The 56,428-nt window shown below is 65.7% G+C and carries 51 protein-coding genes (1 of these 51 only partly in view); 40 read left to right on the top strand and 11 right to left on the bottom strand.

What is annotated here, in order from left to right:
• From ccmE to BLP96_RS04965, 10 genes are all read left to right on the top strand, one after another.
• Positions 1–113, top strand: partial view of a cytochrome c maturation protein CcmE gene (gene ccmE / locus BLP96_RS05015; RefSeq protein WP_089683758.1) — the final stretch only. The gene continues 376 nt to the left of window position 1, outside the view; 113 of the gene's 489 nt are visible here — the last part of the coding sequence; its start codon lies off the left edge, out of view; its stop codon occupies positions 111–113.
• 15 nt (positions 114–128) lie between these two features.
• Complete coding sequence (locus BLP96_RS05010; RefSeq protein ID WP_089683756.1) at positions 129–2,135, top strand: heme lyase CcmF/NrfE family subunit; 2,007 nt, start codon at positions 129–131, stop codon at positions 2,133–2,135.
• Entirely contained in the window at positions 2,132–2,665 is a 534-nt protein-coding gene (locus BLP96_RS05005; RefSeq protein WP_089683754.1) for a DsbE family thiol:disulfide interchange protein, read from the top strand. Before BLP96_RS05010 ends, BLP96_RS05005 begins: the two co-directional genes overlap by 4 nt.
• On the top strand, positions 2,656–3,129 hold the full coding sequence (locus tag BLP96_RS05000; RefSeq protein WP_089683752.1) for a cytochrome c-type biogenesis protein: 474 nt from the start codon (positions 2,656–2,658) through the stop codon (positions 3,127–3,129). The genes BLP96_RS05005 and BLP96_RS05000 overlap by 10 nt, the downstream gene beginning before the upstream one ends.
• Positions 3,126–4,352, top strand: coding sequence for a c-type cytochrome biogenesis protein CcmI (ccmI, locus tag BLP96_RS04995; protein WP_089683751.1), 1,227 nt, complete (start codon positions 3,126–3,128; stop codon positions 4,350–4,352). The genes BLP96_RS05000 and ccmI overlap by 4 nt, the downstream gene beginning before the upstream one ends.
• A 4-nt stretch (positions 4,353–4,356) precedes the next feature.
• Positions 4,357–7,851, top strand: coding sequence for a chromosome segregation protein SMC (gene smc / locus BLP96_RS04990; protein WP_089683749.1), 3,495 nt, complete (start codon positions 4,357–4,359; stop codon positions 7,849–7,851).
• A 227-nt stretch (positions 7,852–8,078) separates the two neighbouring features.
• On the top strand, positions 8,079–9,749 hold the full coding sequence (zipA, locus tag BLP96_RS04985) for a cell division protein ZipA (RefSeq protein WP_089683747.1): 1,671 nt from the start codon (positions 8,079–8,081) through the stop codon (positions 9,747–9,749).
• A gap of 214 nt (positions 9,750–9,963) precedes the next feature.
• Positions 9,964–12,033 carry an NAD-dependent DNA ligase LigA gene (ligA, locus tag BLP96_RS04975; protein ID WP_089683744.1) on the top strand — a complete coding sequence of 690 codons (2,070 nt, stop codon included), beginning with the start codon at positions 9,964–9,966 and terminating at the stop codon, positions 12,031–12,033.
• Positions 12,030–12,296: a YheU family protein gene (locus BLP96_RS04970; RefSeq protein ID WP_089683742.1), complete on the top strand. Its 267-nt coding sequence runs from the start codon at positions 12,030–12,032 to the stop codon at positions 12,294–12,296. Before ligA ends, BLP96_RS04970 begins: the two co-directional genes overlap by 4 nt.
• A 154-nt stretch (positions 12,297–12,450) precedes the next feature.
• Entirely contained in the window at positions 12,451–15,075 is a 2,625-nt protein-coding gene (locus tag BLP96_RS04965; RefSeq protein ID WP_089683740.1) for a putative bifunctional diguanylate cyclase/phosphodiesterase, read from the top strand.
• Between the two features lie 27 nt (positions 15,076–15,102).
• On the opposite strand, the gene mnmC is transcribed toward BLP96_RS04965, so the two are convergent.
• Both mnmC and BLP96_RS04955 read right to left on the bottom strand, forming a co-directional pair.
• Positions 15,103–17,130, bottom strand: coding sequence for a bifunctional tRNA (5-methylaminomethyl-2-thiouridine)(34)-methyltransferase MnmC2/FAD-dependent 5-carboxymethylaminomethyl-2-thiouridine(34) oxidoreductase MnmC1 (mnmC, locus tag BLP96_RS04960; RefSeq protein ID WP_245682166.1), 2,028 nt, complete (start codon positions 17,128–17,130; stop codon positions 15,103–15,105).
• A gap of 184 nt (positions 17,131–17,314) precedes the next feature.
• Positions 17,315–17,614 carry a YciI family protein gene (locus BLP96_RS04955; RefSeq protein ID WP_089683738.1) on the bottom strand — a complete coding sequence of 100 codons (300 nt, stop codon included), beginning with the start codon at positions 17,612–17,614 and terminating at the stop codon, positions 17,315–17,317.
• A gap of 120 nt (positions 17,615–17,734) precedes the next feature.
• Between BLP96_RS04955 and BLP96_RS04950 the strand changes: the two genes are divergently transcribed.
• Together BLP96_RS04950 and BLP96_RS04945 are read left to right on the top strand one after the other, a co-directional pair.
• Positions 17,735–18,658, top strand: a complete 924-nt coding sequence (locus tag BLP96_RS04950; RefSeq protein WP_089683736.1) for a PHP domain-containing protein — start codon at positions 17,735–17,737, stop codon at positions 18,656–18,658.
• A 49-nt stretch (positions 18,659–18,707) separates the two neighbouring features.
• On the top strand, positions 18,708–19,331 hold the full coding sequence (locus BLP96_RS04945) for an L-threonylcarbamoyladenylate synthase (protein WP_089683734.1): 624 nt from the start codon (positions 18,708–18,710) through the stop codon (positions 19,329–19,331).
• 14 nt (positions 19,332–19,345) lie between these two features.
• Here BLP96_RS04945 and BLP96_RS04940 read toward each other — a convergent pair whose 3' ends face one another.
• Both BLP96_RS04940 and BLP96_RS04935 read right to left on the bottom strand, forming a co-directional pair.
• On the bottom strand, positions 19,346–20,221 hold the full coding sequence (locus tag BLP96_RS04940; protein WP_089683732.1) for an ion transporter: 876 nt from the start codon (positions 20,219–20,221) through the stop codon (positions 19,346–19,348).
• Positions 20,218–21,081, bottom strand: a complete 864-nt coding sequence (locus BLP96_RS04935) for a CYTH domain-containing protein (protein ID WP_089683730.1) — start codon at positions 21,079–21,081, stop codon at positions 20,218–20,220. Before BLP96_RS04935 ends, BLP96_RS04940 begins: the two co-directional genes overlap by 4 nt.
• Before the next feature lie 139 nt (positions 21,082–21,220).
• Between BLP96_RS04935 and BLP96_RS04930 the strand changes: the two genes are divergently transcribed.
• The 6 genes from BLP96_RS04930 to glrR all read left to right on the top strand — a co-directional run bounded on the left by BLP96_RS04930 (position 21,221) and on the right by glrR (position 29,149).
• Positions 21,221–21,901 carry a TIGR00153 family protein gene (locus BLP96_RS04930; protein WP_089683727.1) on the top strand — a complete coding sequence of 227 codons (681 nt, stop codon included), beginning with the start codon at positions 21,221–21,223 and terminating at the stop codon, positions 21,899–21,901.
• A gap of 68 nt (positions 21,902–21,969) precedes the next feature.
• Positions 21,970–23,235, top strand: a complete 1,266-nt coding sequence (locus tag BLP96_RS04925) for an inorganic phosphate transporter (RefSeq protein ID WP_089683725.1) — start codon at positions 21,970–21,972, stop codon at positions 23,233–23,235.
• Positions 23,236–23,540: 305 nt separating this feature from the next.
• Entirely contained in the window at positions 23,541–24,854 is a 1,314-nt protein-coding gene (argA, locus tag BLP96_RS04920; protein ID WP_089683723.1) for an amino-acid N-acetyltransferase, read from the top strand.
• Positions 24,855–25,667: 813 nt separating this feature from the next.
• Complete coding sequence (locus tag BLP96_RS04915) at positions 25,668–27,164, top strand: sensor histidine kinase (protein WP_089683721.1); 1,497 nt, start codon at positions 25,668–25,670, stop codon at positions 27,162–27,164.
• Positions 27,161–27,703, top strand: coding sequence for a hypothetical protein (locus tag BLP96_RS04910; RefSeq protein WP_089683719.1), 543 nt, complete (start codon positions 27,161–27,163; stop codon positions 27,701–27,703). The genes BLP96_RS04915 and BLP96_RS04910 overlap by 4 nt, the downstream gene beginning before the upstream one ends.
• A 30-nt stretch (positions 27,704–27,733) precedes the next feature.
• Entirely contained in the window at positions 27,734–29,149 is a 1,416-nt protein-coding gene (glrR, locus tag BLP96_RS04905; RefSeq protein WP_281182548.1) for a two-component system response regulator GlrR, read from the top strand.
• Between the two features lie 66 nt (positions 29,150–29,215).
• Here the strand turns inward: glrR and BLP96_RS04900 are convergent, their stop codons facing one another.
• The 3 genes from BLP96_RS04900 to BLP96_RS04890 form a co-directional block, all read right to left on the bottom strand.
• Positions 29,216–29,869 (bottom strand): peroxiredoxin, encoded by a 654-nt coding sequence (locus BLP96_RS04900; RefSeq protein ID WP_089683718.1) that lies wholly within the window; start codon positions 29,867–29,869, stop codon positions 29,216–29,218.
• A gap of 126 nt (positions 29,870–29,995) precedes the next feature.
• Positions 29,996–31,336, bottom strand: a complete 1,341-nt coding sequence (gene xseA, locus BLP96_RS04895; protein WP_089683716.1) for an exodeoxyribonuclease VII large subunit — start codon at positions 31,334–31,336, stop codon at positions 29,996–29,998.
• 96 nt (positions 31,337–31,432) lie between these two features.
• On the bottom strand, positions 31,433–32,002 hold the full coding sequence (locus BLP96_RS04890) for a PRC-barrel domain-containing protein (protein ID WP_089683714.1): 570 nt from the start codon (positions 32,000–32,002) through the stop codon (positions 31,433–31,435).
• Between the two features lie 196 nt (positions 32,003–32,198).
• Between BLP96_RS04890 and guaB the strand changes: the two genes are divergently transcribed.
• The 9 genes from guaB to BLP96_RS04840 all read left to right on the top strand — a co-directional run bounded on the left by guaB (position 32,199) and on the right by BLP96_RS04840 (position 41,093).
• Positions 32,199–33,668 carry an IMP dehydrogenase gene (gene guaB / locus BLP96_RS04885; RefSeq protein WP_089683712.1) on the top strand — a complete coding sequence of 490 codons (1,470 nt, stop codon included), beginning with the start codon at positions 32,199–32,201 and terminating at the stop codon, positions 33,666–33,668.
• A gap of 242 nt (positions 33,669–33,910) precedes the next feature.
• Positions 33,911–35,488, top strand: a complete 1,578-nt coding sequence (gene guaA / locus BLP96_RS04880) for a glutamine-hydrolyzing GMP synthase (RefSeq protein ID WP_089683710.1) — start codon at positions 33,911–33,913, stop codon at positions 35,486–35,488.
• 305 nt (positions 35,489–35,793) lie between these two features.
• Positions 35,794–36,408: a LysE family translocator gene (locus BLP96_RS04875; RefSeq protein WP_089683708.1), complete on the top strand. Its 615-nt coding sequence runs from the start codon at positions 35,794–35,796 to the stop codon at positions 36,406–36,408.
• A gap of 170 nt (positions 36,409–36,578) precedes the next feature.
• Positions 36,579–37,334, top strand: a complete 756-nt coding sequence (locus BLP96_RS04870; RefSeq protein ID WP_089683706.1) for an alpha/beta hydrolase family protein — start codon at positions 36,579–36,581, stop codon at positions 37,332–37,334.
• Positions 37,335–37,412: 78 nt separating this feature from the next.
• Complete coding sequence (locus tag BLP96_RS04865; RefSeq protein WP_089683704.1) at positions 37,413–38,192, top strand: PhzF family phenazine biosynthesis protein; 780 nt, start codon at positions 37,413–37,415, stop codon at positions 38,190–38,192.
• A gap of 12 nt (positions 38,193–38,204) precedes the next feature.
• Positions 38,205–38,720, top strand: a complete 516-nt coding sequence (locus BLP96_RS04860) for a GNAT family N-acetyltransferase (RefSeq protein ID WP_089683702.1) — start codon at positions 38,205–38,207, stop codon at positions 38,718–38,720.
• Between the two features lie 382 nt (positions 38,721–39,102).
• A complete protein-coding gene (locus BLP96_RS04850) occupies positions 39,103–39,627 on the top strand; it encodes a helix-turn-helix transcriptional regulator (RefSeq protein WP_089683698.1) in 525 nt (174 codons plus the stop codon).
• Between the two features lie 117 nt (positions 39,628–39,744).
• On the top strand, positions 39,745–40,209 hold the full coding sequence (locus BLP96_RS04845; RefSeq protein WP_089683696.1) for a YchJ family protein: 465 nt from the start codon (positions 39,745–39,747) through the stop codon (positions 40,207–40,209).
• A gap of 50 nt (positions 40,210–40,259) precedes the next feature.
• Positions 40,260–41,093 (top strand): CPBP family intramembrane glutamic endopeptidase, encoded by an 834-nt coding sequence (locus BLP96_RS04840; protein ID WP_089683695.1) that lies wholly within the window; start codon positions 40,260–40,262, stop codon positions 41,091–41,093.
• A gap of 99 nt (positions 41,094–41,192) precedes the next feature.
• Here BLP96_RS04840 and BLP96_RS20090 read toward each other — a convergent pair whose 3' ends face one another.
• A complete protein-coding gene (locus BLP96_RS20090; RefSeq protein ID WP_176761463.1) occupies positions 41,193–41,357 on the bottom strand; it encodes a hypothetical protein in 165 nt (54 codons plus the stop codon).
• A gap of 348 nt (positions 41,358–41,705) precedes the next feature.
• Between BLP96_RS20090 and BLP96_RS04835 the strand changes: the two genes are divergently transcribed.
• From BLP96_RS04835 to BLP96_RS04815, 5 genes are all read left to right on the top strand, one after another.
• Entirely contained in the window at positions 41,706–42,530 is an 825-nt protein-coding gene (locus BLP96_RS04835; RefSeq protein WP_089683693.1) for a MipA/OmpV family protein, read from the top strand.
• A gap of 14 nt (positions 42,531–42,544) precedes the next feature.
• Positions 42,545–43,216, top strand: a complete 672-nt coding sequence (locus BLP96_RS04830) for a response regulator transcription factor (protein WP_245682165.1) — start codon at positions 42,545–42,547, stop codon at positions 43,214–43,216.
• Positions 43,217–43,271: 55 nt separating this feature from the next.
• Positions 43,272–44,426, top strand: coding sequence for an alpha/beta hydrolase (locus BLP96_RS04825; protein ID WP_089683689.1), 1,155 nt, complete (start codon positions 43,272–43,274; stop codon positions 44,424–44,426).
• A 164-nt stretch (positions 44,427–44,590) separates the two neighbouring features.
• Positions 44,591–46,000: a sensor histidine kinase gene (locus BLP96_RS04820; RefSeq protein ID WP_089683687.1), complete on the top strand. Its 1,410-nt coding sequence runs from the start codon at positions 44,591–44,593 to the stop codon at positions 45,998–46,000.
• The gene (locus BLP96_RS04815) at positions 45,988–46,395 is read left to right on the top strand and encodes a Rid family hydrolase (RefSeq protein ID WP_089683685.1); all 408 of its coding nucleotides are present in this window, start codon (positions 45,988–45,990) and stop codon (positions 46,393–46,395) included. The genes BLP96_RS04820 and BLP96_RS04815 overlap by 13 nt, the downstream gene beginning before the upstream one ends.
• Before the next feature lie 17 nt (positions 46,396–46,412).
• On the opposite strand, the gene ptsJ is transcribed toward BLP96_RS04815, so the two are convergent.
• Positions 46,413–47,717 carry a MocR-like B6 salvage transcription factor PtsJ gene (gene ptsJ, locus BLP96_RS04810; protein ID WP_089683684.1) on the bottom strand — a complete coding sequence of 435 codons (1,305 nt, stop codon included), beginning with the start codon at positions 47,715–47,717 and terminating at the stop codon, positions 46,413–46,415.
• Between the two features lie 98 nt (positions 47,718–47,815).
• On the opposite strand from ptsJ, the gene BLP96_RS04805 reads away from it, so the two are divergent.
• The 6 genes from BLP96_RS04805 to BLP96_RS04780 all read left to right on the top strand — a co-directional run bounded on the left by BLP96_RS04805 (position 47,816) and on the right by BLP96_RS04780 (position 52,486).
• Entirely contained in the window at positions 47,816–48,601 is a 786-nt protein-coding gene (locus BLP96_RS04805; RefSeq protein ID WP_089683681.1) for a YggS family pyridoxal phosphate-dependent enzyme, read from the top strand.
• Positions 48,602–48,637: 36 nt separating this feature from the next.
• Positions 48,638–49,393 (top strand): glutamine amidotransferase, encoded by a 756-nt coding sequence (locus BLP96_RS04800; protein WP_089683680.1) that lies wholly within the window; start codon positions 48,638–48,640, stop codon positions 49,391–49,393.
• Positions 49,394–49,411: 18 nt separating this feature from the next.
• Positions 49,412–49,642 (top strand): hypothetical protein, encoded by a 231-nt coding sequence (locus tag BLP96_RS04795; protein ID WP_089683678.1) that lies wholly within the window; start codon positions 49,412–49,414, stop codon positions 49,640–49,642.
• Entirely contained in the window at positions 49,639–50,883 is a 1,245-nt protein-coding gene (locus BLP96_RS04790; RefSeq protein ID WP_089683676.1) for an aspartate aminotransferase family protein, read from the top strand. The genes BLP96_RS04795 and BLP96_RS04790 overlap by 4 nt, the downstream gene beginning before the upstream one ends.
• Positions 50,884–51,000: 117 nt before the next feature.
• The gene (locus BLP96_RS04785; protein WP_143005072.1) at positions 51,001–51,618 is read left to right on the top strand and encodes a hypothetical protein; all 618 of its coding nucleotides are present in this window, start codon (positions 51,001–51,003) and stop codon (positions 51,616–51,618) included.
• 64 nt (positions 51,619–51,682) lie between these two features.
• Complete coding sequence (locus BLP96_RS04780) at positions 51,683–52,486, top strand: DUF4336 domain-containing protein (RefSeq protein WP_245682164.1); 804 nt, start codon at positions 51,683–51,685, stop codon at positions 52,484–52,486.
• A gap of 125 nt (positions 52,487–52,611) precedes the next feature.
• On the opposite strand, the gene BLP96_RS04775 is transcribed toward BLP96_RS04780, so the two are convergent.
• A complete protein-coding gene (locus BLP96_RS04775; protein ID WP_089683671.1) occupies positions 52,612–53,529 on the bottom strand; it encodes a LysR family transcriptional regulator in 918 nt (305 codons plus the stop codon).
• 144 nt (positions 53,530–53,673) lie between these two features.
• Here BLP96_RS04775 and BLP96_RS04770 point away from each other — a divergent pair, with 144 nt between their 5' ends.
• Positions 53,674–54,090: a RidA family protein gene (locus tag BLP96_RS04770; RefSeq protein ID WP_089683669.1), complete on the top strand. Its 417-nt coding sequence runs from the start codon at positions 53,674–53,676 to the stop codon at positions 54,088–54,090.
• A gap of 61 nt (positions 54,091–54,151) precedes the next feature.
• Here BLP96_RS04770 and BLP96_RS04765 read toward each other — a convergent pair whose 3' ends face one another.
• Entirely contained in the window at positions 54,152–55,594 is a 1,443-nt protein-coding gene (locus BLP96_RS04765) for an SLC13 family permease (RefSeq protein ID WP_089684070.1), read from the bottom strand.
• Positions 55,595–55,832: 238 nt separating this feature from the next.
• Here BLP96_RS04765 and BLP96_RS04760 point away from each other — a divergent pair, with 238 nt between their 5' ends.
• Entirely contained in the window at positions 55,833–56,318 is a 486-nt protein-coding gene (locus tag BLP96_RS04760) for a 2-thiouracil desulfurase family protein (RefSeq protein ID WP_089683667.1), read from the top strand.
• The last annotated feature ends 110 nt before the right edge of the window (positions 56,319–56,428 follow it).

Here is a 56,428-nt window from a genome sequence, read left to right as displayed (position 1 = left end):
AGAACTACATGCCCCCGGAAGTGGCCGAGGCGCTGGAGGATGCCGGATACTCGCCGGCCGACTTCAAGACCGAGGGTTCCGAGAGCGATTCCGCGAAGAGTGAAGACAGCTAACCCGCCGGAGCATCCATGCTGATCCAGATGATTCCCGAAATCGGCCACTTCGCCCTGGTCGTCGCCATGCTGATGGCGGCCGTGCAGGCGGTGATGCCGCTGGCCGGCGCCGCGCTGCGTCGGCCGCTGTGGATGGCCTTCGCCCGGCCCATGGCGGCGGGCCAGTTCCTGTTCGTGGTGATCGCCTACCTGTGTCTCACTGCCAGCTACCTGTTCGACGACTTCACCGTCGCCAACGTGGCCAACAATTCCAACTCCATGCTGCCCTGGTATTACAAGCTGAGTGCGGTGTGGGGCAATCATGAAGGCTCCGTGCTGCTGTGGAGCCTGATGTTGGCCGGCTGGAGCTACATGGCGGCACGCTTCTCCCGCGACCTGCCCCGCGACATGGTGGCACGCGTGCTCGGCGTGATGGGCCTGGTCGGCGTGGGCTTTCTGGCCTTCGTTCTGGTCACGTCCAACCCCTTCGATCGTCTGTTGCCCAATGCGCCGAGCGATGGGGCCGATCTCAATCCTCTGTTGCAGGACATCGGTCTGATCCTGCATCCGCCGATGCTCTACATGGGCTACGTGGGCTTCTCGGTGGTGTTCGCCTTCGCCATCGCCGCCCTGCTGGGCGGGCGGCTGGATGCGGCCTGGACCCGCTGGGCACGGCCCTGGACCAATCTCGCCTGGGCTTTCTTGACCGTGGGCATCGCGCTGGGCAGCTGGTGGGCCTACTACGAACTCGGCTGGGGAGGCTGGTGGTTCTGGGATCCGGTGGAGAACGCCTCGCTGCTGCCCTGGCTCACCGGTACGGCATTGATGCACTCCCTGGCGGTGACCGAAAAACGCGGCTCCTTCAAGAGCTGGACCGTGCTGTTGGCGATCTTCACCTTCTCGCTGTCGCTGCTGGGCACCTTCCTGGTGCGCTCCGGCGTGCTCACCTCGGTGCACGCCTTCGCCAACGATCCCTCGCGCGGCTTCTTCATCCTGGTGCTGCTGGGCATCACCGTGGGCCTGTCGCTGCTGATCTTCGCCCTGCGCGCGCCGCGCGTCAGCCACCAGGTCGGCTTCAACTGGCTGTCGCGAGATGCCCTGCTGCTGATCAACAACATCCTGCTGGTGATCATGACGGTCACCGTGCTGATGGGCACCGTCTACCCGCTGCTGCTCGACGCCCTCGATCTCGGCAAGATCAGCGTGGGTCCCCCCTACTTCAATGCCCTGTTCGTGCCGTTGACGGTGATCATGAGCATCTTCATGGGCCTCGGGCCGGTGTCGCGCTGGAAGCGCATGGACGGGCGCGAACTGGTCAAGCGGCTGTGGCTGTCCGGCGTTGCGGCGGTGGTCATCGCGGCCGTGATGCCCTTCATCATCGGCGGCGAGTGGAACCTCTGGGTGGCCTTGGGCCTGGTCACGGCGCTGTGGATCGTGCTGCCGCTGGTGCGCGACCTGTTCGACAAGACGCGCAATGCACCCACTCGGCTGGCCGGTCTCAAGAAGCTTTCGCTCGCCCACTGGGGCATGGTGCTGGGCCACCTGGGTCTGGCGGTGACCATCGTCGGCGTTGCCGTGGTGTCCAATTTCGCCATCGAACGCAACGTGCGCATGAGCCCCGGAGACAGCGTCTCGGTGGCGGGCTACACCTTCACCATGCGCGACCTCACCAGCCGGCGCGGTCCCAACTACATCGGCGAGGGCGCCGAGTTCGAGGTGCGTCGCGGCGACAGCCAGCGCAGCTTCTTCATGAATCCCGAAAAGCGCACCTACATCGCCCGCGGCATGCCGATGAGTCAGGTGGCGCTGCGTCCGGGGCTCTTCCGTGACCTCTACCTGGCCATGGGCGAAGACTTGGGCGACGGCAGCTGGGCCATGCGCGTGCAGTACAAGCCCTTCGTGCGCTGGCTGTGGCTGGGTGCCTTGCTGATGGCGGCCGGCGGCGCCTTGGCCGTGGCCGACCGCCGCTATCGCCGCTTGGCGACGGCGAAAGACCCGGAAAAGGCCGTCGAGGTTCGGACGGCAGGAGAAGCCCCAGCATGAAACGTCGTCTGCTGCTGATGCTGCCCCTGTTGGGCTTCCTGGTACTGATGCTGTTCCTGTACCTGGGGCTCGGGCTCAACCCGTTCCATCGCGAGTCGAAACTGGTTCAGGATGCCCGCGCCTTTCCCGCCTTCGAGCTGAGCACCCTCGAGGACCCCGAGCGTCGCGTGGACGAATCGCTGATCAAGGGCGAGGTGACATTGGTCAACGTGTGGGGCGAGTGGTGCCCCGAGTGCAAGCGCGAGATGCCGCAACTGCTCGACCTGGCCGAGCGTGGCATACGCCTGGTCGGCGTCAACTGGAAAGATACGCGAGAAAAGGGGCTGGGCTTTCTCGACGAGTTCGGCGATCCCTTCGTCGTCAATGTCTTCGACCCCGACGGCGAGCTGGCTTTCGAACTGGGAGTCTACGGGGCTCCGGAATCCTTCCTGGTCGATGCCGACGGAGTGATCCGCTATCACCATACGGGTTACATCTCGCCGAGCGATCTGCGTGACACCATCCTGCCGGAGGTGGAAAAATGGCAGTGATCCGTTTCATCACCCTGGTGTTTTGCCTCTCGTTCATCGCTGCCTCAGCGCAGGGCGCAGCCATCGAGGTGCGCGAGTTCGACGACCCGGTGAAAGAGGAGCGCTACAAGAGCCTGACCGCCTCGTTGCGCTGCCCGACTTGCCAGAACCAGGCCATCAACGATTCGGATGCGCCGGTGTCGGGCGACATGCGCGATCGCGTCTACGAGATGCTCCAGGACGGCCGCTCCGACATGGAGATCCGCAGTCACCTGGTCGAGCGTTTCGGTGACTACGTGCTCTACAACCCGCGCCTCGAAGGGCGTACCTATCTGCTGTGGGGCCTGCCCGCCGGACTGGTGGTGCTGGGCGGCGTGCTGGTCGCGCTGGTCGTGCGGGCACGGCGCAACGCCTCGGCGCGTGAGCTCAGCGACGAAGAGCGCGCCCGTCTCGATGCCCTGATCAATCGCGGGAGAAATTCATGACCCTGATGTGGCTCGCCTTTGCCATCCTGTTGTTGCCCGCCCTGTGGCTGCTGGTGTCGCCGTTGCGCCGTGCCCCTGTGCTGTACGCCGCACAGCGTGATTTCGAGGCCAGCGACCGCACCGCCGAGCAGAACGTGGCCATCTATCGGCGCCGCCTCGAATCGCTGGAGGCGGCGCTGGAGCGCGGCGAGATCGACACGGCGCGCTTCGAAGAAGACCGACTGGAACTGGAACGTAGCCTGCTGGAAGATACCGCCGACCTGAAGCGCCGGCCGTTGCAGGGGCCCCACGCCGGTCGCCTGGCCGTGCCGGTGGTCGCCCTGGCCCTGGTGGTCGGCAGCGTGGCTTGGTACTACCACAATGGGGCCGAGGGCGACCTGGCGCTGTATGCCGCCTACCAGGAGAGCGATTCCCTGCCGGCCCTGGTGGAGCGTCTCGAGGCGCAGGCCGAGCGTCAGCCCGACAACCCCAACGTCTGGTCCTCCCTGTTCCCCATCTACCGCGATGCCGGACAGGGCGAGGCGGCTCTCGAGGCCATCGACCAGCTGATCCGCCTCGAAGGTCGCCAGCCGTCCCTGCTGGCCCAGAAGGCCCAGCTCAAGTTCTTCATGGCCGACCGTACCCTGACCGACGAAGTGCAGGCACTGGTCGACGAGATTCTCGAGCGCGATTCCAGCGAGCCGACGACGCTGGGCATGCTCGGCGTCGTCGCCTTCGATCGGGGCAATTATGAAGAAGCCATCGACCAGTGGCGTCGCGCCATTGCCGGCATGAACGATCCCGACAGCGCCGATGCCCTGCGCGAAGGCATCCGGGCGGCCCAGCAGCGCCTGGGCGTGGCGTCCGAGGCGCGTGAGCCGGTGGCCGTCGGTCCGGGCGTGAATCTTCGCGTGACCCTGGCCGAGGAGCTGCAAGGCGAGCACGAAGACGATACTCAAGTCTTCGTCGTGGCGCGTGACATGGAAGGCGAGAAGCCGCCGCTGGCGGTGGCTCGGCTGACGCTGGGCGACCTGCCCACGGAGGTGGTGCTCGACGACAGCCGTGCCATGTCCGAGCAGGCCAGCATCTCCGAGGTCGACGAAGTGCGCATCGTGGTTCGCGTGACCACGACCGGGGATGCCAGCCCCGTACCGGGAGACCTGTTCGGTGGCCGCGACGGCGTTGCCGTCGGCGACACGGATGGCGAGCCGGTGGAGGTCGTGGTCGACCGCGTCGTCGAATAGCCCCATGCGCCTGACGTCGATTCGCCTGGTTGGCTTCAAGTCCTTCGTCGATCCCGTCACGGTGCCGTTCGACGGCAACATGACGGCGGTCGTGGGACCCAATGGTTGCGGCAAGTCGAACATCATCGACGCCGTGCGTTGGGTCATGGGCGAATCCTCGGCCAAGACCCTGCGCGGCGAGTCGATGAGCGACGTCATCTTCAACGGCTCCACCGCACGCAAGCCGGTGGGGCAGGCCGCCATCGAGCTGCGCTTCGACAACAGCGACGGCAGCATGGGGGGCGCCTACGCCCAGTACGCCGAAATCGCCGTCAAGCGTCAGGTCACCCGCGACGGCCAGTCCAGCTACTTCTTCAATGGCCAGAAGTGTCGGCGGCGCGACATCGCCGACCTCTTCCTGGGGACCGGTCTCGGCCCCCGCTCCTACTCGATCATCGGCCAGGGCATGATCTCGCGGCTCATCGAGGCGCGTCCCGAAGAGCTGCGCGCTACTCTCGAGGAGGCGGCGGGCATCTCCAAGTACAAGGAGCGCCGCCGCGAGACCGAGAACCGCATGCGCCGCACTCGCGAGAACCTCGAGCGCCTGGAGGACATCCGCGAGGAGCTCGACAAGCAGCTCGAGCGGCTGCGTCGGCAGGCCGAAGCGGCGCGCCGCTACCAGGATCTCAAGAACGAGGAGCATCGCCTCAAGGGCGAGTTGGCGCTGCTGCGCGGTCGTGCCCTGCGGGCCAGCCAGGCCGAGGAGGAGCGTCGCGTCGGCGAGCGGGAAACGGCGGTGGAGCGCGAGGTGCTGGCCCTTCGCCAGTGCGAGACGCGCCTCGAGCAGGCCCGTGCCGAGCACGACCGCCTGGCCGAGACTCTGGAGGCGCGGCAGGCCCGTTTCTTCGAAACCACCACGGCCATTGCCCGGCTCGAACAGGGGCTCGAGCATGCCCGTTCGCGCGAGACGCAGATCGCCCGCGATCTCGATGCCGCCCAACGCGAACTCGCCGATCTGACGCGGCTGGGTGAAAGCGATGTCGAGCGCATGGGCGCCCTCGACGAGCGTCTCGAGACGCTCGTCCCCGAGCAGGAGGAAGTCGCCGAGCAGCTCGCCGAGCTCGACGCCATGCTGGAAGAGGCCGAGCCGGGGGCCGAAGATGCGGAGGCCGCCTGGGAAGCCTTCAACGAAGCGTGGCGCGAGGCCGGCCGTGAGGCGGAACGCAGCCAGGACAGGCTACGCGAGCAGGAAGCCTCCCTGGAACGCATCGAGGCCGACATTCAGCGGCGTCTTCGGCAGCAACAGGAGCTGCCCGACCTCGCCGAGTTGACCGCCCGGCGCGAGGCGTTGGCTCAGCGACTGACCGATGCGGCTCGCGAGCAGGAACGTCTCGCCCAGCGCCGCGACGAGCTGCAGCGTCAACGCGACAGCGCTCGCCAAGCGGCCGAATCCCTCGAAGAGCAACGGGAAACGCTACGCGAACGCCGTAGCGGTCTCCAAGGGGAACTGGCTTCCCTGGACGCGCTCATCCAGGCAGCGCTCAGCGATGCCGACGAAGCGCTCGACGGGCACCTGGCAGCGCATGGGCTGGACGAAGCACCGCGGCTCGGCGAGAGCATCGAGGTGACGCCAGGCTGGGAAGTGGCGGTCTCCTGGGTGCTGGCACCCTGGCTCAAGGCGCGGCTGGCCGCGCCGCTGCGCTTCCGGGATGCCAGTGCCGCACCGCCGGCTCCTTTCGGCGTGTTGGCCCCCGAAGAGTTCGACGAAGCATCGCCCGACTCGCTGGCGGGCCAGGTTCGCGGCGCCGGTGCTGCGAGTGCCTGGCTTGCCGCCATTCGCTGCGTGGAGGACGACGAGGCCGCCTGGGCGGCGGCCGAGTCGCTGGCTCCCGGTGAAAGCCTGATCACGCCCGATGGGCTGTGGCTCGGGCGTGACTGGGCATGCCATCGCGGCGATGGCCAGGGGCCCGACGCCGTGCTGGTCAGCCGCCGTCGGCGTGAGGCGGTGGCGTGCGAGCTCGAGGCCGTAGAGAGCGAGTACGCCGATCTGTCGTCTCGCCTGGAGGCCGCTCGCGAACGCGCCAGCGAAGCCGAGCGCGAACGCGAGAGCCTCAGCGAGGCGGAACGCCGACAGGCCGCCGAGCAGCAGCAACTGGCCGTCGAGGACAGCGGGCTCGCCAGTCGGCTCGAACACCTGGAAGGTCGCGCGGCGGAGCTCGACGAGGAACTGGCAGGGCTCCGGGAGAGCGGCGAAGAGGCACGGCTGGCCATCGAAGAGGGCCGTGAGCGCTGGCAGCAGGCCATGGCGCGTCTCGATGCTCAGGCGGAGAAGCGCGAGTCGCTGGTGCGGGCGCGCGACCGTGCCCGCGAGCAAGTGGCGGCATTGCGCGCGCGCCAGCGACCGTTGCACGAGCGCGCCCAGCAGTTGGCTCTGGAACATGAACGCTTGACCACCCAACGAGCGGGCCTGGCACAGCAGCAGGCGCGGGCGGGAGAGACGCGTGAGCGGTTGGAGCTGCGCTGCGACGAACTGCGCGAAAGCCTGGAAGCGCTGCGCGAGCCGGACGAAGAACAGCGCGAGCGTCTCGAGGAACTGCTGGTGCACCGCGAAGAGGACGAGCGACGCCTCAACGAGACGCGCGCCCGCGCCGCCGAACTGGCCGAACGGTTGCGTGAGGACGAGCAGGCTCGCCAGGGGCACGAGCGCCGGCTACAGGAGATCCGTGAGGGACTGCAGGAATCGCGCATGCAGGTCCAGGCGCTCTCGCTCAAGGCCGAGTCCCAGGACGAGCAGCTCGCCGAGCTGGGCCATGATGCCGCCACCCTGGCGGCAACGCTCGATCCCGACGCCACCGAATCGGCCTGGCAGACCCGCCTCGAAGAGGCCGGTGAGCGCATTCGTCGGCTGGGGGCCATCAACCTGGCGGCCATCGAGGAGTACGAGCAGCAGGCCGAACGGCGCGACTATCTGGAGGCCCAGCAGGCCGAGCTCGGCGAAGCGCTGGAAACCCTCGAGAAGGCCATTCGTCGCATCGACCAGGAAACCCGTACGCGGTTTCGCGATACCTTCGAGCGAGTCAATGACGGTCTGCAGTCGCTTTTTCCGCGAGTCTTCGGCGGGGGAACCGCATGGTTGACGCTGACCGGCGAGGATTTGCTGGATACCGGTGTCGCCATCATGGCACGCCCTCCCGGCAAGAAGAACAGCACCATTCACCTACTGTCGGGGGGAGAAAAGGCACTGACAGCACTGTCGCTGGTATTCGCCATTTTCCAGCTCAATCCCGCTCCGTTCTGCATGCTCGATGAAGTCGATGCGCCATTGGATGATGCCAATGTCTCGCGCTATGCCAAGCTGGTTAAGGAGATGTCCGAGAACGTTCAGTTCATCTATATTACTCACAACAAGATTGCCATGGAGGCGGCCGAAAGATTGATGGGCGTGACCATGCAGGAGCCGGGGGTTTCCCGACTGGTGTCGGTCGGCGTCGAGGAGGCCGCAGCACTCGCCGAGGCATGAGCGGACTTGCAACGGCGGGCCATTCGCGATATCAGAAGAGATCACATTAGGGTGCATCGGACCTCAGCCGTCCGATGGAACAGGGAAAGGCGCAGGGTCGATTGGACTCACAGGCGAGAATGCCGGGGCTTGACAAACAAAAAAAGTGGCCTTTTTTTTGGCAATCGCGCTATGCTGGTGACGGACATCCATCCGGCATGGCGCCCTAGCGATAGGCAAGACGACCCATGGAACTAAGAGAATGGCTGATCATACTGGGGCTGGCTCTGGTGACGCTCATCGTGGTCGATGGGGTGCGTCGCCTTAAACGCCAGCACCGCGTGCCCCGCCTCGATCAGGCGGGCACGGAAACGAGTCCCGGTACCGGCGCGGCGTCGGACACCGAGGGAGACAGCAACTGGGAGCTTCCCAACGGCGGGGCGCGCGTCGTCAGCCCGGCCAGCTCATCCACGGTGAAGCCCAAGCCGAAGCTGCAGCGCCAGGAGCACCCCGGTCCTTCGCGTGTGCTCGCCGCGCGGCGTCGGGCCTCTGCCGAGCAGCCTTCACGCCAGGCAGAAAAGGCCAGTCGCTGCGTGGCAGATGCGGACGAGGTCGCTTCCGCCGAGACGCCGCCCACCGCCACCGAGGCGTCGTCTTCGCCGGCACGTCGTGCCGACGAGGCTGCCGCTGCTGTTGCAGAGCCCGAGACCGGCATGCCGGAAAAGCCCGTCGACGCCAGTTCCGCCGACTTTCCCAGAGCCGAAGCGGAGAGTGCCGAGATGGCAACGTCGGCGGCCCAGGATGATGCCGCGTCGACCGGCCGGGCCCAGGGCGATCGCGAACCCTCTGCAAGCGACGAATCGCACGCCACCGCGCCGCCACGCCGCCGGGAACCCACCCTGTCCGCCCTGGGCGGCCCGGGGTTGGATGACGCCGAACCGTCGGTCAGGGCCGACTCCTTGAATGCCGACCCCGCGGACCATGACGAATCCGGCTTCGACGAGGATGAACGCTATCGCCTCGTCGATCTGGAGGGCGTTGGCGACTCCCTCAAGAGCGGTTCGCGACGCATGGGAGCTTCCATGCAGCGCTTCGGCGTCTCCGTGCAGGAACGCCTGGCCAAACGGCGCGAACGCAAGCGCGAGGCACGCGAGGAGAAGGCGCGTCTCGCCGAAGAGCGGGAGGCCGCTGTGCGTGCCGCCGAGGAGCAGGCCAGCCAGCAAGCTCGGGCCGAGCGAGAAGCCATCGCCCGTCGGCGCCAGGCCGATGAGGCTCGCCACTCCGCCGTGCGGAGTGACGATGCCGACGATCCGCTGTTCGCCCCGTCACGCCGGGGAACGGTCGACGAAGACGCGACTCTCGCGGCCAGCCGCGACGAGCCAGCCGAAGACGGCGTGGTGCGCACTCATCCTACCCTGGAGAAGGCTCTGCGCCATGACGTCAGCGCCGAGCGCGCGCGCGATGCTCTCAGCCATGCCGATGAGGTGATCGTCATCAGCGTCATGTCGCGTGACGAGGCAGGCTTCGCCGGAGCTGCGCTGCTCGATCTGATGCTGGCCTGCGGACTGCGTTACAGCAGCGAGATGGGCATTTTCCACCGCTTCGAGACGGAGGATGCCGACAGCGAACTCCAGTTCTCCATGGTCAACGTGCTCAAGCCGGGTACCTTCCCCATCGAGACGATGGACGACTTCACCACGCCGGGCATCACCCTGCTGATGCCGCTGCCCGGCGCCGTGGATACCGCCGCCGCCTTCGAGGCCATGGTCGAGACGGCCATGGTGATCGTGCGCCACCTGGGGGGCGAGCTGAAGGACGAGAACCACAGCGTGATGACCGCCCAAACGGTGGGCTTCGCCCGCCAGCGCGTACAGGAGTTCGAGCGGCGCCATCGTCTCAACCGCCGCCAGGTGAACTGAAGCTTGAAGCGTTACCGGGCTTCGCCCGGAGACGTAAGCGCGAAGCTGTAAGATGACCACCTCCATGGCCTTGCCATGGAGGTGGTTTGATTTATGCTGCTTTCGAGCTTCGAGCTTCGAGCTTCGAGCTTCGAGCTTCGAGCTTCGAGCTTCGAGCTTCGAGCTTCGAGCTTCGAGCTTCGAGGCCCTTGTCGTAGACGAGACACGGATTTCCATGACCCAGCCCGACCCGACGATTCGCGACGAGGCGGTGCGGTTGCGCGCCGAACTCGACGATGCCAACTACCGCTATTACGTGCTCGATGAGCCACGGCTCACCGACGCCGACTACGACCGCAAGCTGCGCCGGCTTCAGGAGATCGAAGCCGAGCATCCCGACCTGGCGACGCCCGACTCGCCTACCCAACGGGTGGGTGCCGCGCCTGCCGAGGGTTTTCCCGAGGTCCGGCATGCCGTGCCCATGCTGTCGCTGGACAACGCCTTCGACGAAGCGGAGCTCTCGGCTTTCGTCAAGCGCATCGGCGACCGGCTCGAACTCGACGGCGAGACGCTCGCCTTCTGCTGCGAGCCCAAGCTCGACGGCGCCGCGGTGTCGCTGGTGTACGAGAAAGGCAGGCTGGTCAGCGGCGCCACCCGCGGCGACGGCCGTACCGGCGAGGGCATCACCTCCAACCTCAAGACCCTGAAGTCGATCCCATTGAAGCTGCGTGGCAAGGAATGGCCCGATCGGCTGGAAGTCCGTGGCGAGGTCACCATGCGCCATGCCGACTTCGAGGCCATGAACGACAAGGCCCGGGAAGAGGGAGGCAAGGTTTTCGCCAATCCGCGCAATGCCGCCGCCGGCAGCCTGCGCCAGCTCGACCCGCGCATCACCGACAAGCGCCCCCTGATGTTCACCGCCTATCAGTTGGTGCAAGAGACGATGAGTCTCGCCAATATCGATACTCCCACTCACAGCGGACAGATGGCCTTGCTGAGGGAGTGGGGCTTTCGCACCAGCCGTTTGCTCGAGGTGGTGACGGGCAGCCAGGGGCTGATCGACTACTGCCGGCGTCTGGGCGAACGCCGCGATGCCCTGGGTTACGACATCGACGGCGTAGTGATCAAGGTCGACGACCTGCGCTTGCAGCGCGAGCTCGGCTTCGTCGCCCGCGCGCCGCGCTGGGCCATCGCCTACAAGTTTCCCGCTCAGGAGGAAACAACGCGGCTCAACGACGTGGAGTTCCAGGTCGGGCGCACCGGCGCCATCACTCCGGTGGCACGCCTCGAGCCGGTTTCCGTGGCTGGCGTCACGGTTTCCAACGCCACCCTGCACAACGCCGACGAGATCGCTCGGCTCGGCGTGATGATCGGCGACAGCGTGGTCGTTCGCCGGGCCGGCGACGTCATTCCCCAAGTAGTACGGGTGCTGGAGGAGTATCGCCCGGATGGCGCCCGCGAGATCGTCTTTCCCGAGCGCTGCCCAGTATGCGACTCGCAGATCGAACGCCTGGAAGGCGAGGCCGTGGCGCGCTGCTCGGGAGGACTCTACTGTCCGGCCCAGCGCAAGGAGGCGCTCAAGCACTTCGCCTCGCGACGTGCCATGGACATCGATGGCCTGGGCGAAAAGCTGATCGATGCCCTCGTCGAGCGCGACTGGGTGCGTACGCCTGCGGACCTGTTCCGGCTCGAGGCCGAGCGCCTCGCCGAACTGCCGCGCATGGCGAAGAAGTCCTCCGACAACCTGGTCGCGGCACTGGAGAAGGCCAAAAGCACCACCTTGCCGCGCTTCATCTTCGCCCTGGGCATTCGCGAGGTCGGCGAGGCTACCGCGGCCAACCTGGCGCGCCACTTCGGCACCCTGGAGGCGCTGATGGATGCCGATGTCGAGGCGCTGGAAGCCGTGGAGGACGTGGGCCCGGTGGTGGCCGCTCACGTGCATACCTTCTTTCTCCAGCCCCATAACCGCGAAACCATCGAGGCGCTGCGTGCCCAGGGCGTGACCTGGGAGGAAGAGGCCGTCGCCGAACGCCCCCAGCCGCTGGCCGGCCAGACCTGGGTGCTCACCGGCACGCTGGAAAGCATGACCCGCGACGAGGGCAAGGCGCGTCTGCAGGCGCTGGGCGCCAAGGTGGCCGGCAGCGTGTCGAAGAAAACCGCCTGCCTGGTGGCCGGCGAGGCCGCGGGCAGCAAGCTGACCAAGGCCGAGCAGTTGGGGGTCGAGGTGATCGACGAAGCGACCTTCATGGTGCGCCTGGCTGCCTGGGAGGCTGGCGAAACCGTCGAAGAGGAGGATGAGACATGAGCGGACGCTTCGTCGAAGTGCCCTACCGCATGCTGCCGGGCGAGACCCTGAACGCCCTGCTCGAGACCTTCGTCACCCGCCAGGGCTACGACACCACCGACACCGGCGCGGGCATGCGTGGCTGGGTTGCCGACCTCGAGCGTCAACTGGAACGTGGCGAACTGATCATCGCCCATGACCTGCAGACAGAGAGTACCGAAGTCATGACGCTCGCCCAGTGGCGTGCCTTCGGTCGCGACCTTGCCGACGACGAAGAGGGATGACCGCGGGCCGGTCTTGGCCTTGACTTGATCCAGATCAGCTTCTTGGCGGTTTCGCTCGCCGAGTTACCTTTGGTCAATTCAGCCGGTGGGGGAGCTCCAGTAGGGTAGCGGTTCAGCGGTTAGTGATAGCCCAGTTCCCTGCTGCGGATGCCCCATGTCGACCTTCGTGCGCAATCTACTGGCGAGCCTGCGGACCCTTAGAGGGTTCGTGCTGGCTGCCATTCTGTCGGTGGCCGTGACGGTCTTTCTCGGCGTGACGCTGGCGGCCACGCTGCTCTATGAAGACATCATCGCCCGCCAGGCCGAGCAGACCTCGGAGACGCTGGCGCGTCAGAGCTTCAATGCCATGCTGCAGGTGATGCGCCAGGGCTGGAGCCGCGAACAGATGGAGGAATTCGTCTCCTCTACCCGCGAGCTGCATGCCGGCTCCTCCTTCCAGTTCGACATTCATCGTGGCGAGCGCGTCTCCGAGCGCTACGGCGAGATCGACCAGTCGGATCCGGACATCGCCATTCGCGCCGCCCTGCAATCCGGGCGCGAGCGCGTCTATCGAGAGAACGGCGAAGTGCGCCGCGTCATGCCGCTGGTGACGACGCCCGAGTGCTTGAGCTGCCACGACAATGCCGCCACCGGCGACGTGCTCGGCGTCATCGACATCCGCCACGACATGTCGCCGATCAGCGGCGAGATGCGCCAGAACTACATCGCCATGTTCGTGGTGGCGTCGCTGCTGGTGCTGCTCGCCGCGCTGGCCTTCACGGGCTGGTTCGCCGGGCGTATCCGCGCCTCGATGGAGGGATTTCGTCAGCGACTGGCCACGGTGAATTCCGTTGCCGATTTCCGCCAGCTCGAGCAGATGCCGGCCGATACGCACTTCCGAGAGCTGAGCGATGCCTACGAGCAGGTCAACGCTCTGGCTGGGCGGCTCAAGAACGTGGCGGTGGACAAGGACGTGCTGGAGTTCGAGATCCGCCTGCTCAGCAAGTTCATCATCACGTCCGACGTGGTGCGCGACTGGCGCGAGTTCATCAAGGAACTGCTCAGCGACATCAACACCATCATCACCGCCCACACCCTGGTGACGATCTTCCAGGTGGAGGAGGAAGGCTACGAGCTTGAGGTGTTCTGGCACCACGAAGTGTCGGCGGAGATGCGTCACGCCTTCGAGGGCATGCTGATCGAGCTGCTCGAAGGCAAGGCAGAGGGGCATGCCGACGTGCAGGTGCTCAAGGTGTTGCACCATGCCGTCTCCCCGGCCGACGCCGACATCGAGGCGGCGATGGAGATCACCCCCGAGGACATTCGCCTGCAGACCAAGTCGCTGCTGCTCGAGGCGCCCAAGATCGGCGGTATCGTGGGCATCGGCGTGCAGTCCGACCTCTCCCAGGACCCGCTGCGCCATATCGTCATCGACGGCATTCTCTCCACGCTGCTCAACCTCGTCGGCTCGGTGAAGGCGATCTACAAGTACACCAAGGATCTGGAGTTCTACGCCACCCGCGATCCGCTCACCTCGCTGCACAACCAGCGCGTGTTCAAGGACCTGCTCGGCTACGAAGTGGGCCGAGCCCATCGCCACGGCTATTCGTTCAGTCTGTTGATGATGGACATGGACAACTTCAAGACCGTCAACGACCGTTACGGCCACGCCTTCGGCGACCAGTTCCTGCAGGCCTTCGCCCATACGCTAAGCGAATCGGTACGCCCCGGCGACTTCCTGGCCCGCTATGGCGGTGACGAATTCGCCATCATCCTGCCCGAGACGGGCGAGGGGCAGGCCTACTCGGTGGCGCTGCGCATCGCTCAGAATTTTGCCGAGCAGGTGTTGGTGGCCCCGGATGGCTCCACCGTGCGTGCCACCTCCTCCATTGGCATTGCCGCCTACCCGCGCCATGCCAGCGATGCCCACGATCTCTTCCTGATGGCCGACAACATGATGTACAAGGCCAAGCGCAAGGGAAAGAACTGCATCGCTTTGCCCGACGACGACGAAGTGGCGGCGATCTTTCGCGAAGTGGGCGAGAAGAACCAGATGGTGCTCAGCGCTCTGGAGGAGGAGCGCATCGTGCCCTTCTTCCAGCCCATCGCCGACGCGCGTACCGGCGAGGTGGCCATCCACGAGTTGCTCATGCGCATCCAGGTGGGCGACCGCGTCGTGCCGGCCGGGGAGTTCATCGACATCGCCGAGAGCATCGGCGTCATTCACAAGATGGATTACCAGCTCATCGAGAAGGCCTTCGCCCAGGTGCAGGCGCAGGGCTACGAGGGGCTGCTGTTCATCAACCTGTCGCCGAAGTCATTGATCGTCGGCGAGTTCATCGGTCGCATCCATCAGTTGGCGATCGACTACGGCATTCGCCCCGAGCGCATCGTCTTCGAGCTCACCGAACGCGAAACCGTCAGCAACCTCAAGTTGCTCGAGAAGTTCGTGCTCGACCTCAAGCTGGAAGGCTTCAGCTTCGCCATCGACGACTTCGGCTCGGGGTTTTCCTCCTTCCGCTATCTCAAGCAGTTCCCCATCGACGTGATCAAGATCGAAGGCGAATTCATCCGCAACATGATCACGGATGACAAGTACATGGCCTTCGTCAAGAGCATCGTCACCCTGGCCCGCAGCCTGGGAGTGAGCACCATTGCCGAATTCATCGAAGACGAGGCGGTGTTCGAGGCGGTGCGCGAACTCGGCATCGACTATGGCCAGGGCTACTATCTGGGTCGCCCCGCCCCGAATTTCGTCATGGTGAACCAGGCGAGCACTCGGAAGCTGCCTTCACTGTGAGCGCAGTGCCTCCCGAGCGGTAGCGCCTCAGCCGGGCTGCTTGCCGCGTATCAGGTCGCGAATCAGCCGGCGCCCGGGGTGCAGGTGATCCACCAGCGGCCACTCCAGCGGTAGCGGTTCCTCGCAGATCATCGAGGCCAACAGCTCGGCGCACAGCGGGGCGCTGGCCAGGCCGCGGGAGCCGTGGGCGGCGCTGATCCACAGCCCGGCGTGATGGCGGCCAGGCGCGTCGGGCACCCGAGTGGCATCCTTGGCCAGGGCGGCGTAGTCGGCGTGCCACGCCCGGGCGTCGGGCACCGGGCCGCAGTAGGGCGACTTGTCGGGGCTCGCCGCGCGCACCCCGACGCGGGCGGTGAGTCTCTCCGGCGAGAGGTCGGCACCGGCGGAGCGCAGGGCGGCGACGAAGTGGGGCAGGCCGCGCTCGAGCTCCGCCAGGTTGGCGACGTGGTCGCTCTCCCGTTCCGTCATGTCGGTATCGCCCGGCGCGAAGGTGGCGCCGACATTGAGCACGCCATCCGCTGCCGGCGGCACGTAGCCGCCGGCACAGACCACTCGGCCCAGCTGCGGGGCTTCCGCTGGCACTTCGAGCTGGCTGAGCTGGCCGCGTACCGGCTGCAGCGGCAGGGCTTCGCTTTGGGCGAAGCCGGCGGCCTCCCCGGCGGCGGCGATCACCACCTGGTCGGCCGCGAGACGCTCGCCGTCGGCCAGCTCCAGGCTCCAGCCGTCCTCCTGGTGGTCGTGGAGTGCCACCACTTCGCCACGCCGAAAACGAATGCCTGCCGTCTCGGCCAGGCACACGCACAGTTCCATCGGCCGGACCCAGCCGGCATGCGGGTAGTCCAGCGCCGGGCCGTCGACCTTGACGCCGGCCGCGGCGCTGGCCGCTTCGGCATCGAGGCCGCGGACCACGCTGTCCGGCAGCGGATGGTTGGCGAGGAAGCGTGCCTGGCGTGCCCGCTCCTTGTCGCTCAGCGCCAGCTGCAGGACTCCGCTGGCTTGCCACAGGCGCTGTTCGGGATCGAGCTGAGCCAGCCAGCGTTGGCTGTACAGCAACCCGGCCAGATAGGTACGGCTCTGCAGATTGGTGTCGGCGGCGAGCTTGACGTAGAGCGCTCCCTGGAGATGGGTGGTGCCCAGTTCGGCACGGTCGAAGCGGTCGATGAGCGTGACGGCGACGCCGCGTCGTGCCAGGGCAGCGGCGACGCTGGCACCGGCGATGCCGGCGCCGATCACCGCCACGTGGCGCGCCGGAAGCGAGCGGGGTGGCGTGAACCAGGGCGTGCCTTCCCGACGGGTGTCGACGGGGGGCGTGGCGATCTCTCCGACGAGCATCTCGCGCTTGCGACCGAACCCCGGTGCCTTGCGCCAGGCGAAGCCGGCATCGGCCAGACCGCGTTTGACGATGCCCGCACAGGTGAAGGTGGCGAAGGTGGCGCCGCGTCGCGAGCGCTGTGCCAGGGCGGCGAACAACTCGGGCCGCCACATGTCGGGGTTCTTGGCTGGGGCGAAACCGTCCAGGAACCAGGCGTCGACCCGGCCGTCGAGCAGGGCGAGCCGCTCGGCGGCCTCTCCGAAGTGCAGGTCGAGGAGCACCCGTTCGTCGAGCCACAGGCGATGCACGCCGGTGACCGGCTCCGGCCACTGGGCGAGCAGCCGCTCGGCGCGTGGGGCGAGGTCGGGCCAGGCGGCAAGCGCACGGGCCAGATCCTGTCGGGTGAGCGGATGGCGCTCCACCGACACCAGGTGCAGCCGGGCCGAGCGGGGTGCATGGGCGTCGAAGCAGGCCCAGGCACAGAGCATGTTGAGCCCGGTGCCGAAGCCCGTTTCGCCGACTACGAAGGGACGCGAGGCCGTCCAGCCGGCGAAGCGCGCGCGTAGCCGGTTGCCGTCCAGGAAAACGTGTTCGGTCTCGGCGCGACCGTCGTGGGCCGAGAAGTAGACGTCGTCGAACCGGGTCGACAGCGGCGCCTGTGCTCCGGTGGCATCGGTCGCCCAGTCGAGCCGGGCGGGGCTGAGGCCGGCCAGTGGTGGCAGGGTGGCGCGAGGTGCGGACACGGCGTTCTCCGAAGCAGCGGGTGCTCAAAAAATGATCAGCCACGGTATCGCGGCGACCCATGGGGTACGGCGACGACCGTCCGCGGTGTTTCAACAATGTTATCCACAGTCTCTGTGGGCAAGCTGCTGTGGACGGTTCGTCGCGACTCGCCGATGCTCGTCGAGGCATCGGGCCTGAGCTGCTTCAGGGCAGGGCTTTCTTGAACGGCTTGACCGTCACTTTGGCGTACACGCCGGCGATCACGTAGGGATCGGCATCGGCCCAGGCACGGGCGGCGTCGAGGTTGTCGAATTCCGCCACCACCAGGCTGCCGCTGAAGCCGGCATCGCCGGGGTCGTTGGCATCGATGGCCGGATGGGGGCCGGCGAGCACCAGGCGCCCCTCGTCGCGCAGCGCCTCGAGGCGGGCCAGGTGGTCGGGACGCGCCGCCAGGCGACGCTCCAGGCTGTCGTTGACGTCTTCGCTGATGATCGCGTATAGCATTGCGGGCTTCCTCGGCAGGTGCGGCAGAGCCGCTGGACTCGACACGGTGCGGGCGTTGACCGGCCGGGGCCGGGCGCGCACCATGAGGCCATTATTCTGACAAAGTCGCTCCCCGGCGTCATGCCAATGCTCGAACTACCGGCCCGTTTCACGGGCGATCCCGCCCCTCTGGGGATCGACCTTCACATGCATTCCACCGCTTCGGACGGCGCGCTGTCGCCGGCGGCCGTGGTGGCGCTGTGTGCCTCGCGCGGCTTGTCCGTGATGGCGCTCACCGATCACGATACCGTGGCCGGCATCGATGAGGCGCAACGGGCCGCCGACGAACATGGCATCGCGCTGCTGCCTGGGACCGAGCTGTCGACGCGCTGGTCGGGCATCAACATTCACGTGGTGGGACTGCTGCCGCAGGGCGCCCAGGGGGCGCTGGTGCCGGGGCTGGAGACCCAGGCCGAGGCGCGCGAGCGGCGTGCCGAAGTGATTGCGGCGCGCCTGGAAAAGGTGGGGCTTGCCGATGCCCTGGCCCGCGCTCGCGAGCAGGCGGGCTCGTCGCGCCCGCTGGGCCGGCCCGACTTCGCCCGGGCGCTGGTCGCTGCCGGCCTGGTGACGGACATCGGTCAGGCATTCCGCAAGCACCTGGGCAACGGCAAGGCGGGCGACGTCAAGGCGCACTGGCCGGCCTTGGACGAGGCGGTAGGGTGGATTCTCGACGCCGGCGGCGTGGCGGTGCTGGCGCATCCATTGCGCCACGGCCTGACGCGGCGCAAGCGCGGGCTGCTCCTCGACGCCTTCGCTGCGGCAGGCGGTCAGGCCGCCGAGCTGATCAGCGGCTTCCAGAACCCCGACGTGACCCGCGACCTGGCCCGCCAGCTCGACGAGCGCGGGCTACTTGCCTCGCTGGGCAGCGATTTCCACTTCCCGGGCGGCCATCTGGCGCCGGGCAGCATGAGCGCGGTGCCGCGCACCGCCGTGCCCCCGGTATGGACCCATCCTCGCCTGGCGTCGCGATTGCAGCCCTCGCGGTCGCAATGCCCGGTGCTATAGTCGATGCCATGGCGGCGACTGCATCAACCATGAACGACAGGAAGCGATCATGAGCCAATATTTCCAGATTCATCCCGACAATCCCCAGAAGCGCCTGATCGATCAGGCGATCCAGATCATCCGCGACGGCGGCGTCATCGCCTACCCCACGGACTCCGGCTATGCGCTGGGTTGTCACCTGGGCGAGAAGAAGGCCATCGAGAAGATCAAGTGGCTGCGTTCCCTCGACGATCGCCACAATTTCACCCTGGTGTGTTCGGACCTTTCCGAGATCGGCACCTACGCCAAGGTGGACAACGCCGTCTTTCGCCTGCTCAAGGCGCACACGCCGGGCCCCTACACCTTCATTCTCACCGCCAGCACCGAGGTGCCACGGCTGCTGTTGCATCCCAAGCGCCGTTCCATCGGCGTGCGCGTACCCGATCACCGCATCACCCACGACCTGCTGGCCGCGCTCGGTTCACCGCTGATGAGCGTGACCCTGATTCCCGAAGACGACGAGCTGCCGATGACCGACCCGGAGGCGATCCGCGAGCGCTATGGCGCCCACCTGGATCTGGTCATCGACGGCGGTGCCTGCCATCTCGAGCCGACCAGCGTCATCGACCTGCGTGAGCTGCCGCCCAAGGTGCTGCGCGAGGGGCGCGGCGACGTCGCGCCCTTCACCGAATAGCCAGTGCGGAGGCGTCATTCGTCGCCGGTGCCTTGCGACTCGCGCGGATCGGGCGTGGTCTCGTCGAGCCAGGTACCGCACTTCAGGCAGTAGCGGGCGCGCTTCTCGTGGCGGTCGTGGCCACAGCCCGGGCAGGCTTCCTCCGAGTAGCGGTCGGCGCGGATGGAGCGGATCACCTCTGCGGAGAAGACCCCGGTGGGCACGGCAATGATCGAGTAGCCGATCAGCATCACCAGGGTGGAGATCGCCCGGCCGAGCGGCGTGACCGGAACGATGTCTCCGTAGCCCACCGTGGTCAGCGTGACGATGGCCCAGTAGACGGCGATGGGGATGCTGGTGAAGCCGGCCTCGGCCGGCTCGATCATGTACACCAGCGCGGCGAAGATGGTCACCAGCATGAAGACGGTGAACAGGAACAGAAAGATCTGATGGGTGCTGCGCTTGAGTGCGCCGATCAGCAGCCGTCCCTCGCCGACGAACTGCATCAGCCGCAGCACGCGGAAGATGCGCAGCACCCGCATCACCCGCACGATCACCAGCGACTGGGCGCCGGGAATCAGCAGCATCAGCCAGGTCGGCAGGATGGCGATCACGTCGATGATGCCGTAGAAACTCTTCAGGTACTGCAGCGGCCGCTCCAGGGTGTAGAGCCGTACCGCCAGCTCCACGGTGAAGGCCAGGGTGAAGACCCACTCCACGCGGTAGAACAGCCAGCCGTACTTGGCGTGGTAGCTGGGCACGCTGTCGAGCATCACGACCCCGACGCTGGCCAGGATGGCGAGGATCAAGGCGATGTCGAAGCCCTTGGCCAGCGGCGTGTCCGACTCGAAGACGATCTGGAAGACGCGTGTGCGCAGGCCTTCCCCGGCCGGCTTCAGCGAGTGGCTCATGGCGTGGGCTCCGGGTCGTCCGAGGCGGTAGCGTTCAGTCGCCGTGCCAGGTGCAGCGCCACCTGGCCGAAGGCGGGCGTCAGCCAGTCGGCGGCTGACAGGCGGGCAGCGAGGTCATCGGCGTCACGGTCTTCGAGCGTTCCCAAGGACTCGCGGGCAACCTGGCGCCAGCGCTCGTCGCCGGTGTCGGCCAGCGCATCCAGCGCGCTCATGGCGCGCTTCAGACCGGCCAGCGGCGGGCCGCCGGGCGGCAGCTTCCATTCGGCGGCGAGCAGTGCCGTGCCGCGGGCCGCCTTGCTGGTCTCCGACGGGCGCAGCGCCACGCGTTCGGCCAGCTCGGCGGCGAGTTGCCAGAGGGACTCGGGCGTCCCGGTCTCGAGTTCCAGCTCCAGTTCTCGGATGGGCGCGCGACGGTTGCCGCTGCGAATCTCACCTTCGTCCAGTGCGATTTCGACCCTGGCATCGGCGAGCGTCAGCGTCCAGACGTGCCGGGTGAAATCGGTGGTGAAGCGTGGCGCGAGTCGCTCGAGAGCGTCCTGGCCGAGGGCGGCCATGGGTGGCAGTTCGGCCAGGCCGGGCAGGTCGAGGCCGGGGCCCGGTACGGGCCACTCCCACTCGCCACGGCGGCTCAACCCTCCCGCGCCGGAGCCTTCGGTCTTGAGCGTTTGACGCAGGGCGTCGCCACGGCGCCGTAGGCGCAGGGCCATGCGCGCTGCCTGCAGTGCGCCGTCCGGAGTGTCGTAATAGGTGTTGGCGAGCGACAGGGTCGTCGGCGACAGGCCGGCCAGACGTGGATGAGCGGTGAGCGCCTGAGGTCCGGTGGGACCCAGCGCCAGTTTCAGTTCGATCTCTTGACCCATGGACGACTCCTGGTCGGTGGATGCCCGCAGTGCAGAAGTGTGACGGTTGCGTGACGAATTGATGTCGGAAATTTTTCAATGACGTGACAAAAGTGAGTCACTATACTGACGCCGCCATTTCTCAAGCGCATGATACGCCATGGTGACACCCAATCCGTTCTCGGCGATGTTCGGTCGCTCTCCGTTCCAGCCGTTGCTGGCACACATCGTCAAGGCTCACGAATGTTCCGACAAGCTGCTGCCCTTCTTCGAAGCGTCGCTCCAGGGAGACTGGGACGAGGCCGCTGCGATTCGTGAGAGCATCACGCGGTTGGAGCACGAGGCCGACAGCCTCAAGACCGAGCTGCGCCTCAACCTGCCCAACACGCTCTTCCTGCCCGTTTCACGTAGCGATCTGCTCGACCTGATCAGCGTGCAGGACAAGATCGCCAACAAGGTGCGCGACATCACCGGCATCATGCTGGGTCGCAAGATGCAGGTGCCCAACGAGCTCGCCGGGCCCATGCGCGACTACATGCATACCGCCGTCGCTTGCGTGGCTCAGGCACGTCAGGCCCTGGAGGAGCTCGAGGATCTGCTGGAGTCCGGCTTCGGACGCCACGTCTCGGACGTGATGCAGAACCTCATTCGGGAGCTGCACGTTCTCGAGCAGCAGGCCGACAACCAGCAGGTGGCCATTCGACGCCAGCTGTTCGAGTTGGAGGACCGTCTCAAGCCGGTCGACGTGATCTTCCTCTACAAGATCATCGATTGGGTCGGCGAGCTTTCCGACCGCGCCGAGCGCGTCGGCAGCCGTCTGCAGATCCTCACAGCCCGTTGAGTCGACGGCCCGCCATCGCGGGCCGTATTCGTTTTCGTCAACCCGACAGCTACATAGGAAGCCACCCTATGTCGATCATCGCGCAACACGGCGACACCTTCATCATTCTTGCCTGCCTGTTCGGCTTCTTCATGGCCTGGGGCGTCGGGGCCAACGACGTGGCCAACGCCATGGGCACTTCGGTGGGCTCCAAAGCCATCACCATCAAGCAGGCGATCATCATCGCCGTGGTCTTCGAGTTCCTCGGTGCCTGGCTCGCCGGCGGCGAAGTCACGCAGACGATCCGCAAGGGCATCATCGACCCGGCCATGCTGGAGAGCGATCCGCAGCTGCTGGTCTACGGCATGCTCGCTTCACTGCTGGCCGCGGCGACCTGGTTGCTGATCGCTTCCATGAAGGGGTGGCCGGTTTCCACCACGCATTCCATCGTCGGTGCCATCGTCGGCTTTGCCCTGGCGGGGCTGGGCATGGAGGCGATCGGTTGGGCCAAGGTGGGACAGATCGCCGCCAGTTGGGTGGTCTCGCCGCTGCTCGCCGGCACCATCGCCTTTACCTTGTTCAAGTCGGTGCAGCATCTCATCTTCGAAGCGCGCGACCCGTTCGCAGCGGCCAAGCGCTATGTGCCGTTCTACATTCTGCTGGTCGGCTTCGCCGTGGCCATGGTCACGCTGACCAAGGGCCTCAAGCACGTGGGGCTCGATCTGGGCTTCGGCGTCAGCCTGCTGGTGTCGATCCTGTTCGGCGTGGGCGTGATGGTGCTCGGCATGCAGATGGAGAAGCGCGTCAAGGCGGGCAGCCGTCAGGCCGATCATTTCGGTTTCACCGGCGTCGAGCGGGTATTCGGCGTGCTGATGCTGTTCACCGCCTGCGCCATGGCCTTCGCCCACGGCTCCAACGACGTGGCCAACGCGGTGGGGCCGCTAGCCGCGGTGATCAGCGTGGTCTATAGCGATGGCGTCATCGATGCCACGGCGCTGGTGCCCTGGTGGGTGCTGGTACTGGGCGGTGGCGGCATCGTCGTCGGCCTGGTCACCTATGGGCACAAGGTCATCGCCACCGTGGGCACCGGCATCACCGAGTTGACCCCGAGCCGCGGCTTTGCCGCGACGCTGGCCGCCGCGGTGACCGTGGTGCTCGCCTCGGGCACCGGGCTGCCGATATCCACCACCCATACCCTGGTGGGCGCCGTGCTCGGCGTCGGTCTGGCGCGCGGCATGGCGGCACTCAACCTGCGGGTGATCGGTACCATCGCCATGTCCTGGCTGATCACGCTGCCGGCCGGTGCAGCGCTGTCGATATCGTTTTTCTTCATGTTCAAGGGCATGTTCGGCTAAGCACGAGCCACGAGCCACGAGCCACGAGCCACGAGTTACGGGACACGAGCCGCGAGCCGCGAGTTACGAGGCACGGGCTACGAGTAGGGCGTTGCAAGATGGCAGCGCCGGTGCATTATGCTGCCGAAGCCCGAAGCCCGAAGCCCGAAGCCCGAAGCCCGAAGCCCGAAGCCCGAAGCCCGAAGCCCGAAGCCCGAAGCCCGAAGCCCGAAGCGGCGGTGCCACGACAGTGGTGCCGCCGTTTTCGTCGCTCTGCTATAGTCAGGCTCTCCTGTTTCCCGTTCACCTGCTGCCGGAGTGCGGCCTTGGATACTCGCTTCCCCTTCGTCGACTGGTTTCGCAATTCCTCGCCCTACATCAACGCCCATCGCGGGCGAACCTTCGTGATCCTGATCGAGGGCGAGGCGATGGCCAACGGGCGCGGCGAGCAACTGATCCAGGACCTGGCCCTGTTGCACACGCTGGGCGTGCGCCTGGTGGTGGCTTTCGGCATCCGGCCACAGGTGAGCCAGTCACTGGATGCCGCCGGCATCGTGCCGCAACGCCATGACGGGCGCTGGGTGGCCGATACGGCGATCATGAGCCATGTCGAGCGCATCGCCGCCGAGCAGCGCCTGTGGCTCGAGGCGCGTCTCTCGCTGGGCCTGCCCAACACCCCGTTGCACGGCGTGGAGCTCACCGCCGTGTCCGGCAATCTGGTGATGGCCAAGCCGCTCGGGGTGCGCGAGGGAATCGATTTCCACCACAGCGGGGAAGTGCGTCGGGTGCGGGCACCGGCCATCCAGGGGCTGCTCGAGAAAGGCTCGCTGGTGCTGCTGCCGCCGCTGGGATTCTCCAGCACCGGTGAAGTCTTCGACCTCGACGCCGCCGAGGTGGCCCAGCAGGCCGCCGTGGCGCTTGCCGCCGACAAGCTGATCCTGCTGGGCGACGCCCCCGGCCTGTACGACGCGCACGGTGCCTTGCAGCGTCAGCTCACCCCGAGCGAGGCCCAGCCGCTGCTCGCCAGCGCGATTCCCGGCAGCGAGTCGGCGCGCCATCTCACAGCAGCCTGCGCGGCGGCCCGCCATGGAGTGGCGCGTACCCACCTGCTGTCGTGGCACGATCACGACGCCCTGCTGGGAGAGCTCTTCACCCGTGATGGCGTCGGCACCATGATCACCCAGCACCGCTACGAGCAGCTGCGTCCCGCGGAGCTGAGCGATGTCGGAGGGCTTCTCGAGCTGCTCGAGCCGCTGGAGCGGCGCGGCATGCTGGTGCCTCGCTCGCGCGAGCGCCTGGAGCACGAGATCGACGACTACCTGGTGATCGAGCGCGACGGCATGGTGGTGGGCTGTGCCGCCCTGCATGCGTTTGGCGACGCCGCCATGGGCGAGCTGGCCTGCGTGGCGATTCACGCCGACTACCGGGGAGGCGCTCGCGGTTCGATGCTGCTCGGTGAAGTGGAGCGTCGCGCCCGGCGGATGGGGCTCACCGCGCTGTTCGTGCTCACCACCCACACCGCTCACTGGTTCGTCGAGCACGGCTTCGGGCCGGCGGACATCGGCGCTCTGCCGCCGCTCAGGCGCGATACCTACAACCATGCCCGCCAGTCGAAGATCCTCGTCAAACCGCTTACCTGAGCCTGATCTGTCGCCGGCCGACAACGCTCGTGCGGGCGATGTCTCCAAGTGGCGACGCTTTATTTCTTTGATTTTAAAGAGGAAATAGTGAGCCCGATGTTGCGCGTTGCCAAATGGAGACGGTTTCGTCTCGTCGCCTGCTCGGATTCCGCGACCAAGCCGGTTCTTGCCACGGCTTCGTTTTTTTAATTGATTGATTTTAAAGGTTTAGTCTGGTTTTTGGCACGCTTGTCGCTATACACAGAGTGAGCAGAGACAGTGGTTCAACGGCTCGAACCACTGGGTCGCCGAAGCACTCGGGTACCACCCCCATGCCCTGTGCCCCGAGCCTTCGACGACCGGCATCTGTTCCGCGATGTGTAACTCGATTGCTGAACCGGGTTGCGATGAGACGGGTACCGCCAACTGGCAAGGAGAGGTACCAGCGGGCACGGAAGCCCCGGCATGGAAGCCTCATCCCCTACGGGGGATCGAACATCGCGACGGCGCCGAGGCGACGTCGCAGCGAGACGAAGCCGGGCGGTTCGCCGCCCGACCGTGACGGCCAGCCCCTGGTGGCATCGATCCCGGCACGGCGCTTCGCGGGGCCCTCGGGCCCTTGGGAAAGTGTGGGACATGGCTCGATCAGGCGAACGATGCCTCTGCTTTCTCGACCCTTCAGTTCCCTGCGTACTTGGGCCGGCTCAGCCGGCCCTCTTTTTTTGGGTGGCGAACGGCCAGTGCGCCAGGTCCCCTCGGCAGGCGATGAACTCTGTTATCCTGCAGGCATGCCCCATGGCGGTACCCTATCGACTGCTGAATAGAACGCTAGTCATGACCACCCAGGTCTCGCGTCGCTGGCGCCCTCGCTCGTTGCTGCAACTGGTGTTGCTGGCCTTTCTGATCGTGATGCTGCCGCTCGGCGTGCTGATGTTCCAGGCCGGACAGGCACTCTCCGAACTGTCGCGCCTGGCCGATGTCAGCGCTCGTCAGGCGGTGGAGGAAACGCGTCGTGCACGCACCTTGAGCGCCTTGGCGCTGGAGATGGAACGCAGCGCACGTCAGTACGCCGTGCTCGAGCAGGAGAGCCTGATGGAGATCTTCGCCGAGCGGCATACCGAATTTTCCGAGCTGCTTGCCGACCAGCGCGAGCTGCTGCCCGACGAACCGTCGGTGGAGGCGCTGGGTCGGCAACTGGTGCTCCTGGGCCAGTTGCCAGCGCTGGAAGGCGAAGCTCTCGAAACCTGGCTGGCGCTGTTCGCGCCCTTCGCACAGCAGACCGAGGCGATGCGCCAGGCCACCAACCAGAAGATCGACGCGCGCATCGAACGCATTCGCGAGCGGGCCGAGGCCGTGCAGACCCGGCTGTGGGTGCAGACCGGGGCACTGGTCTCGGCGAGCCTGGTGCTGATGCTGCTGTTCAGCTGGCTGATCATCCGTCCGGTGCGCCAGCTCGAGCGGCGCATCCTGGGTATCGGCAGCGGCGTGGAGGGGCCCGAGGCGCGCAACATCCAGGGCCCGGCGGAACTGGTGCGCCTCGGCGAGCGCCTCGACTGGCTGTCGTCGCGTCTCGGCGAGTTGGAAGCCCAGAAGCAGCAGTTCCTGCGCCACATGTCCCATGAGCTCAAGACACCGCTGGCCAGCGTGCGCGAAGGCTCCGCACTGCTCGCCGACGGCGTGGCCGGGGAACTGACGTCGCGCCAGCGCGAGATCCTCACGCTGATCGACACCAGCAGCGGCGAGTTGCAGCGTCTGATCGAGCAGCTTCTCGACTACAATCTGCTGCAGCACCACCGGCCGGCGAATCCGGAACGTCTCGATCTGGCCACGCTGGTCAAGGCCACGTTGGCCAAGCACCGCCTGGCGCTGGAGAAGAAGGGCATGCGGGTGACGGCCTTCGATGGCCCGCTGGAGTGGGTGGTCGACCGTACCGCCACCGGACGCATTCTCGACAACCTGGTGTCCAACGCCATCGGCTACGGCGATGACGGCGGCGAGCTGGAGATCCGGGCCTGGGAAACGCAGGATCGCCTGGTGATGGAGGTGGCCAACAGCGGCCCACCGATTGCCGATGAGGACCGCGACAACCTCTTCGATCCCTTCTACCAGGGCCGTGCGCGTCGCAAGGGGCCGCTCAAGGGGTCTGGCATCGGCCTGTCGGTGGCCGCCGACTGCGCCCGGCTGCAGGAAGGCGTGCTGCAACTGGCCGAGGATGACCGCTTGTCCGTCTGTTTCCGCCTGGTGCTGCCACGTCGCGGGGAGCGCCAGCCTGCCATACTCGACCATTCGCCGTCCGTTTCGACGGATAACGACGCAAGGAACGATAGATGAATTGTCTTCGCCCCCTGGGCTTGTGTTTGGCCGCATTGTGGCTCGGCGGCTGCCAGTGGATACCCGAGCAGCCATTTGGCTCCCCGGAGCCGGAGACGGTCGATGTGACCGTCGCCTGCTATGCCGAGGTGCCGGATTTCACCGAATCGGCGTGCCTGCTGCCGGACTGGATCGCCTTTGGCCTGGCTTCTCAGCGCGGCGACGGCGAGTGGCGCGACGGCATGCTCGAGCGCCTAGAAGGCGAAGCCGCGCAGCGGCGCCTGGCGCGCGCCGTGGTGCTCGGCTGGGGAGACGAGCGCCAGTGGGATCGTGCCGCCGAGCTCTACAAGGCCGACCTGCATGCCGCTCCCGCCGATCTGCAGCCGCTGCTGCGTTACTGGCTCAACGAACTGGAGGGGCGCCGTGCCATGGCCGGCCGACTCGAGCGCTCCCGCGAAGAGCTGGCGGCGCTGGAAGCCGAGAATGCCGAGCTGGCGGAGAAGCTCGATGCGCTGACCGCCATCGAGCGCAATATCAACCTGAGACAGCAGTCGCCTTGAAGAGGGGGATTGCCATTGGGAGATGACAAGATGGACGCGGCTCGACTGCATGATTCCCGCCACTCGCGTGCTCGCGGCGTCGATACGACGCAGGCCGGCAGTCGTCGCCAGGGGGCTCACATCCTGCTGGTGGACGACGACGTCAGCCTGCTGCGCCTGCTGGGCATGCGCCTGGAAAGCCGCGGCTTCCGGGTGACTACCGCCGAAAGCGGGGCGGAGGCGCTGCGTTGCCTGGAGGCCGAGCGCCCCGACCTGGTGCTCTCCGATCTGCGCATGGACGAGATGGACGGCCTGGCGCTGTTCCAGGCGATCCAGCGTGAAGTGCCGGGCCTGCCGGTGATCATCCTGACCGCCCACGGCTCGATTCCCGATGCCGTGAGTGCCACCCAGCAAGGCGTGTTCGGCTTTCTGACCAAGCCGGTGGACCGTGACGAGCTGTTCGCCGCCATCGACGATGCCCTGGCCCATGCGCCGAGCGGCAGCGAAGGCGACATCGCCTGGCGCGCCGACATCATCACCCGCAGCCCCGAAATGGAGCGGGTGCTGGAGCAGGCGCGGATGGTGGCGACTTCCGACGTCAGCGTGCTGGTCACCGGCCCCTCCGGCTCGGGCAAGGAGCTGCTGGCGCGAGCCATTCATCACGCCAGTCCGCGCGCCGACAAGCCCTTCGTGGCCATCAACTGCGGGGCGCTGCCCGAGCAGCTGCTGGAAAGCGAGCTGTTCGGGCATGCCAAGGGCGCCTTCACCGGGGCGGTGAGCGAGCACCGCGGCCTCTTCCAGGCCGCCGACGGCGGCACCCTGTTCCTCGACGAGATCGGCGACATGCCGCTGCCGCTGCAGGTCAAGCTGCTGCGCGCCTTGCAGGAGCGACAGATCCGACCGCTCGGTTCCACCGCCTCGGTGCCGGTGAACGTGCGCATTCTCTCGGCGACCCACCGCGACCTCGGTCAGGCGATGCAGCAGGGCGAGTTCCGCGAAGATCTCTTCTATCGCCTCAACGTGGTCAACCTCAAACTGCCGCCGCTCAAGGATCGTGCCGAGGACGTGCCTCTGCTGGCGCGCCACCTGGTGGCCCAGGCGGCTAGCCGCCACAAGCCGTTCGTCAAGGGGTTCTCCTCGGAGGCGCTCAACCTGCTGGCCACCAGCGCTTGGCCGGGCAACGTGCGCCAGCTGGTCAACGTGGTGGAGCAGTGCGTGGCGCTGACCACCTCGCCGATGATCCCCGAGGCGCTGGTGGCTCAGGCTCTGGCTGCCGAAGACAGTGCCCTGCCCACCTTCAACGACGCCCGGGCCGGCTTCGAGCGCAGCTACCTGGTCAAGGTGCTCAAGATCACCGAGGGCAACGTCACCCAGGCGGCGCGCATCGCCGGGCGCAACCGCACCGACTTCTACAAGCTGCTGGCGCGCCACGAACTCGAGCCGAGTGCTTTCAAGCCCCAGCGCTGAATGCCTGGTACCACGCAAAACCCCCGCCGGAGCGGGGGTCGGGTGGGCCGTAAAGTCAGAGGGCGTTCATTCGGGCAGGCGGGTCTTGCGCAGGTAGGGGAAGATCGTCTCGAACTCGCCGAACTTGGCCTTGGCATCCTCGTCGGACACCGCCGGCGGAATGATCACGTCCTCGCCCACCGTCCAGTCGACCGGCGTGGCGACGCCCTTGCTGGTGGTGGTCTGGAGGGCATCCACCGCGCGCAGGATCTCGCCGAAGTTGCGGCCCACGGTCATCGGGTAGGTCATCGAGAGCTTGAGCTGCTTGTCGGGGCCGATGATGAACACCGAGCGCACCGTGGCGCTGTCGGCCGGGGTCCGGCCGTCCGGCAGGTAGGCGTCGGCGGGCAGCATGTCGAACAGCTTGGCGACCTTCAGATCGCCGTCGGCGATGATCGGAAAATCGACCTGGCTGCTGGAATAGCTCTCGATGTCGCCGATCCAGCCCTGGTGGTCGTCCACGCCATCCACCGAGATGCCGATCACCTTGACGCCGCGCTTCTTCCACTCGTCGCTGAGCTTGGCCACGGCACCGAACTCGGTGGTGCACACCGGGGTGAAGTCCTTGGGATGGGAGAACAGGATGGCCCAGCTGTCGTCGAGCCACTCGTGAAAGCGGATCGTGCCCTGATTGGTTTGTGCTTCGAAGTCGGGTACGACGTCGTTGATACGCAGTGACATCTTGCTCCTCCTGGATCGACCTGGATGAAACTATCCGTAGGCGTTCGCACGGTGATGTGGCGACGCGGTAGATCTACCAGGAAAAGGCATAAACAGCGTCTCGTCAAATTCTCGTTCGCTATATGATTAAGAGCCCTTTCGCTGCGTGACCTCGACGGTCAAGCGGCCCTCGCCCAGCCGGGCGTTCAACTGCTCACCCGGCCGGGTATCGCGAGCGCGCTTGATCACCTGCCCCTCGCGGTTCTCGAGAATCGCATAGCCGCGCCCCAGCACCGCCAGCGGGCTGACCGCCTGCAGTTCGCGGGCCTGCGCGGCGAGGCGTTCGCGCTGGCGTGCCAGGTTATGGTCGATGGCCAGGCCGAGTCGCTGGCGAGCGCTGGCCAGACGCATGCGCGCCTCGGTCAGACCGCGCTCGGGCGGATGGGCGGCGAGGCGCCGCTGCAACTGGTCGAGGTGGCGACGCTGGGCGACCAGCCGCCGCTCCATCGCGCCATCCAGGCGTGCGCTCAGACTCTCCAGGGTCTGGCGCTGGCGCGCCAGCGCCTCGCCGGGGTGGCGCAGTCGCGCGCGCAGGTGGTCGAGCCGCTGGCTTTCGCGCTCCAGCCTGGCCTGGGCGGCGCGCGAGACCCGCTCCTCCAGTACTTGCAAGCGGTGCGTCAGATCGCGACGGTCGGGCACCAGCTGCTCGGCGGCGGCCGAAGGGGTGGGGGCGCGTGCGTCGGCGGCGAAGTCGGCCAGGGTGACGTCCACCTCGTGGCCCACCGCCGACATCACCGGCAGCCGCGAATGCTGAATCGCCCGGGCCAGGTGTTCGTCGTTGAATGCCCACAGGTCCTCCAGGCTACCGCCGCCGCGGGTCACCAGGATGGCGTCGCGCGCTGGATCGAGGGCCGACTGGCGGTTGAGCAGGCCGAGGGCGGCGATGATCGCCGGCGCTGCTTCGCGCCCTTGCACCGGAACCGGGATCAGCGTCACCTCGACGAGCGGCCAGCGCGCGGCGAGCACGGCCAGCACGTCGCGGATCGCCGCCCCGGTGGGAGAGCTTAGCACCAGCAGACGGCGCGGCGGGTAGGGCAGGGCGCGGGCGTTGGCGAACACGCCCTCGGCGGCGAGCTGGGCCTTGAGGCGCTCGAAGGCGAGCAGCAGCTCGCCTTCTCCTGCGGCCTGCACCGCCTCGACGATCAACTGGTAGTCGCCGCGCGGTTCGAAGATCGACAGTCGCCCGCGCACCCGCACGAGATCGCCGTCGCGCAGCGGCGCGGCCACGAAGCGCGCACGGTTGCGGAACAGCGCGCAGCGCAGTTGGGCGCGGTCGTCCTTGAGGGTGAAATAGACGTGGCCCGAACTCGGTCGCGACACGCCGGAAAGCTCCCCTTCCACCCACAGCTCGTCGAAATCGCGCTCCAGCGTCTGGCGGGCGCGGCGGTTCACTTCGCTGACGGAGAGGGCTTCGGGAGAAGCGGGCATGGGCTGGCTCCTGGCTAGATGCGCCACAGCCTATCATGCCCGAAGGCCGAGGCGCTGCCGCCGCGCGGGGCGACGGCAGCGTCATCGGCGGCAGGGTCAGTCGTTGCCGGAGACGGCGTCGCGGGCCGACTCCCAGGCGCGCTGGGCGTTCTCCTGGGTGGTCTCCCAGGCACGTTCGGCGCCTTCTTGCGTAGTCTGCCAGGCACTTTGGGCGCCTTCCTGCGTTTGCTGCCAGGTTTCCTGGGCACGCAGCCTGGCATCCGCCCACCAGTCGTCGCTGTAGACCGGGTAACCTTCGAGCTCTTCGGCAGTGGCGTCGAGCATCACGCGGTGCTCGACGTCGTCGTCGTTCTCCGTCTCGGTCAGCAGGCTGAACTGCCCGGCCTCGACGATGATCTCGCGACCGCCGAGGCCCAGCACACTGCCGCTCTCGACCACCAGGGCCGTGACCTGCATGGCCTCGTTGAACACGATGTCTTCTACCTCGCCGATCTGCTCGTCGGGAGACTCGCTCAGGTAGACCTCGGCATCGAGAATGTCGTCGGCCGAGTAGATGCCCTGGGGCTGGTCGGTGGTCTGGGCGTTGGCGCTCAGCGCGAAGCCGCCGGCCAATGCGGCGCCGGCGAGCGTGAAGAGGGCCTTGTTTCGTACAGGGGTCAGATTCATTGGTTCTCTCCTTCGGTACGTGATGGGGCTGAGAGCGAGACTTGCGCTCTTCTCCATGCCCCGCCTCGAGTGCGACAGCCCGAACGCGGCGAGGTTTCCTCGATCTCGGCTCGCCCCGTGACGCGACCGCCGGCTGGGCGTTATAATGGTCGATTAACTTCACCTCCCCCCACCAGCTCACTGGGTGTTGCCGACTATGCTACGTATGGCCCAAGAAGCTCTTACGTTCGATGACGTATTACTCGTCCCCGGCTACTCCGAGGTTCTGCCCAAGGACGTCAGCCTGCGGACCCGCCTCACTCGCGATCTCGCCCTCAACATCCCCCTCGTCTCCGCTGCCATGGATACCGTGACCGAAGCCCGCCTGGCCATCGCCATGGCCCAGGAAGGCGGCATCGGCATCATCCACAAGAACATGACCATCGCCCACCAGGCGGCCGAGGTGCGCAAGGTCAAGAAGCACGAGAGCGTGATCGTCAAGGACCCCGTCACCGTGGGTCCCAAGGCCAAGCTGGAAGACCTGCTGGCGATGGCCAAGGAGTACGGCTTTTCCGGCTTTCCGGTGGTGGAGGGCGAGACGCTCGTCGGCATCGTCACCGAGCGCGACATGCGCTTCCAGCCCAACCACGGCGACAGCGTGGCCGACATCATGACCCCGCGCGAGCGTCTGGTGACGGTGCCCGAGAGCACCGACCTCGAGGTGATCAAGGGCAAGATGCAGGAGCATCGCGTCGAGAAGATGCTGGTGGTGGATGACGCCTTCCACCTGCGCGGCCTGGTCACCTTCCAGGACATCGAGAAGGCGCGCACCTTCCCCTACGCCGCCAAGGACAGCGACGGCCGCCTGCTGGTCGGCGCCGCCGTGGGCACCGGCCCCGAGACGCCGGACCGCATCGCCGCCCTGGCCGAAGCGGGCGTGGACGTGGTGATCGTCGACACCGCCCACGGTCACTCCAAGGGCGTGATCGAACGCGTGCGCTGGGTGAAGGAGCACTTCCCGCAGATCCAGGTGGTGGGCGGCAACATCGCCACGGCGGAAGCGGCCAAGGCCCTGGCGGAAGCCGGTGTCGACGGCGTCAAGGTGGGCATCGGCCCCGGCTCCATCTGCACCACCCGCGTGGTGGCCGGTGTCGGCGTGCCGCAGATCACCGCCGTCTCCAACGTGGCCGCCGCGCTCGAGCCCTACGACATCCCGCTGATCGCCGACGGCGGCATCCGCTTCTCCGGCGATCTGGCCAAGGCCATCGCGGCCGGCGCCAGCGCGGTGATGGTGGGCGGCCTGCTGGCCGGTACCGAGGAGGCCCCCGGCGAGGTGGAGCTCTACCAGGGCCGTACCTACAAGGCGTATCGCGGCATGGGCTCGATGGGCGCCATGTCTCAGAATCAGGGCAGTGCCGATCGCTACTTCCAGGACAAGAATGCCGGCGCCGAGAAACTGGTCCCGGAAGGCATCGAAGGCCGCGTGCCCTACAAGGGCGTGATGGGGGCCATCGTCCATCAACTGATGGGCGGCTTGCGCGCCTCCATGGGCTACACCGGCTGCACCAGCATCCAGGAGATGCGCACCAAGCCGCAGTTCGTGCAGATCACCGGTGCCGGCTTCGCCGAATCCCACGTGCACGACGTGCAGATCACGAAGGAGGCGCCCAACTACCGCGCCGGCTGATGAAGCACTGAATTCATTGCTGCGCTCGATACCCTGGCTGCCGGCGGTACTCGGAATCCTCATTTACCGCCCTGTAAACTCCGGATCCTCCGTTCCGGCGGCAGCCAGCCCCTCATCGCTCGCGACATGACTCAGCGCTTCATCGCAACCCAGCTTGAAGCCGGAAGCTTGAAGCTGGAAGTGGCCGCGCCGCTTCCAGCTTTCGCGTTTCCGGGCCGTTCGCCTCTCAAAGGAAAGGCCAGATGACCGACATTCACGCCCACAAGATCCTGATCCTCGACTTCGGCTCCCAGTACACCCAGTTGATCGCGCGCCGCGTGCGCGAGATCGGCGTCTACTCCGAGGTTCGCGCCTTCGACATCACCGAGGCCGAGATCCGCGAGTACGCCCCCAACGGCATCATTCTCGCCGGCGGGCCGGAATCCGTCACCGAACTCGACTCGCCGCGCGCGCCGGCGTGCGTGTTCGAGATGGGCCTGCCGGTGCTGGGCATCTGCTACGGCATGCAGACCATGGCCGAGCAGCTCGGCGGCGCCGTGGCGGGCTCGCAGCAGCGCGAGTTCGGCTACGCCCAGGTGCGCGTGGATGCCGAGACGGCACTGTTCCGCGACATCAAGGATCACGTCGACCATGAGACCGACAAGGCACTGCTCGACGTGTGGATGAGCCACGGCGACAAGGTCGCCCGGGTACCGGCGGAGTTCACGGTGACCGCCTCCACGCCGAGCTGCCCCATCGCCGCCATGGCCTGGGAGGAGAAGCGCTTCTACGGGGTGCAGTTCCACCCCGAGGTGACCCACACGCGCCAGGGGCAGCGCATTCTCGAGCACTTCGTGCTCGGCATCTGCCAGGCCGAGCGCTGGTGGACCCCCGCGCGGATCATCGAGGACCAGATCGAGCGCGTGCGCGAGCAGGTGGGCGACCGTCACGTGCTGCTGGGTCTTTCCGGCGGCGTGGATTCCTCGGTGGTCGCCGCGCTGCTGCACAAGGCCATCGGCGATCAGCTCACCTGCGTGTTCGTCGACAACGGCCTGCTGCGCAAGAACGAAGGCGAACAGGTGATGGAGACCTTCGCCCGCCACATGGGCGTGCGGGTGATTCGTGTCGACGCCGAAGATCAGTTCCTGTCGCGGCTTGAAGGCGTCAATGATCCCGAGGAGAAGCGCAAGATCATCGGCAACACCTTCATCGACGTCTTCGACAACGAGGCCACGAAGATCGAAGGCGTCGACTTCCTCGCCCAGGGCACCATCTACCCCGACGTGATCGAATCCGCCGCCAGCAAGACGGGCAAGGCCCACGTCATCAAGTCGCACCACAACGTCGGCGGCCTGCCCGAGACCATGAAGCTCAAGCTCGTCGAGCCGCTGCGCGAGCTGTTCAAGGACGAGGTACGCAAGCTCGGCCTCGAGCTCGGCCTGCCCTACGACATGGTCTACCGCCACCCCTTCCCGGGGCCGGGCCTCGGCGTGCGCATCCTCGGTGAAGTGAAGAAGGAGTACGCCGACATCTTGCGCGAGGCCGACGCCATCTTCATCGAGGAGCTGCACAAGGCCGACTGGTACCACAAGACCAGCCAAGCCTTCGCCGTCTTCCTGCCGGTGAAGTCAGTCGGCGTGGTCGGCGACGGCCGCCGCTACGAATGGGTCATCGCTCTGCGCGCCGTGGAGACCATCGACTTCATGACCGCCCGCTGGGCCCACCTGCCCTACGAGCTGCTGGAGAAAGTCTCCAACCGCATCATCAACGAGCTGGAAGGCGTCTCGCGGGTGACCTACGACGTCAGCAGCAAGCCACCCGCGACGATCGAGTGGGAGTGATAGGGCAGGGCTAGCCAGTAAACCTCCAGCGCATCACCCGTCTTATACGAAAGCCTGCCTTGTCGGTGGGCTTTTTCATTGCAAGCTGTTACAGGGATCGTTTTACTTGGACCAAATCGCAAAGTGTGGCAGCGGCCAATAAGGTGGCTGCTGCCTTCCCCACAAGAACCGATCCCGCCATCCGCCCCCCCAACCGACCGATGGCCGTGTTGCTTTTCCATGCGGCGGCAGTGATCCTTTACGGTCATGTTCATTCGCTGATCGTCACGGACATGACCCACTGAACGTCGTATGAGGAACGCGTTATGCCGTTGGAACTCTGGCTCTCCTTCTGCCTGGCTTCGCTGTTGATCATCGTGTCCCCGGGCCCCGCCGTGGCCCTGCTGGTCGCCACCGGGGTCAACCGAGGGCGACGGGCCGCCCTGGCCATGCTTCCCGGCTTCTTCGTGGGCGACCTGCTGGCCATGACCCTGTCGTTCGCCGGGGTGGGCGCACTCCTGATGACCTCCGCCGAACTGTTCCAGATTTTGAAGTGGACCGGGGCCGCCTATCTGCTGTATCTGGGCATCAAGATGTGGCGTGAGGCCGGCCGGCTGGGCGATCTGCAGCCTTCGGGCACGGACATCCGGCTCGGCACGGCCAAGGCGTTTCTCGTCACCGCGCTGAATCCCAAGAGTCTGGCCTTCTTCATGGCCTTCATGCCCCAGTTCGTGGCGCCCAGCCAGCCCCTGTTGCCGCAGTTGGCCATCCTGTTCTCGACCTTCCTGGTCATCGGCGTGCTCAGCGATCTCGCCTACACCTTTTTGGCCACCACCGGCGGCCAGCTGCTGAGCGCTCGGTTTCGCCGCATCCTGCACCGCACCGGCGCCGGCAGCCTGATCGGGGCGAGCGCCCTGGTCGCCGCCATGCGTCGTCCCTGAGGGGCAAGGACTATAGATCGCTGCACATGTGCCACCAGCGATATAGGCGATGCCGTACAGTGAGTTGATCGTCGACCGGAGATTTCAGAGCCTCGTTCGGTCTACTGTAGAACGTAAGGGTAGGTGTTGGCCTATATGGACCTAGCGTTGATCAAGGAGAGAGAACGCGTATGCCACTGCAAATCGTCCGGCGCCTGATACCGGAGTGGGGCACCACCTATGGACCTCCCGGTGAAGGGCCTTTCCCCGCCGTCATGGTGCTGCACGGCTCGGAAGGGGCCTGGTCGGGGTGGAGTCACCGCAACGCAGCGATTCTTGCTGCCCATGGCTTTTTGGCCTTTCCTTTCGGTTACTCCAGCGGCGGCAATGCCTGGAATGCTGGGCACATCGTCGACTGTCCACTTGATCGCAGCGTAGAAGCGCTGGCAGCACTGCGTGAGTTCCCCTTCGTTGGGCCTCGTGTTGGCCTGTACGGCGTTTCGCGTGGCGCCGAGCATGCTCTGCTGCTGGCATCGCTGATGGCTAAAGAGGGCGCCGAGAGGCTGCCTGAGGCCATTGCCGCTCATAGTCCACCGGATGTCGTCTGCGGCGCTTTCGATGCGCGCAGCTTTCGCGATTCGGGTGATCCAGGCTGGCAAGCCTGGGATGTCGGCAAACGCGCCTGGTCATGGAGAGGTTCCCAAGAAGGACTGCTGCCCACCACGCCAATCGAGGTGGAACGCTATGGTGGACCACTGTTCCTTTCCCACGGCACCAGTGATCGCATGTGGTCGGTGGAGATGACGAGGCGACTGGAGAAGCGGCTCCAGGCCCACGGGCGGCAGCCGGAGGTCCATTACTACGAAGGCGAGGATCATCTGCCAGGAAGCGAGGGCGAGAATCGTCACCACGAGTTGCTGCTCGATTTCTTCGGGCGTCACCTGTAGACCGCCTCCGTGAACGATCACCACGATGATGCTGCCCGCTGGTTGGGTAGTGTCTCCAACATAGGCTTCAAGGATTCCATGGAAATCGATCTCTACCAGGTGGACGCCTTCGCGCGTCGTCCCTTCGAGGGCAATCCCGCGGCGGTATGCCCGCTGACCGAGTGGCTGGACGATGCCACCCTGCAGGCCATTGCGGCGGAGAACAACCTGTCCGAGACCGCCTTCTTCGTGCGCGAGGGAGCGGGGTATCGCTTGCGCTGGTTCACGCCGGTGGCTGAGGTCGACCTGTGCGGGCACGCCACCCTGGCAAGCGCCTGGGTGATCTTCAACGAACTGGGCGAGGCGGGCGAGACGCTGCGTTTCGCCACCCGCAGCGGCGAGCTACGGGTCAGCCGCACGGAGGAAGGCTTGGCGATGGATTTTCCCGCCAAGCGGCCCGAGCCGATGGCAGATCCCGAGCCGGTGCTGGCTGCTCTGGGGTTGGCGCAAGGCGATGTCGTGATGACCGACGACATTCTCGTCGCGGTGGAGGACGAGACCACGATCGCGTCGTTGGTGCCGGACATGGCCAAGTTGGCGACGTTGCCGGGGCGCGGTGTAGCGGTCTCGGCACCGGGGCGGGACTTCGACTTCGTCTCGCGCTGGTTCGGGCCCAAGGTCGGCGTCGAGGAGGACCCCGTGACGGGCTCGGCTCATACTTCGCTGGTGCCGTACTGGGCCGGGCGGCTGGGCAAGACGAAGCTGACGGCCCGGCAAGGGGGCGCCCGCCAGGGGCAATTGACCTGCGAATGGGTGGGTGACCGGGTCATCCTCATCGGACAGGTGGCTCCCTATCTGCGAGGAACGATTCGGCTCTGAGGAGCGCTGCCCATGGCGACACCGCAACCCACTCTCCGCCCAGAAACGCCCGGCGACGGCGAGGCCATCGAGACCGTTACCGTGGCGGCCTTCCGCGAGGCGCCGCACAGCGATCATGCCGAACAGCATATCGTGCGGGCGCTGCGCGAGGCGGGCGCGCTGGCCGTGTCGCTGGTCGCCGAGTGCGATGGCGCGGTGGTGGGCCACGTGGCGGCCTCGAAGGTGTCGATTTCGGACGGCTCCCCAGACTGGTTCGGGCTGGGGCCGGTATCGGTACTGCCGGCGTGGCAGGGCAGGGGCATCGGTTCGGCGCTGGTTGAGGCGTGCCTGGCACGCCTGCGGGAGCGTGGCGCCCGGGGCTGCGTGGTGCTGGGTGAGCCGAGCTACTACTCGCGCTTCGGTTTTCGAGTGGTGCCGGGGCTCATCCTGCCCGGGGTGTCGCAGGAATACTTCATGGCCCTCGCTTGGGGCGACGACTTCCCCCAGGGCGAAGTCGCCTACCATCCGGCCTTTGCGGCCACGGCCTGATGATTGGTTCTGATCCGACATCAGGGGCAGCCCCTTATTTCTCTCGGGATGATATGGCGCATAAGGTTGTCAATTGACAACCTTCCGGATTGCACCCTATGCTGGCGTCAGGAGCTTGGATGACACGTTCTCGCCATAGCAAGAAGGAAGTCGAAGCAGCTTTGGTGTATGCCGAGGCGCACGGTTGGCGGGTTGAGCCGGCGTCCGGACATGCTTGGGGGCGTTTGTACTGCCCCTATAACGACACGGAATGCCGCTGTGGCGAGTTCTGTATCGTGAGCGTATGGAGCACGCCGAAGAACCCAGCCAACCATGCCAGGCAGCTGCGTCGTGTCGTCGACAACTGTACGGGTGGCCCATCCTCCGAGGAGGACGACGAACCATGACCCTTTACGACTTTACCCTGAAATTTGCCGTTCCTGATGCGCTCGATATGGAGGCGCTGGAATCCTGCCTCTTTGAGGCGGGTTGTGACGATGCGCTGGTTGGGCTCGGGCAGAAAGGCCGTCTGGCTCTGGAGTTTTCACGTGAAGCGGCTTCGGCCCACGAGGCGATCTCCAGTGCCATGGCGGATGTGAAGCGTGCCATACCAGAGGCTCGCCTGATCGAAGCCGGCCCCGACCTGGTAGGGATGACGGATATCGCAGAGCTGTTTGCGTTCAGCCGCCAGAATATGCGCAAGTTGCTGCAGTCACACCTGGCGACCTTTCCGTTGCCGCTGCATGAGGGCCGCGCCGCACTCTGGCACCTGGCCGAGGTGCTGGAGTGGTTCAATACCCACCAGCACAAAGCTGTCGATGAGGCCCTGCGTGAGGTGGCCCGAGTTAGCATGCAGGCCAACGTCGCTCGCGAAACCCATCGCCTGCCACCAGAGGAGATCCAGCGCTTCGACACGTTGGCCTCGTGACCGCTGTCTTATTGTGCTTGGCCTGCTGCCTCTCGCTTCCTTCATTGCCGGTGAGCCGGCCTGCTCGTGCGGCAACGAAAACCCAGTACGGATGGAACACAGAAGGTTACGCCTTGCATGACACACTCCGACCGCACCGCTTGCCCCTGCGGCAACGGTAGTTCGCTCGCTGGCTGCTGCGGGCGTTATCACGCCGGCGAGCCGGCGCCGACCCCCGAGGCGCTGATGCGCTCGCGCTACAGCGCCTTCGTGCTCGAGCTTGCCGATTACCTGCTGGCGACCTGGCACCCGAGCACCCGGCCTTCGAGCCTGGAACTGGACGACTCTGCGACCGTCTGGAAGCGTCTCGAGGTGCTCGAAAGCGGCGAGGATGACGAGCGGGGATGGGTGCATTTCCGTGCGACATTCCTGGAGGGGCGGCGCTGGTCGGTGCTGGAGGAGTCGTCGCGCTTCGTGCGCGAGGCGGGGCGCTGGTTCTACCTCGATGGCAACCCCGCCGTCCATCGGCTCAAGCCCGGCCGCAACGCGCCCTGCCCGTGCGGCAGCGGCCGCAAACTCAAGGCCTGCTGCGGGCTGGCTTGATCGGTGCAGCCATCTGCTCGCTCGAGCATGGATGACGGCAGGGAGGCCGGATGCTCGCCTTTGGTATCGCTTACTCTCTCATCCTGGTTCTGTTCGGCCTATGTGCCGAGCCGCGTTGGCGTCATGGCGGGGCGCTGGGCGTGCTGCTGCTGGCGGGGCTGGTCGGCTATGCGACTGGGTCGTTCGTGCTGCTGGCGCTGGGCTATGTGGCACTCACTGCCTGGATGCAGGGGCAGCGGCTGCCGCCCTTGGCGCAGGCCGCGCGGGTCGTCGTCTGGCTGGTAGCCAGCACGGCCCTGGTGCTGCACGCCTTCCCCGGCCATGAAGGGCTGATCATGGCGGAGCAAGCCGTGTTGAAAGAGGGTAGCGTGCCCTTCAGCCTCTATTTCAACCACGACAAGGTGCTGGTGGCCTGGGCGCTGCTCGGCTGGGTGCCGCTGTTCGGGCGTAGCCAGGCGCCGCGCGGGGGGCTGCCGCCCTGGGCGTTGCCCCTGTGCATCGCGGTCGGGGTGAGTCTGCTGATGGCGCTGGCCGCGGCACTGGGGTTGGTCGACTGGCGGCCGGGCTTGTCCACCGGCTTTTGGGTCTTCGCGGTCGCCAACCTGCTCAATACCTGCCTGGCCGAGGAGCTGCTGTTCCGCGGCCTGCTGCAGCGCTGGCTCACGGCCCGTTGGGGCGCCGTCGTGGCTCTGGCGGTGGCCAGTGCGCTGTTCGGCATCGCCCATTTCCCGGGTGGCGTCGCCTTCGTGCTGGTCGCCACCGGCGCCGGCCTGCTCTACGGGCTGGTCTATCTGTGGACGGGGCGGTTGGTCTGGGCGGTGCTGGTGCACTGGGGCCTCAACCTCACCCACCTGCTGCTGTTCACCTATCCCATGAGTGTCTGAGGTGCAGGGCGTCATCGCCTACGTGCACCTGCTGCGAGAGGGACAGGGAGGGTGAGAGACTCACCGCTTCACTCCGGAGCATACTCGAAGCGCAGCGGATCAGCCTCGGGGCTGACGCCGACGTTGCCGGCTCAACGGCGCGACAAGGCGTTGCGAGATCCACCGCCAGGCACCGCCCAATAGCTTGGCAAAGAATCCGGCACGCAACCGGGCATTGCGCTGCTCGATTTCACGCATTTTCGGATCCGGGTTATGGAAGGCCATGACTGTCACCTCGGCGCTGCGGTAAGCACACTGGAGGCATATCACGGGGCCGCAGCGCTGTCGAGTGAACCCGGGTATGGGATGCTCAGGCAGGCCCCATCAAGCCGAAACGGAACGCATCAGGGCTGGGATTTGGGTGCCGACGGCGACGGGCGTGCCGTCGGTGTCTTCTTGCGGCAGCGGGCGCAAGTGCAAGGCTTGCTGCGGCCTGGCTTGACTGGCAAACGGCCCGTTTCGGGTCGAGCCGGGCCAAGCGCGGTGCGAAGCGCTCTAGGGTTTCGGTAAGTTCTCGGTAAGTGAACGGCTGCGAGAGTGATCGCTCCTTCCACCTACCGTGAGGAGTTGACCATGCCGCTACCGCATCCGTCGACCTCGACAGCTCTGGGTTCTGCCCTGCGTATGGTCGCCATTTCCATGATGGGCGCTGGACTCTGCGCGTCTTTCACGGCCGTGGCCGATGAGCCGGCTGACGACGGGACGTCGCCCACGTCCTGGGCGCTGGGTCTCGGCGTAGTGAGTGCCCAGAAGCCCTACACCGATATCGATCGGGACAACATGCCGATCCCCTTGCTTCAGGTCGAGAACCGATACGTGCACCTCTTCGGCCCCCGAGTCGAGTTCAAGCTTCCGGGGCTCGATATCGACGATTCCCAGGCGCTCGACTTCGCCGTCGTCGCCAAGTACGACGGTAGCGGCTACGAGGACGACGATGCTCCGATTCTCGACGGCATGAGCGAGCGCGAGGGCGGCATCTGGGCGGGGGCCAAGATGGCGTGGAGCAGCGATCTGTTCGATGTCAGCGCCGAATGGCTGGCGGATGCCTCTGGCAACAGCGACGGCCAGCGTGTCGATCTCGGCCTGGAGAGAACGTGGCAGGTCGGCAATCATGTTCTGATCACCCCGCACCTGGGGGCGAGCTGGCAGGACGAGAACACCATCGATTACTATTTCGGTGTGCGTGACGATGAGGTTCGCATCGGCCGTCCCGCCTATGCTGGGGAATCCGGGGTCAATGTCGAGCTGGGCGTGCGCGGCGTCTACCGGTTCGATGCCCACCATTCCGTGCTGATGAATGTCGAAGTCGAAAGCTTGGCGGACGAGATCCAGGACAGTCCGCTGGTGGATCGCTCGACCGTCAACAGCGTGTCCATTGGCTATCTCTACCGCTTCTGATGAGCCGAATACTGTTGATCGAGGACCACGACCGTCTGGCCCGGCTGATGCGCCAGGGGCTGGTGGCCGCCGGTATTGCCGTCGATGTGGCCGACCGCATCGACGCCGCATGGGCGGCCATTCAGCAGATGCCCTACCAGGCACTGGTTCTCGATAGGGGCCTGCCGGACGGAGATGGCCTCATCCTGCTGCACAAGCTGCGCAGCGCCGGCCTGGGTGTGCCGTGTCTCGTGCTGACGGCGCGCGATGCGTTGCATGACCGCGTGGAAGGCCTCGAGGCCGGTGCCGATGACTATCTGCCCAAGCCGTTCGCCATGGACGAGATGGTGGCGCGCGTCCGGGCACTGCTGCGCCGGCCCGTGGCGTTCCACTCGCAGGATCCCAGTCATGGCGATCTCACCCTGCGGCCCGAAGCCGGGTGTCTATACAGCGGCGATGAAAGCGTCACCCTCGCCCCGGCGGAGCGGCACATCATGCAACTGCTCCTGCAAAAGCCTGGAGAGGTCGTGCGACGCAGCGCACTGGAGGCGGCTGCCTGGGGGCTGAGCGAGGCGGTCACGCCGAATGCGCTGGACGTGGCCCTGCATCGTTTGCGCCGCAAGTTGCTTGCTATCGGTTCGCGCCAGCGGATCGTCAACGTCAGGGGGATGGGCTATGCGCTGCGGGAAGACGATGCCGCTGAATAGCGTCAGCTTGAGAGTGCTGCTTGCTGGATGACAAGCACACCTTGATGGAGGGGTCATGCTTAGCCGCCTTTGCTTACTGCTTGTTTCTCTCGTGGGGCTGGTATCCTGCGCCTTGCCGCCGGACTCCCCACTTTTCCAGCCTTCAGATAGCCTGCCTGCCTACGATCAGGACAGCTTCGATCAGTATGTGAGTGCGAATCGCGCCTGGATTGCCGATAATCGTGTCTTCCTTAGTGACGACCGAAACGTCGAAATACAGCTCAACACGCCGTTCGAACTTCGCCCCGACAAACCGGCCAAGCGAGGCATTCTGTTCGTTCATGGACTGGGCGCGAGTCCCTGGTATTTCAGCGATATTGCCACTGCCATGGCGAATGACGGCTGGCTGGTCCGCTCGATCCTGCTTCCCGGGCACGGCAGCCGTCCTGCCGATCTGATGCTGCCCGACTTTGATGATTGGGAAAACATCGTCGCTCATCATGCCGGCCTGCTGTCAGCCGAAGTCGAGGAACTTTGGCTTGGCGGCTTCTCGACCGGCGCAAACCTGGTGACTTCCCATGCGCTAACGGACGAGGATGTCGCCGGGCTGCTGCTGTTCTCCCCGGGGCTTCATCCCGATAATGGCTACCTGTTTCTCGCCCCGATCATTTCCCATTTGTGGGATTGGGTCGATATCGATGACGAAGACAATATCGCCACTTACCAGTCTCTTCCAACGCACGGGGCAGCTCTTTATTACCGCTCGGTCGGTGTCGTACAGAAAAAACTCGAGGCCACGCGCTTTGATAAACCCGTCCTGATCACCATGAGCCAGCATGATAGCGTCCTCGATCCCAACGCGACGCTCGATGCCTTTCAAACCCGCTTTCCCAATCAGCAGTCACGCTTCGTCTGGTACGGCGATACTCCGCAGGAACTTGACGATCCTCGCGTCACCGCCCTTGCCAGTCGTCTGCCCGACCGACGCATCAGCACCTTTTCGCACATGAGTGTGTTATTTGCGCCCGAGAATACTTATTACGGTGAAGAGGGTAGCTACCTCATGCTGGAAAACGGCCAAAACGACCTTTCCCCTCCCGATGATCTCGACAACCTGTGGTTTGGAGCATGGGGCCATGTCGTAGCGGGAAAATACCATGCCCGGCTGACCTGGAATCCTCATTTTCTCGATCTCCTCGACAGCATCCGCGAGGTCACCGGTGACGGATAGCCGCTGTGTCAGACGAATAGTGGGCCGCTGACAGCGGAAACTGGGGCAACAGGAGTGGCACCGATGGATGAAGCATACGCGAGCAAGAGAGCGAGCAGCTTCTGGGAGGAATGCGGCCGACGGCATCGACAGCGTGCAGGATGCGACGGCTTGGAGGCTGGGGTATGCGCTTCGTGAAGACGATGCCGCTCAATAGCCTGAGCCTGAAGGTTCTGCTGGCCTATGCGGCGGGCATGCTGCTCAGCATTACGCTGCTCGTGATCGCTGCGGTCGTTTTGCTGCAGAGCGACATGCTGGCCAGGATGGACTTGGCCGATGCGGCCCGGGGGCTGGCGAACGATATCGAATTCGACGGCAGTGGCGAGCCCGTAGGCTTCGATTCGCGCCGGCTGGACGAACTCGGCTGGCTGTTCGAAGGCCCGCAGAGCGAAACGGCGTATCGGATTCTGGACGAAACCGGGAACGTGGCCGTCGTCTCCAGTGCGGGAGAGACGTTCTGGCCGAGCGATGGCGACCTGCCTCCATTGGCACCGGGCAACTTCACCTTCGAGCACGAGGGCAAAGCGTTTTTCGGCGCGGCGGAGCCCCTCGAGCACGATGGGCGGACGTGGTACCTGCAGTTCGCGGCCAGCGCCAGGTTCGTGGATCTCCTCCACAAGGTTGCCTTTCCGCTCGTGGTTGCCGGCGTGGCGGTGTTCGGCGTCGTTCTGTTCATCGCCTTCGGTTTTTGCGCCTACATTACCCTGCGCTACACGCTCAAGCCGCTGCGCGACGTGTCGGAGTCCGCCGCCGCCATCTCGCCGCGCTCCATCGACGCCCGGCTGCAGACGAGCGCGGTTCCTGCGGAGATCGCTCCTCTCGTGGATAGCTTCAATTGCGCCCTGGAGCGTCTTGAACGAGGCTACCGTGTGCAGCAGGAGTTCCTCGGCACGGCGGCCCACGAGCTCAAGACGCCGCTAGCGCTGATCCGGGCTCAGATCGAGCTGATAGAGGGTGGCAAGAAAGATCGCGCTGCGCTGTTGAACGATGTTGAATACATGACCCGTCAGGTGCAGCAGTTGCTGCTCCTGGCGGAAACGAGCGAAGTGCACAACTACCACTTCGCCGGCGTGCCGATGCAGGAGGTTGCCTGTGAGGTCGTCTCCTTTCTGGAGCATATGGCGGAAAGTGCCGGCGTGCGTCTGGAAGTGCGAGCCGTCGGTGACGTGACCTGGCGGGCGGACCGTGCGGCTTGTTTCACCTTGCTGAAGAATCTGCTCGAGAATGCCATTCAGCATGCCCCGGCGCAGACGACGGTTCGCGTCGAGATTCAGGGCGACACGCTCACCGTGCGGGACAGAGGCCCCGGCGTCGATGAGGAACAGCTGCCCCGGCTGTCCGAGCGTTTCTGGCGTGCCGCGCATCGGCGCGACCACGGAGCGGGGCTGGGTTTGGCAATCTGCCAGGAGATTGCCTTGGCGCACGGCTGGCGCCTGACGGCCGAGCGAGCGGAGCCGGGCTTGCGGCTCCGACTGTCGAACGAGGAGAGGAAGTCTCCCGCTACGCTTGCAAGGAGGCAGACATGCATGAAGTAAGACGTGAGTCCCGGAATCCGCCCTACCTGCCCGACACCCTGGTCGATGGTCATAGCCAGGCCGTGCTGGTGCAAGGGGACAGCCGGGTACTGATTTCCGGCCAGGTCGGGGTCGATGCCGAAGGCCGTCTGGCTGGCCCGGACCTAGCCGAGCAGACCGAGGCGGCGCTGGACAACATCGAACGGTTGCTGTCGAGCCTGGGTGGCGATCTCTTGCGGGTGGTGATGCTGAGAATCTATGTGGCCGAATTCGCACGCTATGAGCAGCAGGCGGTGGTGGAGGCGCTGCGGCAACGCTTCCCCGTCGCTCCACCGGCCGCCACCTGGCTGATCGTGTTCGGCCTTTCCGATCCGGAGTGGCTGATCGCCATCGAAGCCGAGGCGGTATTGCCATAGCCTTTCGCGTCGACGGCTCATTCGCCGTCACGGATGCTATCCCGCAGGTCCGTGGCCAGCTGCCCCGCGTGTGACTCATCGAGTTCCGATACCGTGATCCGCAGTCCATGCACGGACTCGCCGACGCTGAATGTTTCGCCTCCGCGAACGAGCCAGCCCCGCTTGGCCAGGGCGAAGACGAAAGGGTGACTGTCCTGCTCTAGCGGTATCCACAGGTTCAGGCCGTCGGCGGGCGTGGTGGCGGCAATGCCCCGCTCGGCCAGGGCGGTCGCCAGGTAGTGGCGCCGTCGAGCGTAATCCTCGCGTGCCAGGGCGATTTGCGATGCCACGGCCTCGGTGGTCAGGCAGGCATGGGCGATGTCCTGCAGCAGGTGGCTGACCCAGGTCGATCCCGGAGCGAGACGCAAGCGCAGGCGCTGAGCCGTCTGCAGGTCGCTGGCGACGAAAGCGATGCGAAGATCCGGCCCCAGGGACTTGGAGAGCGAGCGGATCAGCGCCCAGCGCGGTGCCGATTCGGGAATCACCGAGTGATAGCTCGCGCTCGCGAGTGGGGCAAAGTGATCGTCCACGACGATCAGCACGTGGGGGTAACGCTCTAGAACCCGTCTCAATGCCTGGGCGCGCGGGGCGCTCAGGCTGCATCCCGTCGGGTTGTGCGCTCGCGGTGTCAGGATGATCGCCTGCGCGCCGCCGGCCAGGGCGCGCTCCAGGGCGTCGTCATTCATGCCCTCATGGTCGACCGGTACCCCGATCGGCTCCAGCCCTGCTACGCGCAGCAGGTTGAGGCTGCCCAGAAAACAGGGGTTCTCCACGACTACCCGATCGCCGGCCACGAGGTGTGCAGCCAGGAGGCGTTCGATGGCATCCACGGCGCCGTGGGCGAGTTCGATCTCGTACTTGTCGGGGACCTCCCCCGCGAACCATTGGCGGGCATGGTCGACGAGGCCCGGATTGACGGTAGCCTCGCCATACAGCCGCGGTCGGTAGTGCATTCGGGCCACTGCCTCGGTCGGATCCGGCAGCCAGTCGGGGTTGGGGTTGCCGCTCGCGACGTCGTGGAGCGGCGTGTCGTGCGCGGTGCCTTCCTGTTCGCCCAGCCTGGGCTGCTCGCGAATGACCGTACCCAGGCGGCCTCGCGTGACGGTGATCCCGGCGGCGACCAGCCGCTTGTAGGCAGCCGCCACCGTGTTGCGGTTGACGTCCAGCCGGATGGCCAGGTCGCGCACGGGCGGCAGCGACTGCCCCGGTTGCAGTTGGCCCGATTGAGCCAGCAGACGAACGCTGTCGAAGATTTCGGCGGCGGATGTTCCGGTGATTTGCATTTTGTCCTATGACATATTTAAATCTGACATAGTCAGATTCTAGAGGGCCGCCACGAGCCCGTACAGCCTCGCTTTGATCTGCCTGGGAGGGCCTGGTCTTGAGTGCGTCTTTCCCCCATGGCGTCGATGATCCGTCGCCTTATCCGCAAGCCAGAACGGTCGAGGACTTCACCCGTAATCTGGCAAGCGTCCGTGAGCGCATCGCTGATGCCAGCCGACGCGTCGGTCGTGATCCTGCCGAGGTGCGTTTGCTGCCGATCAGCAAGACCGTGGACGAGGCACGAATCCGGCTCTCCGTCGCGGCGGGATGCCGGGAGCTGGGCGAGAACAAGGTGCAGGAGGCGTATCGCAAGTGGGAGGCGTTATCCGACCTGGAGGGTTTGCGATGGTCTCTCGTCGGCCACCTTCAGACCAACAAGGCCAAGCTGGTGGCACGCTTCGCTTCGGAGTTCCAGGCCCTCGACAGCCTGCGTGTGGCCGAGGCGCTGGACCGGCGCCTGCAGGCACTGGGGCGTGGTCTCGACGTCTTCGTCCAGGTCAACACCTCGGGGGAGTCGAGCAAGTACGGTCTGGCGCCGGATGCGGTCGAGGCTTTCGTGCGTCGCTTGCCGGCGTACTCCTCCCTGCGCGTGCGTGGCCTGATGACGCTGGCCCTGCTGTCGTCGGACCAGTCTCGAGTACGGCAGTGCTTCGTTCGGCTCAGGGAACTGCGGGACCGGATTCGGCAGGCGCTGCCCGAAGGCGACAGAGTGGCCGAGCTGTCCATGGGCATGTCCGGCGACTTCGAGACCGCCATTGAGGAGGGCGCCACGGTCGTGCGCGTGGGGCAAGCCATCTATGGCGCCCGACGCCTGCCCGACAGCCATTTCTGGCCCTCTACATGAGTCATCTCTTTTCATTCCCGGCTAAGAGTATCCAGCATGAAGACAGCGTTAGCACTCCGTCACATCCACTTCGAGGATCTCGGCACCTTGGAGCCCGTGCTGCTCGAGCGCGGCTATGCGGTGAAATACCTCGATCCTACCTGCGATGACCTCGGTGGCAGCGAGGTGCAAGGGGCCGATCTGCTCATCGTGCTGGGCGGTCCCATCGGAGCCTGCGATGACGCGCGCTACCCCTTCCTCGCGCGGGAGCTGAACGTCGTGCGCCAGCGCTTGGCTTCCGGTAGGCCTCTGCTCGGCATCTGCCTGGGAGCCCAACTGATCGCGCGGGCACGCGGGGCGACGGTGTCGCCCCTGAGCGTCAAGGAGATCGGCTTTGCCCCTCTTACCCTGACGCCCGAGGGCGAGGACTCCGTGCTGGCCCCGCTCGGCGAAACGCCGGTGCTGCATTGGCACGGTGACCAGTTCGAAATGCCGGAGGGCGCGGCCCGGCTGGCCAGCACCGCTATCGGCCGCAATCAGGCCTTTTCGATCGGGCACAACGTTCTGGGGCTGCAATTCCACCTGGAAGCCGACGTGAACGGGATCGAACGCTGGCTGGTGGGGCACGCTTGCGAACTGGAAGGGGCCGGCATCGACCCACACACGCTGCGCGATGAGGCGAAGCAACTGGACGAGCGGCTGACGACGGCGTCTCGGACGGTTTTCTCGGCGTGGCTGGATGGCCTGGTTGAGGAGGACATCTCCGTTGCTGCGGATACCGGAGGAGCCGTGGCCCATGCCCCGGCTCGCTAAGAAGAAGGAGCTTTGATCATGTCGATGTATCGCCTCGTCGTTCGGCGGCACGGTCGCCTGCTGGGTCATTTCGATACGGACGTGCCCGGCGCACTTGCCGTGGTCCAGGAGATCGCCGAGTTGCTCGCCGGTGGCGAGAGTATCGAACTGTCGCTACAGGCTGCCGAGGACGAGCGGCGCTGGTTGGAAACGGGGCCCGATGGCATGCGCGTCATCGGCAGGGAACCCATCTTCAGGACGCTATCATGAGCTTGCCCGTAGACCCCGACGTGGAATATTGCGACTCACTACGGGGCGCTGAGCCTTCGCCCCACCTGATGCAGGCCTATGCACGCGAGCCCGTCGTCTTCGAACAGGGGAAGGGAGCCTACCTCTGGGATGCTGAGGGAGAGGCGTACCTGGATGCAATCGCTGGGGTGGCCGTCACGAAACTGGGACACGCACATCCGGAAATTGCAGAGGCCATCGCCGATCAGGCCAAGCGTCTGATACATACGTCCAATCTCTACAGCATCGAGTGGCAGGAGCGCCTGGGGCAACGCTTGTGCGCGCTCTCCGGCATGCAGCGTGCCTTCTTCTGTAACTCGGGTGCCGAAGCCAACGAGACGGCGCTGAAGTTGGCGCGCTTGCATGGGTACCGCAGAGGCGTGGTGTCACCCAAGGTGCTGGTCATGGAGAACAGCTTCCATGGCCGCACCCTCGCAACCTTGGCCGCTACCGGCAATCCTGCGGTGCAGCGGGGCTTCGCGCCCCTGGTGCCAGGGTTCGTGCGCGTGCCATACGACGACATCGAGGCGCTGCAACAGGCTGCGCAAGAGACCCGCGGCATCGTGGCGATTCTACTCGAGTCCGTGCAGGGCGAAGGGGGCGTACGGGTCGCTTCGACGGAATATCTTCGCGACCTACGGCGGCTGTGCCAGGAGAACGACTGGCTGCTCATGATGGACGAAGTGCAGGCGGGGCTTGGCCGTACCGGTGCCTGGTTCGGCTATCAGCATGCGGATGTGCTGCCGGATGTCGTGACGGTGGCGAAAGGGTTGGGCAATGGCGTTCCGATCGGGGCATGTCTGGCGCAGGGCCAAGCGGCAGAGCTGTTCGTGCCGGGCAATCATGGCTCGACGTTCGGCGGCAATCCTTTGGCATGCCGGGTGGGCTGTGCAGTGCTCGATATCATCGAGCGTGAACGGCTGGTACCTCATGCGGCAGCAATGGGGCGGCGGCTGCTTGGGTCACTGCGGGAAGGCCTGGCCGATCAGCCGGCCGTCGTCGCCATTCGGGGACACGGCCTGATGGTGGGCATCGTGCTGGATCGCTCCTGCACTGAATTGGTCACCCAGGCGTTGACGGATCAGCGGTTGTTGATCAGCGTCACCCGAGATAAAACCATTCGGCTGCTGCCGGCGCTGATCTGCACGCAGGCCGAGATCGATGACATCGCTGGTCGTGTCGTGCGCCTGGTGCGTGGTTTCCTCCGCGTAGCGCCGGCGTAGTCCAGGCGGCCTGCTCCGATTCAGGGGCAGGGTAGACGCTCCCTTGGCGTTAGCTCAGACAGCCTGTCGATCCGGCGCGAAGGGATTGAGCATTCATCCGATGGATAAGAAATCGACATGCGAGTTCGCGACAATACCGTCGACTGGTCCTATCCGCCACCGCGTCGCGGTTGGCGTGGCTGGTGGGACAGACTCGTGGGGCCCGGTGCCACGCCGGCGGAGCAGGGGGTGACGCTTGCTGCGGGCGGGGTCGGCGCCCTTGGGGTGGTTTTCCACGCGGCATGGCATCAGTTGCCATGGGCTTGGTGGGAATACGCGATTGCGTTCGTGATCGCTCTCGATATCGTTGGCGGGGTCTTCGCCAATGCCACTTCGAGCGCCAAGCGCTGGCATCATCGTGCCGGTCAGAGCGGCCGGCAGCACTTCGGTTTCCTGGCCTTGCATGGCGTGCATATCATGTTGGTGGCCAGCCTGTTCGGTGACTCGCCCGTGACGTATGGCGCCGTGTCATACGGCTATCTACTTCTGGCGGGGATCGCCATTTTGACGGTGCCTTTGCGCTTACAGCGTCCTACGGGGCAGCTGGCTGCCTGTGGAGGGATCTTCCTGGCCGTTTGGGGGCTACCCGAGATACCCGGTTGGGAGTGGTTCCTTCCGGTACTGGTGATCAAGTTGATCACTGGACACGCCACTCTGGAAACGCCTTTCGTGACGCAATCCGGCTTGCGTCGTTAGGTCGCGTTCGTCGAGTCAGCGGTGTCTCTCATGGGGGCCATGCGGCGGGGCTTGCCGATACGGAATGGTTTCCAGCGAGGCCCACATTTCTGCCACGCTTCTGGATCGTGAGGAAGAGATGTCTCAACCTTCCCGGCTGGAACGGGTCGATGCCGATATATGGATAGCGGAAGGGCCCGTCGTCAGTTTCTATGGTTTTCCCTATCCCACCCGCAGTGTGATCGTCCGCTTGCCGAATGGCGCCTTATGGGTGTGGTCGCCCATTCCCTTGGACGACGCACTGATGACCGAGGTGTCAGGGATAGGGCCTGTGGCACATCTAATCAGCCCCAATAAGCTTCATCATCTAGGCCTGGCGGATTGGCGGGCGGCGTTTCCGGCGGCTCGATTGTGGGGCTTGCCATCGACGGTTCGGAAGCGCCGGGATTTGCGCTTCGATGGCGTTCTGGAAGACACGCCACCGGATGCCTGGCAAGGCACCCTCGAACACGTGATGTTTCGCGGTTCCCCGTTACTCGACGAGATGATGTTCTTCCATCGGCCGTCGCGTACCGTCCTGTTGGCCGATTTGAGTGAGGCCCTGAGCCGTGAATTCCTGGTACGCCACTGGGCGCCATGGCAGCGGTTCATTGCCCGCCTGTGGAGCATTACCGAGGCGTCGCCAAAGGCCCCACTCGAGGTTCGGTTGTCCACCATCCGCCGGCGCGCCGCGCGTGCGGCCATCCAGCGCCTGCTCGCTTTCGATCCCGAGAACGTCATCATGGCTCACGGTGCGTGGCAACGGCACCATGGCCGGGTTTTTCTGGAGCGAACTTTCTCGTGGCTGTCACCACAATTGCCCACTGCGTCGACTGAGGGAAATCAATGAGGAGTGTTGAAACATGTGCATGAGCACGTCGCCATCTATCGGTTGTCGGGCGAGACGCATATCGAAGTCGGTTATCGGCCCGATTAGGGACAGGCATTCCCATGGACGATCTGAATCGCCGGGTCTCAGCGTACACCGCTCGTCGCCTGCCCTGCCATCAGGTCGCTGATCCAATCGATGAACACGCGCAGCTTGGTGCTGACATGCCGGTTGGGAGGGTAGGCCAGATACAGCGGCATGGGCTCGATTGCCCACTCGTCGAACAGGGTGACCAGTTCACCGCTCGCCACATGTTCCCTGGCCATGTAGTTCGGCAGCCACAGCACGCCCAGGCCAGCCAGGCCGGCTGCAAGGTAGGCATTGCCGTCGTCGACCGCAACCTGGTAGCGGCCCTGCACGGAGACGCTCTCGCCGTCGTGGTGCATGGCGTAGGGAAAGGCCTTGCCGGTGCGGCTCCACGAGAAGCCCACGATGCAGTGATGAGGACCGGCCAACTCCTGCGGATGCCAGGGAATGCCGAAGCGCTCCAGATAGCCCGGCGTGGCATAGACCCCCAACGGCAGATCGCCCAGTCGCCGGGCCATCAGCGAGAGGTTGGTGAGCTCGCCGCCGCGGATGACGCAATCCACGCTTTCGTCGATCAGATCCACCAGTCGATCGCTCACTCCCAGGTCGAGCTGGATATCGGGGTAGCGGGCGTGGAAGTCGGGGAGTGCCGGTATCAGAATCGTGCGCGCCAGCGGGCTGGGCACGTCCACCCGTAGCCGTCCCCTAGGGGAGGTGGAAGCGTCGGACAGGCTGGTTTCGGCATCTTCCACGTCGGCCAGTAGCTTGATGACGCGCTCGTAATAGGCGGCACCATCGGCCGTGACGTTGACCTTGCGAGTGGTACGGTTGAGCAAGCGGACGCGCAGTCGTGCCTCCAGGCGTTGCACCAGCTGCGTCACGCTGGTCTTGCTCATGTGCAGCGTCTCGGCTGCCTTGGTGAAGCTGCCGGTCTCTACCACCCGGGCGAATGCCAGCATAGCGTCGAAGCGGTCCATCGAGACTCCCGATCCGTTGAGGATTGTTTGGGTTCTACGAACAGTGATGACCAAAGTTGCGCGTTTATCCACTGGGCCGTGAGCGCCTAGAGTCACCTTGTCGTTGCTAACGGGTCGGTTCCGGCCTACCGATGGAGGTTATCCATGACAAGACGTGACGTTGTTTTCCCACCTGCCCATCAGGCGCTCTACGCACGGAACCGCTACTCTCCGGCGATCCGCTCCAATGGTTTCCTGTTCGTCTCGGGGCAGGTCGGCAGCCGTGAAGACGGCTCACCGGAACCCGAGCTGAAGGCTCAGGTCCGGCTCGCCTTCGCGAACCTGAACGCCATTCTCGCAGCGGCGGGCTGCACCTTCGACGATGTCATCGACGTCACCGTCTTCCTCGTCGATCCGGAATCCACGCTCGATACGGTCTGGCAGGTGCTGCCGGAATATTGGGGGGAGGCTCCATATCCTACCCTGACGGGTATCGGGGTGACGTGGCTCTATGGCTTTCAGTTCGAAATCAAGGTCATTGCCAAACTGCCCGAGGCTGCCGAACGCCGCTCTGTCGGGTAGTCGAGCCATCCCGGAGAGGCCGGAACGACAGGCGGTGCCAGGGCCGGGGCGTACCCGAACGTCACAGCAACCCGAGCACGAACCACCAGGCCAGCTCCAGCGGCACCAGCGCCACGATGCCCACCGCGAACAGCGCCAGGCAGAACTTGGTCACCGCCGCCAGGGGCAACTGGGCCATGTGCAGAGCGGCCAGCAGCGGGGGCGCCTGATAGGGCAACAGCACGTTGGAGAAGGCGAGCACCTGGGTCATCAGCACGGCCATCAGCGAGAGCCCGGTCGCGTCGGCCAGGCTTTCGGCGGCAGGGGTCATGATGGCGGGCACGCCGGGCAGGCTGACGACGATGGCGAACAGGGTGGAAATGGCCGTCAAGGCGAGGGCATTCCATAGCGGTTGGTCGTGTGCGAAGGCCACGTGGCGCTCCGTCCAGTCCATGGCGGCCTCGCCCAGCCCCGTCGACGCAATGACCGCTCCCAGGCCGATGATCCCCGCCACGAAGAACAGCGAACCGTAGTTGATCCGTTCGTCGATGCACTGGCCGGGGGTGAGACGAGACGCCGGCAACAAGCAGTAGAGCGCTGCGGCCAGGGCGACCCAGCCTGGCGATATGCCGTGCAGGCCGTCTGTCAGCCACAGGAGGATGCAGGCGACGAGAACGCCGACGAGACGTCGCTCCGGCCCGCTCAGGGAGGAAGAGGCGGGACGAGCCGCGCCATCGATCGTGGCGACGGGGTCGCGGTCGGGAAACATCCAAAGCGCCAGCAGTGCCACGGCCACGGCTTTCAGCAGGCCGAGCACGGGGAAATGCACAAGCAGGTAGTAGCCGTATGAGAACTGCTGAGCGTAGAGGCTCTCCACCATGCCGGACAGGATCATGTTGGGTGCATTGGAGGGGAGGATGCTGAACGCGGGGGCCCAGGTGCCGAATACGGCGGCGATCAGCATCCCCGTTCTGCCATTCGAGCCGGGTCGATAGCCGAGGCTGTCGGCCATCGCCATGATCAGCGGTAGCAGCAGGAAGATGCGGGCCATCGAGGAAGGGATGATGAAGGCCAGTGCCAGCCCCGCCAGTGTGACCCTCACGATCATGCCGGCATAGGTATTGCCAAGGCGGCTGGAAAGCAGCTGTGCGATGCGCTGACCCAGGCCCGTATGGCGAATGGCGATCCCCAGCACGATGCCACCGAAGAACAGCCAGAAGGTCGAGGAGTGAAAGCCCGAGAACACCGTCTCAGCCGGTGCCAGCTGGAACAGAATGGCGATCAGAAAGAACGCGAGTGCCGGCCAGTATTCGGGCACGGCGGCCGTTGCCCACAGGCCGATGCAGAAGACGACGAGCGCGGCGGTGCCTGCCATTGGCAGCGGCAGGTGCAGGGAGAGCAGGCCGCCGACGCAGCCGGCGGCGACGAGCACGCCGACGCTGCGCCAGGCGTTGCGCGATGATCGCGCTCGGTCGGATGTCGTGGAGCGGTCCGATTGGCTTTGGGGCTGGGCGGGATCTGCCATGAAAGTCACCGCATCCATTCGGGAACTGCCGGCCAATGGCGTTTTTGTGGCGTCAGCAGGCATTCTGTGCGCGGGGGGCCGTCATCGGCGAGGCCGCAGGCTCGTGGGATACCTCGAATCTTGCCGGGCACGACGATAGGCTGAGCATGCACGAATGCTTGCAAGCCGTCAATGCGCATGAGAATTGTTGCTATGCATGCCGGTCCATCTTTGCCCGAGGAGTCGTGGAGGAAGCGGTATGGAGAAGGTCTTGGTGAGTGCCTGCCTACTGGGTAGGCGGGTTCGTTATGACGGCGGCGCCAAGTCGCTGGCGTCGGACATTCTGACGCGCTGGCAGTCCGAGGGCCGGGTGGTCTCGGTGTGTCCTGAAGTGGAAGCAGGTCTGCCCACTCCCCGAGCGGCTGCGGAAATCATCGGTGGCGATGGTGCCGGCGTATTGAGCGACTCGGCTCGGGTAGTCGATTCACAGGGAGAGCACCTTTCCGAGGCTTTCGTGCGTGGAGCCTACCTGGCACTGCAGCGATGTCGGCAGCATGGCATCAAGGTGGCGGTCCTGACCGAACATAGCCCTTCCTGCGGTAGTACGGACATTTACGACGGCAGCTTTTCGGGTAATAGGCGACCCGGTGTCGGCGTCACCACGGCGCTCCTCCGGCAGGAGGGAGTGCGCGTTTACGGCCAGCATGACATCGCCGAAGCGGATCGTATCTTGCGGGCATTGTGAAGAGACGGAGCGTCATCGTCCCGGGAGATGACGAGGCCCTGGTGCGATGCGCCGAAGTGGGCTGAGGCTTCCATCGTCTGGCATTCGGATCGGAAAGGTAGCTCGGTTAA

This window comes from Billgrantia gudaonensis (assembly GCF_900100195.1).
GTDB lineage: Bacteria > Pseudomonadota > Gammaproteobacteria > Pseudomonadales > Halomonadaceae > Halomonas > Halomonas gudaonensis.
This window is presented reverse-complemented; position numbering and strand designations above follow the sequence as displayed.

Coding starts and splice junctions, on each gene's coding strand:
- BLP96_RS04760 (WP_089683667.1), top strand. CDS start 55,833: ATGGAGAAGGTCTTGGTGAGTGCCTGCCTACTGGGTAGGCGGGTTCGT.
- BLP96_RS20090 (WP_176761463.1), bottom strand. CDS start 41,357: ATGGCCTTCCATAACCCGGATCCGAAAATGCGTGAAATCGAGCAGCGC.
- BLP96_RS04860 (WP_089683702.1), top strand. CDS start 38,205: ATGGCGACACCGCAACCCACTCTCCGCCCAGAAACGCCCGGCGACGGC.
- BLP96_RS04815 (WP_089683685.1), top strand. CDS start 45,988: ATGCATGAAGTAAGACGTGAGTCCCGGAATCCGCCCTACCTGCCCGAC.
- BLP96_RS04925 (WP_089683725.1), top strand. CDS start 21,970: ATGTCGATCATCGCGCAACACGGCGACACCTTCATCATTCTTGCCTGC.
- BLP96_RS04820 (WP_089683687.1), top strand. CDS start 44,591: ATGCGCTTCGTGAAGACGATGCCGCTCAATAGCCTGAGCCTGAAGGTT.
- zipA (WP_089683747.1), top strand. CDS start 8,079: ATGGAACTAAGAGAATGGCTGATCATACTGGGGCTGGCTCTGGTGACG.
- BLP96_RS04910 (WP_089683719.1), top strand. CDS start 27,161: ATGAATTGTCTTCGCCCCCTGGGCTTGTGTTTGGCCGCATTGTGGCTC.
- guaB (WP_089683712.1), top strand. CDS start 32,199: ATGCTACGTATGGCCCAAGAAGCTCTTACGTTCGATGACGTATTACTC.
- BLP96_RS04850 (WP_089683698.1), top strand. CDS start 39,103: ATGACCCTTTACGACTTTACCCTGAAATTTGCCGTTCCTGATGCGCTC.
- xseA (WP_089683716.1), bottom strand. CDS start 31,336: ATGCCCGCTTCTCCCGAAGCCCTCTCCGTCAGCGAAGTGAACCGCCGC.
- BLP96_RS04790 (WP_089683676.1), top strand. CDS start 49,639: ATGAGCTTGCCCGTAGACCCCGACGTGGAATATTGCGACTCACTACGG.
- BLP96_RS04875 (WP_089683708.1), top strand. CDS start 35,794: ATGCCGTTGGAACTCTGGCTCTCCTTCTGCCTGGCTTCGCTGTTGATC.
- BLP96_RS04890 (WP_089683714.1), bottom strand. CDS start 32,002: ATGAATCTGACCCCTGTACGAAACAAGGCCCTCTTCACGCTCGCCGGC.
- BLP96_RS05010 (WP_089683756.1), top strand. CDS start 129: ATGCTGATCCAGATGATTCCCGAAATCGGCCACTTCGCCCTGGTCGTC.
- BLP96_RS04935 (WP_089683730.1), bottom strand. CDS start 21,081: ATGGGTCAAGAGATCGAACTGAAACTGGCGCTGGGTCCCACCGGACCT.
- BLP96_RS04825 (WP_089683689.1), top strand. CDS start 43,272: ATGCTTAGCCGCCTTTGCTTACTGCTTGTTTCTCTCGTGGGGCTGGTA.
- BLP96_RS04900 (WP_089683718.1), bottom strand. CDS start 29,869: ATGTCACTGCGTATCAACGACGTCGTACCCGACTTCGAAGCACAAACC.
- BLP96_RS04765 (WP_089684070.1), bottom strand. CDS start 55,594: ATGGCAGATCCCGCCCAGCCCCAAAGCCAATCGGACCGCTCCACGACA.
- BLP96_RS04930 (WP_089683727.1), top strand. CDS start 21,221: ATGGTGACACCCAATCCGTTCTCGGCGATGTTCGGTCGCTCTCCGTTC.
- BLP96_RS04770 (WP_089683669.1), top strand. CDS start 53,674: ATGACAAGACGTGACGTTGTTTTCCCACCTGCCCATCAGGCGCTCTAC.
- BLP96_RS04870 (WP_089683706.1), top strand. CDS start 36,579: ATGCCACTGCAAATCGTCCGGCGCCTGATACCGGAGTGGGGCACCACC.
- BLP96_RS04795 (WP_089683678.1), top strand. CDS start 49,412: ATGTCGATGTATCGCCTCGTCGTTCGGCGGCACGGTCGCCTGCTGGGT.
- BLP96_RS04915 (WP_089683721.1), top strand. CDS start 25,668: ATGACCACCCAGGTCTCGCGTCGCTGGCGCCCTCGCTCGTTGCTGCAA.
- BLP96_RS05005 (WP_089683754.1), top strand. CDS start 2,132: ATGAAACGTCGTCTGCTGCTGATGCTGCCCCTGTTGGGCTTCCTGGTA.
- BLP96_RS04775 (WP_089683671.1), bottom strand. CDS start 53,529: ATGGACCGCTTCGACGCTATGCTGGCATTCGCCCGGGTGGTAGAGACC.
- BLP96_RS04965 (WP_089683740.1), top strand. CDS start 12,451: ATGTCGACCTTCGTGCGCAATCTACTGGCGAGCCTGCGGACCCTTAGA.
- BLP96_RS04950 (WP_089683736.1), top strand. CDS start 17,735: ATGCCAATGCTCGAACTACCGGCCCGTTTCACGGGCGATCCCGCCCCT.
- BLP96_RS04945 (WP_089683734.1), top strand. CDS start 18,708: ATGAGCCAATATTTCCAGATTCATCCCGACAATCCCCAGAAGCGCCTG.
- guaA (WP_089683710.1), top strand. CDS start 33,911: ATGACCGACATTCACGCCCACAAGATCCTGATCCTCGACTTCGGCTCC.
- BLP96_RS04785 (WP_143005072.1), top strand. CDS start 51,001: ATGCGAGTTCGCGACAATACCGTCGACTGGTCCTATCCGCCACCGCGT.
- BLP96_RS04845 (WP_089683696.1), top strand. CDS start 39,745: ATGACACACTCCGACCGCACCGCTTGCCCCTGCGGCAACGGTAGTTCG.
- BLP96_RS04840 (WP_089683695.1), top strand. CDS start 40,260: ATGCTCGCCTTTGGTATCGCTTACTCTCTCATCCTGGTTCTGTTCGGC.
- ligA (WP_089683744.1), top strand. CDS start 9,964: ATGACCCAGCCCGACCCGACGATTCGCGACGAGGCGGTGCGGTTGCGC.
- BLP96_RS04865 (WP_089683704.1), top strand. CDS start 37,413: ATGGAAATCGATCTCTACCAGGTGGACGCCTTCGCGCGTCGTCCCTTC.
- BLP96_RS04940 (WP_089683732.1), bottom strand. CDS start 20,221: ATGAGCCACTCGCTGAAGCCGGCCGGGGAAGGCCTGCGCACACGCGTC.
- ccmI (WP_089683751.1), top strand. CDS start 3,126: ATGACCCTGATGTGGCTCGCCTTTGCCATCCTGTTGTTGCCCGCCCTG.
- BLP96_RS04780 (WP_245682164.1), top strand. CDS start 51,683: ATGGTTTCCAGCGAGGCCCACATTTCTGCCACGCTTCTGGATCGTGAG.
- BLP96_RS04955 (WP_089683738.1), bottom strand. CDS start 17,614: ATGCTATACGCGATCATCAGCGAAGACGTCAACGACAGCCTGGAGCGT.
- smc (WP_089683749.1), top strand. CDS start 4,357: ATGCGCCTGACGTCGATTCGCCTGGTTGGCTTCAAGTCCTTCGTCGAT.
- glrR (WP_281182548.1), top strand. CDS start 27,734: ATGGACGCGGCTCGACTGCATGATTCCCGCCACTCGCGTGCTCGCGGC.
- ptsJ (WP_089683684.1), bottom strand. CDS start 47,717: ATGCAAATCACCGGAACATCCGCCGCCGAAATCTTCGACAGCGTTCGT.
- BLP96_RS04835 (WP_089683693.1), top strand. CDS start 41,706: ATGCCGCTACCGCATCCGTCGACCTCGACAGCTCTGGGTTCTGCCCTG.
- BLP96_RS05000 (WP_089683752.1), top strand. CDS start 2,656: ATGGCAGTGATCCGTTTCATCACCCTGGTGTTTTGCCTCTCGTTCATC.
- BLP96_RS04970 (WP_089683742.1), top strand. CDS start 12,030: ATGAGCGGACGCTTCGTCGAAGTGCCCTACCGCATGCTGCCGGGCGAG.
- BLP96_RS04800 (WP_089683680.1), top strand. CDS start 48,638: ATGAAGACAGCGTTAGCACTCCGTCACATCCACTTCGAGGATCTCGGC.